Raw genomic sequence first — 53,716 nt, forward strand, 5'->3', positions numbered from 1 at the left:
CCCGCACCCACACCACAAGCGGCATGGCGGTAGCGCACCCCGTCCGCCGCCGCGTCGGGCGGCCGGCCGCCCGCGGCGTTGGTAGCGTCGGACGGCGTGACGACGCCCAGCGATGCCAGTTCCGAGGACGAGTTCTGGCGACGGCCGCCCGAGCACACCGAGCCGACGGGGCCCGGCACCGAGCCGACGGGGCCCGGCGCCGAGCCGACGGGGCCCGGCACCGACCCGACGACCCCCGACTCCGACAGTGCGATGGTCGGCGAGCCAGCGCCCGGCGCCGGGCCGGCAGCCGGGCCACACCCGGGCGGGCAAGCGGCTGCCGGCACCACGGCGACGACCGGCATGGTCCCGGGCGGGGTGGCGGGTGCCGCCGCGCCGATCTCCCTGTCACCGTGGGCCGCCCCGACGGACGGACCGGCGGCACCGGTCCCGGGGCAGGCGGCCACGCGGCCCGGCGGTGGCTACGCCGGGCCGCCGCCGACCACCCCGCCGCCGCCCGGCTGGCGACCGCCGGCGCACCTCCAGGCCACCCCGCCCCGGGCGCTGCCGCCGCAGGACATGGAGGCCATCGACGCGGCGGAGCAGCGCGCGCAGCGGGTCACCTACGCGGTCGGCGCGGTGGCCGGTGCCGTGTTGCTGATCCTGCTCTGCCTGCTCTGCTCCCGGGCGATCTTCTGAGTCGGGTGACCGGTCAGAGAGTGTTGCCCCAGACGGACTCGGCACCCGATTCGCCGGTCAGATAGACGTAGACCAGCGCGAACACCGCCAGCACCACGATGATGGCCGTGAGCAGCCAGTTGACCCAGGACGGCAGGTGCGGGGTACGCACCCGGCCGCTGGTCAGCACCAGCAGCGCCAGGGCCGCCACGGCGAGCCCCACGGTGAGCCAGAGCGTCACGTCGCCGTACTCGGAATGTTCGTTGATCTTGGCGAGCAGCTCAGGCGGGTAGTTCTTGCCCCTCAGGAACTCCTCGAACGCCTCGCCGGACTCGGTTGCCACCCAGGCGATCACCGGCGTCACCACGGCAAGGATCGCCATCGCCCAGCCGAGCCGGGGGCGCCACCGGGGCACCAGCCCGTACGCGGCGGCCGCCAGCGCCAGCAGCGGGACGAACACCACCGCGGCGTGGACCACCAGAATGTGGCCCGGAAGGCCGTTGATTTCCTTGAACACCGACACCTCCGACAATGGATGCGGTTCGCCGCAGAAGCGTACGACGACCCATACGTCGCGGCATGTCCCTCGATCGGACACACGCGGTGTCGACCGCTACGGTTCACCCGCTCGTCAACCGTCCTGAGCTGTGGTCGGGAACACGTGCCGCCGGGTTCGCTTGTCGGTCCGGTGACCCCGTGCTGTCATTGCCTCATGTCCAGTGGCGAGGAACTGCTCCGGTCGAGGGGCCTGCGGGTCACCCGGCCGCGGCTCGCCGTCCTGGACGTGCTGGCCGCCGGCGGCCACCTGGAGGTCGACGAGATCACCCGCCGGGTACGCGAACGCCTCGACTCGGTCTCCACCCAGGCGGTGTACGACGTCCTCGGCGCGCTCTCCCGCGCCGGCCTGTCCCGCCGGATCGAGCCGGCTGGCAGCGCCGCCCGGTACGAGGCCCGGGCCGGCGACAACCACCACCACGTAGTGTGCCGGGGCTGCGGCGAGATCGCCGACGTCGACTGCGCCGTCGGTGGTGCCCCCTGCCTCGACCCGAACACCGCTCACGGCTTCGAGGTCGACGAGGCGGAAGTGACCTTCTGGGGGCTCTGCCCCACCTGCCAGGCCCGCCGCTCCGCCGACGACTGACGGGTGACCCGGCGAGCGGGTCGAGCCGGAGCGTCCCATGGCACTCTTGGGCGGTGGACTCCGACGACATCGGCCTCTTCGGTCCGGGATCGGTCACCTGGAAGGTGCACGCCGAGCCGGTCCTGATCGTCGCCGGCCTGCGCTCCCTCTACCTTCAGGCGCTGCATCCCCGGGCGATGGCCGGGGTGGCGCAGAACAGCAACTACCGCACCGATGCCTGGGGCCGGCTGGTCCGGACGGCCACGTACGTCGGCACCGTCGTCTACGGCACCACGGCCGAGGCGAAAGCGGCGGGTCGGCGGCTGCGCCGCCTGCACGCCCGGATGCGTGCCACCGACCCGTCCACCGGCGAGGAGTTCCGGATCGACGAACCGGAGCTGCTGCGCTGGGTGCACGTCACCGAGGTCGAGTCGTTCGTCAGCACCGCCCGCCGGGCCGGGCTGTCGCTGACCGACGCCGAGGTGGACGGCTACTACGCCGAGCAGCGGGGCGCCGCCGCGCTGGTCGGGCTCGACCCGGCCGAGGTGCCGGGCAGCGCCGCCGAGGTGGCCGACTACTTCCGGGTGGTCCGGCCCGAGCTGCGGATGACGAAGGAGGCGGCCGAGACCGCCCTGTTCCTGACCGCGCCGCCGATCCCGTGGAAGCTGAGCCTGCCGGCCCGGCTGGGGCTGAGCCTCGGGCCGCCCCGCTGGGCGTACCTGGGGATCGCCGGCACCGCGCTCGGGCTGCTACCGCCCTGGGCGCTGCGGTTGTACGGCGGCCTGGGGCTGCCCACCACCGCGCTCTCGGCCGACCTGAGCGTCCGCGCGCTGCGCCTCGGCCTGGCCGCGCTGCCCCGCAACTGGCGGGAGGGGCCGCTGCAGCAGGCGGCCAAGGAACGGGCCGCTCGGCTCACCGCGACCGCAGCCTGAACCGCGACGGACGTCACGCTGGGTCAACAGGCTCTAGAAAGGAAAGCAACCACTAGTCGCTGCTCCCGCCACCAGCGACGGCGGAGGAATCGGCGCCGGGTACGGCGGGACGGTCCATCGCCGCCCACGGGTCGCGACCGGGGGTCTGCGCGCCGACCGGGCAGGTGCGGCGGTAGTCGCACCAGCCGCAGCGGGGGCCGGCCACCGGCGGGAACGCCTCGTCGGGGTCGGTCCCGTCGGCGACGGCCCGCTCGGCGGCCATGATGTCGCGCGCGGTGTCCTCGGCGCGGGACAGCTGCCGGGCCAGCGACTCGGTGGTGTGGTCGTGCGCGGCGACCGTCCCGGTGGGCAGGTGGTGCAGCTCCACCCGGCGGCACGGCCGGCGGAACGTCCGCTCGGCGGCGTACGCGTACAGCGCCAGCGCCTGCGAGCCCCGGGCGTCGTCGCCGTCCAGACCGGTGCGGCCGGTCTTGTAGTCGACGATGACCAGCTCGGGCCCGTCCGGGCCGGGTCGGGAGTCGATCCGGTCGGCGCGGCCGTTGAAGGCCAGCACCGCCGTCCGGACCGCGACCACCCGCTCCACGCCGAGCGGGTCGACGCCCGGCTCCAGCGTCTCGACGTACGCCTCCAGCCAGCCGAGCGCCCGCCGGTAGGCCTGCCGTTCCTGCTCGTCGTCGCGGTAGCCCTCGCGCACCCAGGTGCCCTTGAGCAGCCCGGCGAGCGCCTCCGGCCGGCGGCGCTCCGGGGCGAGCGCATACCAGTTTTTTAGGGCGGTGTGCACGCTGGCGCCGAGCGAGTTGTGCGCCCACGGCGGCCCCTTCGGCGGGGCGGGCCGGTCGACGTAGGAGTAGCGGTAGCGGCGGGGGCAGTCCTCGTACGCGCCGAGCTTGCTGGGGGTGCAGACGAAGAGCCGCTCCGGCATGCCCTCGAAGCCCAACTGCTCGGCCTGCTCGGCACGGGGTCGGGGCGAGCCCGCGGATCGTCCAGCGGAGGAGGCTCGTCGCACGGGCCCGATCCTGCCATCCGGGTACGACAGCGTCGCGCCGGCACCGGCGGCGGGGTCAGGCCATGTTCACGTACTGGGTGACGAACGCGGCCACCGCGTCGGCGATGAGCTGCACGGCGATGGCGGCCAGCAGCAGCCCGGCGATCCGGGTCAGCACCTCGATGCCACCGGGTCGCAGGATCTTGACGATGCCGCCCGAGAATCGCAGCACGATCCAGACCGTGATCATCACCGCGACGATCGCGACGGCGATCGCCGCCTGGTCACCGAGTCCCTCGGCCCTCTGCACGAAGAGCATGGTCGCCACGATGGCGCCCGGACCGGCCAGCAGCGGGGTGCCCAGCGGCACCAGCGCGATGTTGGAGGTGGCCTGCTGGCTGGGGTCGTCGGCCTTGCCGGTCAGCAGCTCCAGCGCGACCAGCACCAGCAGCAGGCCGCCGGCGGCCTGCAACGCCGGCAGGTCCACGTGCAGGTAGGCGAGGAGCGTCTGACCGGCCACCGCGAAGACCACGATCACGCCGAGCGCCAACGCGACCGCCTGCCAGGCGGCCCGGTTGCGGTCGCGGGCGGCCAGCGGCCCGGTCAGGGCGAGGAAGATGGGCATCATGCCCGGCGGGTCGACGATCACCAGCAGGGTCACGAAGACCTCACCGAAGAGCTTGAGATCCACCGGCTAACGGTAGCCGCGCCCCTGGGAACCGAGAAGCGGATCAGCCGGAAGCGACCGGGGTCACCCCACGGGCCTGCCCGACGATCCGCTCGTACGCCTCGCCGGCGGTGGTGTGCGCGCCCAGCCGGACGGTCTTGTGCGTGCCGTGGAAGTCCGACGAGCCGGTCACCAGCAGGCCCAGCTCGGCGGCGAGCGCGCGCACGTGCGCGGCCTCGGCCGGCGAGTGGTCCTCGTGGTCGGCCTCCAGGCCGGCCAGCCCGGCGGCGGCCAGTTCGACGATCAGCTCGTCCGGCACGATCCGGCCCCGCCGGGTCGCCCGGGGGTGGGCGAAGACCGGTACGCCCCCGGCGGCCCGGACCAGCTCGACCGCCCGGAACACCTCGATGTCCTCCTTCGGCAGCCGGTAGCGTTCGCCCAGCCAGTCCACCCCGAACGCCTCGGTGGTGGTGGCGACCAGGCCGGCCCGGATGAGTGCCGCCGCGATGTGCGGCCGGCCGACGGTCCCGCCGCCGGCCGCGGCCATGATCTCCGGCCAGCTGACCTCGATGCCGTCGGCGCGCAGCAGCTCGACGATCCGTTCGCCGCGCACCTCCCGGGCGAGCCGCACCCGGGCCAGTTCGGCGACGAGCTCCGGATGGTCGGGGTCGAAGAGGTACGCGAGCAGGTGCAGCGGGACCGCCGGCTCGACCCCGTGCCACCGGCAGGAGATCTCCGCGCCCCGGACCAGGGTCAGGCCGGGCGGCAGGGCCCGTACCGCGGCGTCCCAGCCAGCGGTGGTGTCGTGGTCGGTGATCGCGACGACGTCCAGCCCGGCGTCGGCGGCGGCCCGGACCAGCTCGGCCGGGCTCAGCGTGCCGTCGCTGGCGGTGGAGTGGGTGTGCAGGTCGATCGCCGGGCGTGGGATCACGCTTCGACGCTACCGCTCCGGCGGGTCGGGCCGGCGGTCAGGAGGCGTCGGCGACCACCACCGGGGGCTCGTCGGAGGTGACCCCGCCCAGCGTCATCATGGAGGCTCGTTCCCCGATCGACGCCCGGTCGGGGCGTACCCGGGCCAGGGCGCCGCTCCGGTCGACGTAGGCGGCGACGGCCGCGCCGCTCCACGCCACCGCGCCGCTGATCGTCGGGCCGGCGGAGCGGACGACACCGCCCAGCCCGGGGGCGGCGAGGCCGACCAGGAGCGCCCCGTCCGTCCCGTCCGCACGGCCGTTGACCAGCAGCCAGCGGCCGTCGGCGGAGACGGCGCCCCGGCCGTCGTCGGCCAGGGTCGCGCCGCAGTCGGTGCTGGTCGGGGTGAAATCCACCGGGTCGAGCACGGCCAGACAGGAGCGGTGCGGATCGCCGGCGGCGGGCACCCGCCCGACGGGCCGCCCGTCGGGCAGCACGCCGTAGACGTCGAGGACTGTCGGGTTGCCGTCGGGGAGCGTGCCTGCCGCCGGCCGCCACAGCAGGTGACCCCCGCCGTGGGTGCGCACCACGAGGCGGTCGCCGACGAAGCGGACCGGGGTGGCGCCGTGCGCGGCGGTCGTACCGATGGTGGCGAGGAGCCGGTTGGCGATGAGGCCGGCCGCGAAGAGCCCGTCGCCGTCACTCCAGGCGACCTGACGGCCGTCCGGGCTCAGGGCGACCTCCTCGGCGCCGGCCAGCAGCACCTGCGGGGCCTGGCCGGACGGCACGACCCAGAGGGTGCGACCGGCCGGGGTCGGCGCCCCCACCACCAGCCAGCCACCGTGGTCGGGCAGCCGCTGGGCCCGTTCGACCGGGCCGATGCCCAGGTCGTACCGGTCGCCGTCCGGGGTGACCAGGGTGCCGCCGACGATCAGTTCGACCTGCCCCTCGGCGGGCGGGGCCTCCGGGGCGGGGGCGACCGGCCAGGCGGCCGCGGTGGCCGCGCCGCGCGGGTCGCCGAGCACCACGGTCGGGGTGGTGGGGCGGCCGGGATGGCCGTTGAGCTGCGCCATTCCGGCGGTGACCGCCGCCGTGACGACCACGGCCAGCGAGAGCCCGGTCAGCGCCCGCCGGTGACGGACCCGCCGGGCCCGGCCGATGGCCAGCCCCGCCGGGTCGGCGGCCAACGGCGGGGGTACGGCGACCCGGCGGGAGAAGGTCTCCCGCAGCGCCCGCTCCAGGTCGTCGTGCGTCACAGTCATTGGACGCTCCGGGCCGCCGGTCTGGTTGTCCGGTGCGACGTGGGTCGGCTTCATCGGGTCTCCGCCGGGACGGCCGCCCGGGGGCGGACGGGACCGGTCACCGGCAGCTCAGGCCGCCGGCCCGCTCCGGCGACCGCGTCCCGACCGGGCCCGTGGCCGCCGGCCTGGGCCGGGCGCGGCGACGGCGTGGTCCCGCCGCTGCCGGCCGGCCGGTGCGGCCGGCCGGGTGCCGGAGGTACGACCGCAGCCGCCCCGGACGACCCAGCCGCCCCGGACGACGCGGGCCGCCCCCCGGCCGCGGTCGCCGCCTCCGGCAGGTCCCGGGCCGCCTCCTCGCCGAGCCGACGGCGCAGCGTGGACAGGGCGCGGGAGGTCTGGCTCTTCACCGTGCCCGGCGAGATCTCCAGCAGGGCGGCGGTCTGCGCCTCCGACATGTCCTCGTAGAAGCGGAGCACCAGCACGGCCCGCTGCCGGGCGGGCAGCGCGGTCAGGTGGCGCCAGAGCACGTCCCGGTCGAGCTGCTGCTCGATCTCGTCGACCCCGGCCCGCTCGGGCAGCACCTCGGTGGGGCGTTCACCGTGCCAGCGCCGGCGCCACCAACTGGTCGAGGTGTTGACCATGACCCGCCGGGCGTACGGTTCGATCGCCTCGATCCCGCCGAGCCGCTTGCAGGCCAGGTACGTCTTGGTCAGCGCGGTCTGGAGCAGGTCTTCCGCGGTGGCCCAGTCCCCGGCCAGCAGGTACGCGGTGCGCAGCAGGGCACTGGAGCGGGCCGCGACGAACTCGCGGAACTCCTCGTCCAGCGGATCCCGCTCGACCACCCGTCACCTCCGCACCCCGTCCCTGCTGGCAGGTTGCCATGACCGGGGCGGTCGGGTCCACGGCGAAAGGTTCGCAGTTCCTCCGATGAACGGACGAATAGCTTCAGGCGCCGTCGTCGGCCTTGGCCTCGTCGGCCTGCTTGCCCAGCCGCGCCTCGACCGCCTGCGGCTCGTACATCTCCTCGACCACCCGCAGGTAGAGCTCGTTCGGGTTGGGCAGGTTCTTGATCTCGCGCAGCGCCTGCTCCTGGCCCGCCGACTCCAGCACGAAGGTGCCGTAGTTGAGCGCCCGGCCGGTGGGGCTCTGCTCGTACTTCATGTCGGTGACCCGGACCAGCGGCATCATGGCCACCCGGCGGGTGATGATGCCGTTGACCACCATGACCCGCTTGTTGGTGAGGATGAAGCGGTCGTACCACCAGTCGGCGACCCGCCAGGCGACCCAGCCCATCACCGCGAACCAGAGCAGCACGGCGATGGTGGTGAGGGCGCCGACGTCCTGCCCGGCGAGGAAGCCGGAGAGGTAGCCGAGGACGAAGGTCGCGGCGATGCCGATGACGATCGGGGTGGCGAGGTGGATCCAGTGCCGTTTCCACTCGCCCCGGTAGCGCTCGGTGGGGAAGAGGTAGCGGGCGACCAGCGAGCTGGGCTCGTCCTCCAGGGGCAGCACCCGCCGGGGGCCCATCGGCATGCCGGAGGCGTCCACCCGCAGCCCGGCCAGCTCGTCCTCGGAGATGGTGGTCGGCTGGTGCCCGGCCTCCGGGTCGTGCACCCAGGACCGCCCGGAGCGACCCTCACCGGCGTACCCCGGCCCGTCGCCGTAGCCAATGTCGTCCGAAAGGGACGGCCCGTCGGAGAGGCCGGCGCCGGAACCGTAGCCCGGCCCGTCGTCGGGACGGAACCTGGGGATCGGCTCGGTGTCCCGCTCCCGGCGCTCCCGGTCGGGGTCGTCGGGATCGAAGGGGGGTCCGGAGGGGCTGCCCATGAGCGGTCAGGCGACGAGGCTGGTGAAGAAGTCGCCGAAGCCCTGGGCGATGTCCATGATGCCGCCGCCGAGCGACTTGAAGACGTCCGCAGCGGAGTTCGGCCGGTAGGCGACGAAGAAGATCAGGAATGCGATGCCGGCCCAGGTGAGGACCTTCTTGACCATAGCGGGCCATCCCTCTCGCGCGGGGCCGGGTCCGTTTACCGCAGCGGCACCCAGAGTATCAGTATGGTGTCGTACAGTGAATATCCACGTCCGTTCCCTGACGAGTCCGTCAGGGCGGTCAGGCCCTGCCGTGCAGGTGAGGAGACGGCGCGCCGTACACGAGCTCGGGCGGTGTCCACTCGGAGAGGTCGTGCAGGACGACGTCTTCCGCGAGGAGGTGACCCGCGCTCGCCGGCCAGGCTATCGCATGGAGCCACATTCCCCGAGCCTCGCCGGCGTACGCGCTTCGATCCGTCGCGGAATGCACCAGCCACAGTGGAGTGGGGTGGCCACCGACCCTGATCCGGGCCGGCTCGACGTGCTCGGGGTGACCGGGCCCGGGGCCGGGGCCGGTGAGCGCCGCTGCGAGTTCCGGCCCTGGGTCCGGCCCGGACACCCCGGCGAAGCGGGCCCCCAGCCCGACGCCCGGCTCCTCGGCCACCAGCAGGAGTTCGGCCGGCCCCCCGCCCAGCGGCGCGGGCCCGGCGCAGGCCACCGCCGTGGCCCGTACGCCGGAGGCGTCGTCCCCGGCCCAGCCGACCCCGGTAACCGTCCAACCCGACGGCAGCGGCCACGGGCACCACAGCGGCACGACGGGCCGCTCCGCCTTCTCGTCGGCGACGACGCGGTCGACCACGCTCGCCAGGATCTCGACTCCGATGTGCTCCGGAACGTGCAGTGGCGCGACCGGCCCGCACCGCACGCACCGCGACTCGGGGTGCATCAGGTCGGGGGGCCTGACCTGACCGGCGCACCTCGGACAACTCACCACGACACTCACATCCCCACCGTGACCCCCCGCCACCGGCCCGTCAAGTGGAGCGGCCGATTCCCCGGCCAACCGCCGAAGGACCTCAGGCGGGCGGCGGGCCGGCGTGGGCCCGGATCCAGGCGTGCATAGCGATGCCGCTGGCCACGCCGGCGTTGATCGACCGGGTCGAGCCGTACTGGGCGATCGAGAAGAGCTGGTCGCAGGCCACGCGGGCCGGGTCGGACAGGCCCGGCCCCTCCTGGCCGAAGAGGAGCACGCAGCGGCGGGGCAGCGTGGTGGTCTCCAGCGGCCGGGAGCCGGGCAGGTTGTCGATGCCCACCACCGGCAGGTCCCGTCCGGCCGCCCAGGCGACGAACTCCTCGATCGTCGGGTGGTGCCGGACATGCTGGTAACGGTCGGTCACCATGGCGCCGCGCCGGTTCCACCGGCGCAGCCCGACGATGTGCACCTCGGCGGCGAGGAAGGCGTTGGCGTTGCGGACCACCGTGCCGATGTTGAAGTCGTGCTGCCAGTTCTCGATCGCCACGTGGAAGTCGTGCCGGCGCTCGTCCAGGTCGGCGACGACGGCCTCCCGCCGCCAGTACCGGTAGCGGTCGACGACGTTGCGCCGGTCGCCTGCGGCGAGCAGCTCCGGGTCGTACCGCGAGTCGTCCGGCGGGTCGCCGGGCCACGGTCCGACACCCACGTCGAGCTGGTCCTCGGTCACGGTCACAAGAGGGTACGGCCAGCCGCGCGGCCGATGGCGGCCACCCCGGTCACCGCAGCCCCAGGGCACCGCCGAGCCGGTCCAGCAACCGCCGGTCGGCGGGGCCGGGCGGGTCGCCGGCCCGGCAGACGCGGGCGGCCACCGACTCCACCCACTGCCGGTACGCGGCCGAGTCGGCCGGGTCGGCCCGCCGGTGCAGCACGCGTACCGCGGCCCGGCAGGCGGCCAGCAGGTCCACCAGGTCGGTGAGCCGGTCGGCCGGGTTCGGCGCGCCGTCATGCCGGGCGTAGATCGCCGCGACGACGGCGCGTACCAGGTCGCTGTCGGAGGCCCGGCCGGCGGCCACGGCGTCGAGCCCGGCGAGCCCGGCGGCGACGCCGCGGGGCGGACGGCCGGGGGTGGGCGAGGCGGCGACCACGAGCACCCGGCCGGGCAGGGTGGTGAGCAGGTCCCACTCAGCGGCGGAGTAGACGGCGGTGGTCAGCGGTGCGGCACGACGTCCGGCAGAGGGCGGCTCTCCGGCGAGGGAGTGGCTCATCAGGACCTCCGGCGCCAGCATATGCCCCGAATCGCAAAATGGGCCCCTTCCCGACCAGACGCGGTGGAAAGGGGCCCGTCCGGGGCCGCGCTCAGCGGGGCTCGGGGAAGCTCGGACGCTCCGGGTCGACGCCGTCGGGCACCGCCGCGGCGGCGTACTCCTTCTTGGGGACCATGACCTTGCGCCGGAAGACGCAGACCAGGGTGCCGTCCTGGTTGTAGCCGCGGGTCTCCACCGACACGACGCCCCGGTCCGGCTTCGACCCGGACTCGCGCTTGTCCAGCACGGTCGTCTCGCCGTAGATGGTGTCGCCGTGGAAGGTCGGCGCGACGTGCCGCAGCGACTCGACCTCCAGGTTGGCGATCGCCTTGCCGCTGACGTCCGGCACGGACATGCCGAGCAGCAACGAGTAGATGTAGTTGCCGACGACGACGTTGCGCTTGAACTGGCTCGCCGACTCGGCGTAGTGCGCGTCCATGTGCAGCGGATGGTGGTTCATGGTGAGCAGGCAGAAGAGGTGGTCGTCGTACTCGGTCACGGTCTTTCCCGGCCAGTGCCGGTAGACCGCGCCCACCTCGAACTCCTCGAAGTAGCGGCCGAACTGCATCCTTGTCCCCTTCGACGGGTGGCGATGGAGTTCGGCACAGCATGCCTTACTGGTGGTTAAGGCGATGTCGGGGACGGAGGCGGAGTGGAAATGTCACACCGGCCGCTTCCGGGGGAGACGCAATGAGCGGCGGGGCCCTCCCCGGCACCCGCCGCCCACGCTCTGATGCAAGAGATTCTGCCGCAGCCGGGGACACATCGACAGAGACGGACGTCACATTTACCCTTTTGTTACTTCACCCTGCGTGATTGACCGCGTGGTGCAGCGCGATCTCTACCGGCGGGATCGCACCTTGTCAAGACCCAAGTTACCGATTCGTAGTGTCAAATCGTGCCGATCTCCTTGGAAGCGCTCCCATCACGACCGGTGACGCAGGTGCGCGTTGCATCTGCGTTCCGCCGCACGGGATCGGCACCATGCGCTCCGGTGGCGCACGCACCCGCCCCGCCCCGCGCCGGTTTCGGCCCGTCCGGGCGGGGAATTCCATCAGGGCTGCCCTGGTTCTACCGGACGAATAGCAATCCGCTGATCGGAGAGTGCAATGGCAACGGTTGAGCTGACCACGGCCAACTTCGACGAGGTGACCGAGAGCGACGGCATCGTCCTGGTCGACTTCTGGGCCGAGTGGTGCGGGCCGTGCAAGCGGTTCGCCCCGGTCTACGAGCGCTCCTCTGAGAAGCACCCGGACATCGTCTTCGGCAAGGTCGACACCGAGGCGCAGCAGGAACTCGGCGCCAAGTTCGACATCCGCTCCATCCCGACGATCATGGCGATCCGGGACGGCGTGATCGTCTTCGCCCAGCCGGGCGCCCTGCCCGAGTCGGCTCTGGAGAACCTGATCGAGCAGGTCCAGGCCCTCGACATGGACGACGTACGCAAGCAGTTGGCCGAACACAAGCACTGAGCACCACCCGACGACGGCCGGGCTCCCCCAGGGGCCCGGCCGTCGTCGGCGTACCCGCCGCTGCGCCGCCGACCCGCAGCGGCAGAAACGCGCCGCCCGGAGACACCGTGGCGACATCCCGATCCCGTATCGTCACGATCCGATGGAAACGTTGACCACCCTCGGCCGCGCGGTCCGGCTGGGCGCCACCGCGCTCGGCCTGGCCCTGCTGCTCGTCGGCACCATCTGGGGGGTCGACGACGACTTCCCGTTCGGGCCGTTCCGGATGTACTCCACGTCGGAGCCGCCGAACGCGCCCGCCCCCGACACCCGCGTCGAGGGCCTCGACCGCACCGGCGCGGTGGTCGCGCTGGGTCAGGAGGCCACCGGCATCCGCCGCGCCGAGATCGAGGGCCGGCAGAGCCGCTACGCCGCCGACCCGGCGCTGCTCCGGCAGGTCGCCGACGCGTACGCCGAGCGCCACCCCGGCGCGCCGGGGCTGGTCGAGGTCCGCATCGTGATCCGCTGGTACGGCATCCACCAGGGCCGGCCCACCGGACGGTGGATCGACGAGACCACGGTGCGCTGGCAGGCGTCCCGGTGACCCGCTGGCTGACCGAGGCGGTCCCCCGTGGCCGGGTGGCCGCCTTCCGCACCCTGGTCTACCTCTTCGTCGCCGCCGACCTGGTGGTCTTCACCCCCTGGATACGCACCCGGGCCGACGTCCCGGGCGAGCTCTACCAGCCGCTGCTGATCGGCCGGCTGCTCCCGCTGCCCACTCCGACCCCCACCGTCGTCGCGGCGATCTTCTGGACGTTGCTGCCGCTGGCCCTGCTCGCCGCGACCGGCCGCGCGCCACGGCTGCTCGGCTGGTCGGTCTTCGCGCTCTACTTCGAGTGGATGATCATCGCGATGAGCTACGGCAAGGTCGACCACGACCGGATCGGGCTCCTCGTCGCGCTGGCCGCCCTGCCCACCGCCGGCCGCGCCCGGCACGGTGACCCGACCCGCACCGAGGCCGGCGGCTGGGCACTGCGGGTCACCCAGATCGCCGTGATCTGCACGTACTTCCTGGCCGCCTGGGCCAAGCTGCGCTTCGGCGGGCTCGACTGGGCGACCGGCTCGGTGCTCGCCCGGGCCATCATCCGGCGCGGCACCGAATTCGCCGACCTGATCGCCCAGGTGCCGTACCTGCTGATCGTCGCCCAGTTCGGCATCCTCGCCTTCGAACTCCTCAGCCCCGTGGTGTTCCTGCTGCCCGAGCGGTGGCGGCTGGCCATGGTCGGCTTCTTCTACTCGTTCCACCTGGCGACCATCGCGACGATCACCATCTCGTTCGCCCCGCACCTGGTGGCGATGGCGAGCTTCCTGCCGCTGGAGCGGATCCGGCCGCTGGTGTGGGCCCGCAGCCTGATCACCCGTCGCCGCGACGGTGCCGCGCCGACCGGCCCGGCACCGGACGGCGACGTGCCGGCATCGGCACCGCATGACGACGTGCCGGCTCCGGCACCGCATGACGACATACCCACTGCGGCACCGCCACTGACCGGCCCGGCGCCGGCGGTCGGGCCCGCGACGCCGTAGGTCGGCACGGCGGGAAGGCCGGGCCGGCGAGTCCCGGCGTAGGTCAGGCCCTGGTGGAGGTCAGGCCCCGGTGGTGGGACGACTGCTCGGGCCGTAGAGGCGCTCCCGGGCCTCCTGGGGCAGGGAGCAGGCGGCGGTGCCGCCGGGGAGCCGGTGCCGGTTGCGGGCCACCCAGCGGTACGCGGGCCAGGCGACGAGACGGACCAACGGGACGCGCAGCACCGCGCCGGCCACCCGCCAGAGCGGACCGCTGTCGCCGAGCAGCCGCGCGATGGCGTCGGGCCCGGCGGCGCGGGAGCCGTCGGCGCCGACCCACTGCACCGCCTCCTCGCACTCGGCCTCCGTCAGCCCCAGGGCGTCGAGGTCGGCGAACTGCCACGGCACCACGCGCGCGCCGGTCGGGATCCGCCGCTCGATGAACTCGGCGCACCGGGTGCAGAACGCGCAGTCCCCGTCGTAGACGAAGGTCGACCTCTCCATGCCCCCATCCTCCACCGCCGAGGCGTCCGGCGGGAGCCGGTGTCCGGCGGGTCACTTGCACTCTTCTCGTACGCATGTTCGAATGAGGTCATGCGCTGGGAGAACCTCTCCGCTCCCCCGGACGAGGGGCATCCCGACAGGGCAGCGCCAGCGACTCCACCCCTGCCGCTGGCGCTGCCCGGCGCGATCGCCCGCACCTTCGACACCCCCGGCTTCGCCGGGATGACCTTCTACGAGGTGCAGGCCAAGTCGATCATCAACAAGGTGCCGGGGTCGTCCCGCGTCCCGTTCGAGTGGACGATCAACCCGTACCGAGGCTGCTCCCATGCTTGTGTTTACTGTTTCGCGAGAAATACTCACATTTATCTGGACCTCGACGCCGGGGCGGACTTCGACCGGAAGGTGATCGTCAAGGTCAACGCGGGTGAGCTGGTCCGACGGGAGCTGGCCGCCCCGCGCTGGCGGGGCGCGCACATCGCGATGGGCACCAACGTGGACTGCTACCAGCGGGCCGAGGGGCGTTACCGCTTGATGCCGCCGATCATCGAGGCGCTGCGCGACTTCGCCAACCCGTTCTCGATCCTCACCAAGGGCACGCTGATCCTGCGGGACCTGCCGCTGCTGCGCCAGGCCGCCGAGGTGACCCAGGTCAGCGTGTCGTACTCGGTGGGGTTCGTCGACGAGGCGCTGTGGCGGACGGTCGAGCCGGGCACGCCGAGCCCGCGCCGGCGGCTCGACGCGGTGCGCGCGCTCACCGACGCCGGCTTCGAGGTGGGGGTGCTGATGGCGCCGATCCTGCCCGGGCTCAGCGACACCGACGAGTCGATCGAGGCGACCGTGTCGGCGGTCGCCGCGGCCGGGGCGGCCAGCGTGACGCCGATGGCGCTGCACCTGCGGCCCGGTGCCCGGGAGTGGTACGCGCACTGGCTGGCCCGGGAGTTCCCGCACCTGGTGCCCCGCTACCGCGAGCTCTACCAGGCGGGCGCGTACGCGCCGCAGGCGTACCAGCGGGAGTTGACCGCACGGGTGCGGATCGCGGCCCGCCGGCACGGGCTGCACCGGGGCGAGCGGGGCGACAACCGGCGGCTGCCGACCTCCGAGGCGCCGCCCGCCGCCGAGCAGCTGTCGCTGCTGTGACCGGCTCAGGCAGCCGGCGGTGGCGTTAGAGTCGGCGGGTGCGTACCGCTCAGCAGATCCTCACCGACTCGGCCGTGATCGCCGTCGTGGGCGCGTCCCGCGACCCGCGCAAGGCCGCGCACAGCGTGCCGTTGCAGATGCAGCGGTACGGCTGGCGGATCATCCCGGTCAACCCGACGGTGGACGAGCTCTTCGGCGAGCAGGCGTACCCGTCGCTGGCCGACATCCCGCACCCGGTCGACCTGGTGGACGTGTTCCGGCCGGCGGAGGACGCCGTGCAGGTGGTCCGGGATGCGGCGGCGATCGGCGCGTCGGCGGTCTGGCTGCAACTGGGCATCGTCTCGGCGCAGGCGCGGCGGATCGCCGAGGAGGCCGGCATGGACTACGTCGAGGACCGCTGCCTGATCGTGGAGCGGGCCGCGGCCGGCCTGACCCGGCTGGGCTGAGCGGCCGGTTCAGCCCACCGGCCCGTCGGGTCCGAAGATCAGGTCGAGCTGGGCGTCGAGCGCGGCGAGCGCGGTCTCCGGCGGGAAGTGCCCGCCGAGCAGGTATACGCCGAGCCCTTCCATGAGCGCCAGCAGGCCCACCGCCGCGCGGTCCGGGTCGACGTCGTGGCGGGCCGCGCCCGCCGCCTGCGCGGCCCGGACCTGGCCGGCGATGAAGGCCAGCAGCCCGGCGGTGTCCTGGTGCAGGGCGGCGGCGACGGCGGGGCGTACGGCGGTGTAGGCCAGGAACGCCAAGCCGACCCGGCCGTCCGCCCGCCGGGGGGCGTCAAGGGGCAGCAGCTCGCCGAGCATGGTCCGCAGGAGAGCACGCGGGGCGGGGGTCACGCCGAGCGCGGTGACGGCCGCGGTCACCCGAGCCTCGTTGTGCTCGCGGACGACCGACAGCGCGAAGGCCATCATCTCGTCCTTGGTCCGGAAGTAGTGCTGCACCATCCCGGCGGAGACCCCGGCCTCGGCCGCCACGTGTCGGAGGCTGACGGCTTCCAGCCCGTGCTCCCCGGCCACCCGCATCAGGGCGTCGGCGATGAGGGTGCGGCGCTCCCGGTGGTCCACCCGCTTCGGCATGGGCTCCATGCTTTCACAATGCGACTGCATTGACACGTCACGGAGTCGCCGCTTACAGTGCAACTGCATTGCTAAAACGGTGGAGGGCGGGCGATCATGCGGAAGCACAACCGGCCGGCCGTACTCGTGCTGCTGCGCCGCGCGGTCGCGTACGAGATCGGCATGTGGCGCAGCCTCCACCGCTGGCTGCTGCGCCGGCCTCTCATGCTGTCCCCGGGAGCGGAGGCGTTCAGCTACGTGGGGGTGGTGAAGCCGATCCTGGGCGTCTTCATCGGCCTCTCCGCGATCGAGGTCCCCATCTTCGACCTGATCCTCAGCCGCACCGTGCCGTGGCAGTGGGTACGGCAGGTCGTGCTCGGGCTCGGGATCTGGGGCCTGCTCTGGATGATCGGCCTCTTCGCCAGCCTGCGGGTCCACCCACACGTCCTCGACGCCGACGGGCTGCGCGTCCGCAACGGCGCCTCGGTCGACATCGCGCTGCCCTGGACGGCCGTCGCCGCCGTCGCGGCCCGCTACCGCTCGCTGCCGTCCAGCCGAACCGTCCAGGTCGAGCAGGGCGACGCCGGGCCGATCCTGCATGTCGCCACCGGCGGCCAGACCAGCGTCGACGTCGTGCTCCGCGAGCCGCTCACCGTTGCACTGCCGAAGGGCCCGAGCGCACCGGTCAGCGAGATCCGCCTCTACGCCGACGACCCGGACGCGCTGGTCGCCCTGGCCCGCCGACACCTCGGGGTCGGCATCTCCGGCTAGGAGCAGGCCAAACGACCCGCCATCCCGTGGGGCGCCCCGCGGACGCCCGGCGGCCACGGGCCTGGCCGGCGGGGCGGTGGGGCGGTGGGGCGGTGGGGCGGTGGGGCGGTGGGGCGGTGGGGCGGTGGGGCGGTGGGGCGGTGGGGCGGTGGGGCGGTGGGGCTCAGCCCTCGTCGTCGCCGCCTTCCTCGTCGTCGCCGAAGGAGTCGAAGACCTCATCGACGATCATGCCGCCGGCGAAGCCGAGCGCCGCGCCGCCGACCACGCCCGCGGCCACGGCACCCATGCTGGGGCCGCGTCGCTCGTGGTGCTCCTCGTAGTGGCCGCCGTGGTGGCCGTAGGTGGCGTGGCCGTATCCGGACTGAGGTGGGGGCGGCGGATATCCGCCGGGCGTACCGTAGCCGTGCACGGGCTGGCCGTAGGTGGGCTGGCCGTAGCCGTGGCCGGCGCGCAGGCTCTGGTGCTGGTCGAGGGCCTGGCGGACCCAGGTGTCGACCCCGGCGGCCCAGTCGACGCGGTCGGCGTCGGCGTGGGCGGCGTGGTACCGGCCGATGGAGTCGTGGCCGCCGGTGGACATGCCGCGCTTGTCGAACTCCAGGACGATGTCCACGCCGTGCTCGTTCGCGACGAAGGTCAGCTCGACCTCGTTGACGCCGTGGGCGTACTGCGGCGCCGCGAAGTATTCGATCTCCTGGTAGAACGGCAGGCGTTGGTGCAGGCCGGAGATGTGCCCGCGCTCGAGGTCGGCGCCCTTGAAGTGAAAGCCGAGCCGGCCGAACGCCTCCAGGATGCGCTCCTGCACCGGCAGGGGGTGCACGTACACGGGGTCGAGGTCGCCCTTGTCGACCGCGCCGCGGACGGCCACCTCGGTGCGCAGGCCCATGGTCATGCCGTGCAGGTGCTGCCCGTACACGCTGGTCACCGGGGTCTCCCACGGGACCGGGATCTGGAACGGCAGCGACAGGTGCTGCCCCTCGCGCAGGTGCAGGCCACCGGCGACCTGGACGCGGTGGAACTCGACGAAGGCGTCGTACTCCTCCGCCGCACCCTCCATCTCCACCCGGGTGACGAGGCTGACGATGATGTCGTCGATCGCCACATCGTGGCTGCCGCCGGTCAGGTTCACCTGCCCGCCCAGCGTCAACCCTGGGCGGGTGTTCGGATTGGACAGGACCGCGTCGACGCCGGGACCGCCCACCCCGAACGCGCCCAGCATCTTCTTGAACACCACGAACGTCTCCCTCGACAGCCATCGGACGCACGACACCAGGCTGGGCGTGGGACTTCCACCCCGAACCCCTTGCGTCGCAACGAAATTAACGGCGTCCATAATGGATGCCGTCGGTCGAAAACCTAGCGACGCAACCTGAAAAGTAGCTGAGTGCGTTCACTCAGTCACCGCGAGGCATTGTTGTGTTCGCGTTGGCGCGGCGGTCGGCCCCGTCAGCGGTGCGGCCGGAATCGACGAGCAGCATCCACCAGGGCGGCAGCACCACATCATCGCCGGCAGGCCAGCGGTGGCGGGCGTCGCTCATGCTGGACGAGTGATTCGCTTCGTGCTGAACGCGCTCTGGCTCATCTTCGGCGGCGGCCTCGTCCTCGCAATCGGCTACGGCGCCGCCGCGCTCATCTGCTTCATCCTGATCGTCACGATCCCGTTCGGGGTCGCGTCCCTTCGCCTCGCCGTCTACTCGCTGTGGCCCTTCGGCCGCACCCTCGTGCCCAAGCCAGGCGCGGGACTCGCCTCCGGGCTGGCCAACGTGCTGTGGGTGGTGCTGGCAGGCTGGTGGCTGGCTCTGTCCCACATCATCGCCGGCGTCGCGCTCTGCCTCACGATCATCGGGATCCCGTTCGGCATCGCGAACTTCAAACTCGTACCGGCCGCGTTCTGGCCCCTCGGACGCGAGGTCATTGATGCACCGTGAGGTGTCGGAGCAGCACCGACGATGTGGCTGCAACTGGGCATCGCCTCAGCGCAGGCGCGGCGGATCGCCGAGGAGGCCGGCATGGACTACGTCGAGGACCAGTGTCTGATCGTGGAACGTGCCGCAGGCGGCCTCACCCGGCTCGGCTGAGCGCGGCGGCCGATCGGCGCAGTCGCCGATGCCCGAGCGGCCTCGTTGCGACGATCTCGGGGGCAAGACCGCCGACCTCGTCCGAAGGACACGGTGAGTCGTTCACGACGTCAGCTCCACAGCGACGCCCCTACCGGCAGCCAGGCACGGCGCACGTCGAAACCGAGGCGGTCGTGCTGGCCCGGCGGGCCCTACCCTGTGGCCATGCCTCTGCTGCGGGCGGTCCGCGTGCCGTTGATCGGTGACGGACTCTGGGCGCGCCGGCTGCTCGCCCTGGCGGTCGCTGCGGCGGTGGCGGCGCCGGTGGCCGCCGGCCTGCTCCGGCTACCGATCGACGGCTCCCTGGACGCCAGCTGCCTCCTCTGGGTGGTCACCGGCGCGCGCATCTGCTGGCGAGGCGGTGGTGGCCACGGCGCGACGGCCGCCTGGTGTGGCGGATGCGGGTGGCGGGCCGGGACGGGGTGGAGCCCGGTCTGGTGGCACGACGTTCTCTCGCGGGCTGGGTCGACCTGGTGACGGACATGCTGGTGGCGACCGCGAGCGGGGCGGGGCTGATCCTCATGCTCCCCGACGACCAGCTGTGGGCCGACGTCGCGCGGCCGGTGCTGCTGGTCGGCGTCGCGGCGATCGTCGGGTGTTTCGCGTACGGCGCAGCGCGGTTCACCGGCCGGCTTGCGCTCACCGCGAGTGGCATCCGGCACGGCCGCCGGGTGTACGACTGGACGAACATCGACCTGGTCGGTCCGCACAAGCGGGACGGGCGGGTCGACGGGGTGCGACTGCGGCCGGCGAAGTGGCTCTCGCTTCAGCCGGCGCCGGTGGTCGGCGGCCGGGACACGGCGGTGCCCGAGGAGCGGCTGATCACCGCGATCGAGCACTACCGGTCCCGGCCGGAGGTGCTGGCGGTCGGGTTGCCGGTCACCGCGCCGGAGCCCGCGGTCGAGCCGGCCGGCGGGTGACCGGCACCCGCCTCAGCTCAGAGCTTGTACTCCTTGAGCAGGCCCCGGGAGATGATGGTCTTCTGGATCTCCGAGGTGCCCTCGCCGATGAGCAGGAACGGGGCCTCCCGCATCAGCCGCTCGATCTCGTACTCCTTGGAGTAGCCGTAGCCGCCGTGGATGCGGAACGCCTCCTGGACGACCTCGGCGCAGTACTCCGAGGCGAGCAGCTTGGCCATGCCGGCCTCGACGTCGTTGCGCTGGCCGGCGTCCTTGAGCCGGGCCGCGTTGACCATCAGCGAGTGGGCCGCCTCGATCTTGGTGCCCATCTCGGCGAGCTTGAAGGCGATGGCCTGGTGCTTGGCGAGCGGCTGGCCGAAGGTGTGGCGCTGCTGGGCGTACGCGACGGCCAGCTCGAAGGCCCGGATGGAGATGCCGCAGGCGCGGGCGGCGACGTTGACCCGGCCCACCTCGATGCCGTCCATCATCTGGTAGAAGCCGCGGCCGAGCTTGTCGGCGCCGCCGAGGATGGCGGAATCGGGAACGGTGACGCCGTCGAGCACCATCTCGGTGGTCTCGACGCCCTTGTAGCCCATCTTGTCGATCTTGCCGGGGATGGTGAGGCCGGGGGCGGTCTCGCCGAAGCCGGGCTCCTTCTCCAGCAGGAAGGTGCTCATGTTGGCGTAGACGGAGTCGGCGCCGGTGTCGGTCCTGACCAGGGTGGCCACCACCGAGGAGTACGCCCCGTTGGTCAGCCACATCTTCTGGCCGTTGAGGACGTAGTTGTCGCCGTCGCGGACCGCCTTCGACTTGATCGCCGAGACGTCGGAGCCGGTCTCCGGTTCTGACATCGAGAACGCGCCGCGCACCTCGCCGGTGGCCATCTTCGGCAGCAGTCGGGCCTTCTGCTCGGCCGAGCCGTGCTGGGAGATCAGGTACGCCACGATGAAGTGGGTGTTGACGATGCCGGAGATCGACATCCAGCCGCGCGACAGCTGCTCGACCACCAGGGCGTAGGTCAGCAGGGACTCGCCCAGGCCGCCGTACTCCTCGTCGATGGTGAGCCCGAAGAGACCCATCTCGCGCATCCCGTCGAGGATGTCGGTCGGGTACTCGTCGGCGTGCTCCAGCCGCTGCGCGTGCGGGATGATCTCCTTGTCGGCGAACTCCCGGACGGTTTCCAGGATCGACCGCTGCACGTCGGTCAGGCCGGGCGTCTGGGCGAGTCTGGCCATCTCAGCCTCCGGGGGATCGGCGCATTACTCATGGGTAACTGAACGCTCGGTCAGTATCGGCCCCGATACGGGTCGAGGCCAAGGTGACCAGTCCACACAACCGCTGTGAAAAGGTTCACCGCTGCGGGTAACGTCCGCAAGAGACGGGTGTCACCTGCGGGGAGGGGGCGAACGGGCGTGAGTCATCCACCACCCGGCGAGCCGGAGCAACCGCCGTCGCCGTACGAGCAGCCGGGCCAGCCCACCGGGCAACCGCCGGGGGGCCAGCAGCCCGAGCAGCAGCAGTGGGGGCAGCAACCGCACCAGCAGTGGGGGCAGCAGCCGCCGTACCCGCCACAGGGCCCGTACGGCCAGTACGGCCCGCCGCGGGGCGGCGGCGGACCGAACACCATGGCGATCCTGTCGCTGGTCTTCGCCTTCCTCTTCGCCCCGGCCGGCATCGTCCTGGGACACCTGGCGAAGCGGCAGATCCGGCGCACCGGCGAGGAGGGCGACCAGCTCGCCACCTGGGGGCTGATCCTCAGCTACGTCTTCACCGCGATCGGCCTGCTCGCCTGCTGCGGCTGGATCGCCCTCGTCACCTGGGCCAACTCCAACGGCGGCGGCTCCTACCGGTGACCCGGTCCCGGCGGCATCAGCGGAACTGCGCCTCGCGGACGCTGTTGCCGCCGTCCACCACCAGCATCTGGCCGGTGATGTACGAGGCGGCCGGCGAGCAGAGGAACGTGATGGCAGCGGCCACCTCGTCGGGGGTGCCGGGGCGGCCGACTGGCGTGCCCATCCCCTGCTTGATCTCGGCCACCGTCGAGGCCGCCGTGTAGATGGTGCCCGGGGCCACCGCGTTCACGGTCACCCCGTCGGCGATCATCTCCATCGCCAGGGCCCGGGTCAGCCCGACCACCCCGGCCTTGGCCGCCGCGTACGCCGCCTCGGTGGGCAGCGCGTTCACCGGCCCGGCGGTCGCCGCCAGGTTGACGATCCGCCCCCAGCCCCGCTCCGCCATGCCGCCGATGAAGGCGCGACTGCACAGGAACGCGGTGGTCAGGTTCCGATCGATCTCGCCGCGCCACTCGTCGTAGCTGAGCTGGGCCACCGGGCGCAGCACCTCGGGGCTGGCCCGGCTGGCCAGGCCCGCGTTGTTGACCAGCACCTCGACGTCGCCGAGCTGCTCGGCCACCGCGTCGGCGAGCGCGCCGACCTCCGACTCGTCGGTGAGGTCGGCGACGAACCCGGTCACGCCCAGCTCGCCGGCCCGTTCGTGGATCCGTCGGGTGGTGGAGACGATCGCCACCCGGGCGCCCAGGTCGGCCAGGCGGCGGGCGGTCGCGTACCCGATGCCGTCGGGGCTGCCCGCCCCGGTGACCAGGGCGACCCGGCCGTCCAACCGCATGGTGACCGGCTCAGCCACCGGGGCCGGCTCGTCCTGGTCGTCCGGCCCGGTGGTGGCGACGGCGCGGGTGCGCCGGGCCAGCCCGGGACGGCTCACGTCCCGCCTCGGTCGGGTGCCGGAACGGTCGGCGCCACGCGCGTCGATAGCCATGCCGAGATCCTGCCCGCTCGGGACGTCCCGGGCAACGCGGCACCACGGGGACCTCGGTTTTGTCCGGCCATGACTACCCTGACGGCGCACCCACACGTGACGGAGAGACCTGATGACCTATCCCCCACCGTCCGGCGGCTGGAACGACCCGTCGGCCGACCCGACCCTGCCCGTCAGTAGCCAGCCGATTCCCGGCCAGCCGACCGGCACGGACCCGTACGCCCCGGCCGACCCGTACGCCGGCGCGGTTCCGGCCCAGGCCGGGCCGGTCGACCCGTACGCGGCCCCCGCCTACCCGGCATACGGCTACCCGGCGGCCGGGTACCCGGCGGCCGGCTACCCGGCGGCGAAGACCAACGGCATGGCGATCGCCGCGCTGGTGCTCTCGCTGGTCGGCTTCGCGTCCTGCATCACCGCGCCGGTCGGCGCGATCCTCGGCCACGTCGCCATGAAGCAGATCCGCGAGACCGGTGAGGGCGGCGAGGGCATGGCCAAGGCGGCCATCATCATCGGCTGGATCCTGACCGGCCTGCTGCTGCTCCTCATCGCGTTCTACGTCGTGATCATCGTGCTCGCGGTCGCCGACGCCAGCAACTCCTGACCGTCGTGCCGCCCCGGGCGACCGGGGCGGCACGGCCGGTTCACTCCGCAGGCGGGGTGAAGCTGGAGGTGCGGGTCATACCGGCCGCGCGGCCCTTGGCGGCGATCACCAGGGCCATCTTGCGGGACGCCTCGTCGATCATCTCGTCGCCGAGCATCACCGCGCCGAGCCTGCCGCCGACCTCCGAGGTGTAGTGCTCGTACGCGTCGAGGATCAGCTCGGCGTGGTCGTAGTCGGACTGGGCCGGCGAGTAGACCTCGTTGGCGGCGTCGACCTGGCCCGGGTGCAGCACCCATTTGCCGTCGAAGCCGAGCGCCGCGGAACGCTTGGCCACCTCGCGGAACGCATCGACGTCGCGGATCTGCAGGAACGGGCCGTCGATGGCCTGCTTGTCGTGCATCCGGGCGGCCATCAGGATCCGCATCAGGATGTAGTGGTAGGGGTCGCCGGGGTAGTCGGGGATGAGCGCGCCGACCACCAGCGACTTCATGTTGATCGAGGCCATGAAGTCGGCCGGGCCGAAGATGATGGTCTCCACCCGGGGTGACGCGGCCGCGATGGCGTCGACGTTGACCAGGCCGGCGGCGTTCTCGATCTGCGCCTCGATGCCGATCCGGCCGACCTCCAGGCCCAGGGTCTTCTCGATCTGGGTCAGCGTCAGGTCCAGCCACTGCACCTGGGCGGCGTTCTGCACCTTCGGCAACATGATGCAGTCGAGGTTCGCGCCGGCGCCCTCGACCACCTCGATGACGTCCCGGTAGGTCCACGGCGTGGTCAGGTCGTTGACCCGGACCACCCGGGTCTTGCCGGCCCAGTCGCCCTCGTTGAGCGCGGCGACGATGTTCTTGCGGGCATCCGGCTTGGCCAGTGGGGCGACTGCGTCCTCCAGGTCGAGGAAGACCTGGTCGGCGGGGAGGCCCTGGGCCTTGCCGAGCATCTTGACGCTGGATCCCGGCACGGCGAGGCAGGACCGGCGGGGACGACCGACTGCGGCCATGGGATGCGCTCCTTCCAGCGTCCGGCGGGCAGGCCGACGCCACCTGGATGACGAGAACGAGAACTTAACGATCCCAAAGGGCGTTGTGACGCCACGGTAACCTCGTGCCGTGACCGGGGTGAATGGACCTGTGGAAGATCTCACTGGGCGTCGGACCGTGGTGGTGACCGGGGCCAGCTCCGGCATCGGTCTGGCCGCCGCGACGGCCCTGGCCCGCCGGGGCGACCGGGTCGTGCTGGTCGGGCGCGACCCGGCCCGCCTACAGGCCGCCGGCAACCAGGTACGCGAAGCCTGCGGCGAGCGTCCCGAACTGTTCCGCGCCGATTTCGCGGTGCTCGACGACGTACGCGGGCTCGCCGAGCGGCTGCGGGCGGCGTACGACCGGATCGACGTGCTGGCCAACAACGCCGGGGCGATCGTGCTGGAGCCGCTCGCCACCGTGGACGGCTTCGAGCTCTCCATGCAGGCCAACCACCTGGCCCCGTTCCTGCTGAGCAACCTGCTGGCCGACCGGATCGGCCGGATGGTGGTGACCGCCTCCGGCGCGCACCGCAGCGGGGTGCTCGACCCCGACGACCTGAACGCCACGCTGCGTCCATACCGGCCGATCCGCGCGTACGGCACCAGCAAGCAGGCGAACATCCTGTTCACCGCCGAGGCGGCCCGGCGCTGGCCGGACGTCCGGTCGTACTGCTTCCACCCGGGCGTGGTGCGGACCCGGTTCGGCGCGGACAGTCGGCTGGTCGCCCTCGGCATGCGGATCATGCCGTTCCGCAGCCCCGAGAAGGGCGCGGAGACGCTGGTCTGGCTGGCCAACCAGGACCCGTCCCGGCTGGTCGACGGCGCCTACTACGCCGATCGTCGGCTGCGCCGGCCGCTGCGCAAGGCGGCCGACCCGCAGCTCGCCGCGCGGCTCTGGACGGCCAGCGCCAAGGCCGTCGGCATCGACGGGTGAGCGACCGCGACGCCGGCCTGCGCCTGGTGGCGCTGGTCGAGCTGGCCGCCGACGAGGTCGAGGCCGGGCCACGACGACCGGCGGGTCGCCGAACGGGTCCGGCGCGGCGAGCCGCCGGCCGGTCCCGACCCCGACGCGACCTGGATACGCCCCACCGCCGAGGAACTGGCCGCCGAGACCCTCGCGGGGTTCCCTCGCCGGTTCGGGTGGGTGCTCGACGACCTGAGCGCGCTGGTGAGCGGCCGGCGGGCGGTGGCCGAGGGCTGGGGGCTGCGCCCCGAGCTGGTCGCCCCGCTGGTGGAGTCCACCGGGCAGATGGCGGTGCTGGTGCCGACGGCGGAGTTCCTCTGACGGTCACTCCGCCACGTGCACCGGGACGCTGGTGACCACCACCCCCGGCAGCGCCCGCAACGCCCGGCGCAGCCGCTGTTCAGTACGGCTGTGCAGCAGGCGGTGCCAGCGCCGGCGCAGTACCACCTCCGGCACGATGACGGTGAGCACCAGCTCCGGCGCGGTGTCGTGCAGCGCCTCCAGGTAGTGCGCCAGCGGCCCGATCACCGCCCGGTACGGCGACACGATGGCCTCCAGCCGCACGTGGTCTCCCCAGGCCCGCCACTGCTCCCGGAACCGGTCCGACTCCGCCTCCTCCGGCGCGATGTGCACCGCCAGCGTCGGCTGGCCCAGCGACACCGCGTACGCCAGGGCGCGCAGCGAGGCCCGGTTGAGCCGGGCCACCGGGACCACCACCAGGTGGCGTACCTGCTGGGGCAGTTCCTCGCCCTCGGTGGGCCCGGCGGCGGCCGGCGGGGCGCGCGGTGGCGCGGCCGGCGGCGGGCGCAGGGTCAGCGCGGCGTCCAGGCTCCGGTAGTGCCGGTGCACCCAATGGAAGAGCAACACCAGCAGCGGCACGGCGACCACCACCACCCAGGCGCCCTCGGTGAACTTCGCGACCGCCGCGGTGACCAGCACCACGCCGGAGAGCGTGGCGCCGAGCGCGTTGATCGCCAGCCGCCGTCGCCACCCGGCCCCCCGATGGCGGCGCCAGTGCTCCACCATGCCGGCCTGGGAGAGGGTGAAGGCGAGGAACACCCCGACCGCGTAGAGCGGAATCAGCTGCGCGGTGTGACCGCCGAACACGACGAAGACCAGCGCGGCGGTCCCGGCGAGCGCGACCAGGCCGTTGCTGAACGCCAGCCGGTCCCCCATGTGCAGGAAGCGGCGGGGCGCGTGGCCGACCCGGGCCATGAAGAAGAGCAGCCGGGGGAAGTCGTTGAAGGCGGTGTTCGCCGCCAGCAGGAGGATCAGCGCGGTGGCTGCCTGGATGACGCCGTACCAGGGGCCGGTGGGGAAGGTGAGCCGGGCCAGCTGGGAGAGCAGGGTCTGCTGGGACGTCGGCGCCAGGCCGTCCAGGTAGATCAGCAGGGTGAGCGCGGCGAAGAGCAGCACCAGCATCCCCACCATCCAGGCCAACGTGGTGCGGGCGTTGCGCCACTCCCGCGGGCGGAACGCGGGGATCGCGTTCGACACCGCCTCGATGCCGGTCATCGACACCGCGCCCGAGGCGAAGGCCCGTAGCACCAGCAGCAGGCCGAGTCCCTCGGCCGCCGGCACCGCCGGCGGCGGCACCGGCGCGAACCCCCGCCCGGCCGCGCGCAGGTAGCCGACCACGAGCAGCGCGAGCAGCGCAACCACGAAGGCGTAGGTGGGGAGGGCGAAGATGTTGCCGGCGGTACGGATACCACGCAGGTTGCCGGCGAGCAGCACGGCGATCACCAGCACCCCGAGCGGCACGGTGAACGGTGTCAGCCCGGGCAGCGCCGAAGTGACCGCGTGCACCCCCGCGGCCACCGACACCGCCACGGTGAGCACGTAGTCGAGCATCAGCCCGGCCGCGGCGGTCAGCCCCGCCGTGGCGCCCAGGTTGTCCCCGGCGACGATGTACGACCCGGCGCCGTGCGGGTAGGCGGGGATGGTCTGCCGGTAGGAGATGCCGACGGCGATCATGAGTACGACCAGCCCGGCGGCCAGCGGCAGGGAGAGCCCCAACGCCCCGCCGCCGGCCAGCACCAGCACGCCCAGCATCGCCTCCGGCCCGTACGCCACCGAACTGAGCAGGTCGGAGGAGAGCACCGGCAGCGCCACCAGCTTGCGCATCCGCTCGTAGAGCACCGCCGTGCTGGTCAGCGGCGGGCCGAGGACGGCCCGGCGCAGCCGGGTCAGCGCCCGGCCGAGGCGGGAGCCGGGCAGGTTGGCCGGTTGGGCGGCAACCAGCTCGTCCGGCTCGTCCCGGCGGAACATGGCGATCGGGGCCAGCCGGCCGAAGCGGGTCGGGGCGGGACGTACCGCGTGCCGGCCGAGGGCCGGGTCGACCGGCAGCTCGCCGGGATGGTCGGCGCGCCAACGGTCACCGATCCGGCGCAGGGTGCCCAGCTCCTCCGGAGCGAGCGGCGGGAACTCGGCCAACGGGGTGACGAGGGTGCCGCTGTCGGGCCCGTCGTCGTCGCCCTGCCGCCGCGCCATCGTCACCACCTCCCCCCGCACTCTCACGTGCCGGCGGCGGTCGTGGCGGCGGAATCGGCGTACTCGCGCGAAGAGCCGACCGGGTCAGCCAACGGGTGGGGCTGCCTCGGCGGGACGCAGCCGGCCCGGAGTCAGCCGGCGGGCGGCGCGGCGTCGGCGGGGACCGGGGCCGGTTCGGGGCGGCGGCCGGTGCGGGCGCCGCCGAGCACCACCACGGCCACCCCGGCCAGCAACAGGGCCAGCCCGGGCAGGGCGAGCGGGCGGGGCAGCTGGCCGAGCCAGACCCAGCCGATCAGGGCGGCGCCGGGCGCCTCCAGCAGGATCAGCACGCTGACCGTGGTGGCCGAGACGCGGCGCAGGGCGTAGTTGAACATCGAGTGCCCGAGCAGCTGGGCGCCGGCGACCAGGCCGAGGATCGCCAGCCAGGTGGCGGAGTCGTACCCGCGCAGTGGCACCCCGCCGACCAGGCAGACCACCAGCAGGATCAGCGCACAGACGCCATAGCAGATGGTGGTGTAGGTGGTGGTGCTGATGGTGGCCCGGGCGCGCTCCCCGAACGCGGTGTAGACCGCGGCGAACAGGCCGCCGGTGATCGCCAGCAGGTCCCCGGCGAAGGCCCGCCCGGAGACGGCGACGTCCGCGCCGGTGGCGAGCACCGCGCCCGCGACGGCCACCGCGATGCCGGCCCAGACCGCGTACGGCAGGTGCCGGCCCTGCCAGCGGGCGATCAGCCCCTGCCAGACCGGCTGGGTGGCGCCCAGCGCGGTGGCGGCGGCGACCGAGGTGAGCTGCGCGCTCGGCATCCAGGTGGCGAAGTGGGCGGCCAGCGCCACTCCGGAGAACACGCAGTACCAGCCCTCCCGCCGGCCGGCCCCCACGGTCAGCGCCCGGAACTCGGCGCGGCGGCGGGCCAGCGAGAACGGGCCGAGTACGGCAACCGAGAGCAGGTTGCGCCAGAACGCGATGGCCAGCGCCGGAGCCGCAGCGAAGGCGACCAGCGGGGCGGAGGAGGAGACGGCGGCGACGGCGAGCGCGAGGACGCCGACAGTCAGCGGGTCGACCGCCGGGCGGTGCGGGGTGGGGGACACGAACGGCAATACTCACACAGCACCCGACACCACGGAACGTCAGCATTCCGCTACGATCGGGCGCGTCCGCGCCGGCGACCCCTCGACGTCCGGAGGCGCTCCCCCATGCCCAGGTATCCCGCGGTGCTGTTCGACTTCTTCGGCACGCTGACCCGCTGCGTCCAGCGCGGCTCGGCCCACCAGACGACCGCAGAGCTGCTCGGCTGCCCCGTCGACACGCTCGCCGCGGTGCTCGACCGCACCTTCTACCAGCGGGCCAGCGGCCGGCACGGCAACGCCGAGGCGACCCTGCGGTGGGTCTGCGCGCAGGCCGGCGTACACCCCTCCGACGCCGCCGTCCGGGCGGCGGTGGCCTCCCGGCACCGGGCGGTACGCGCCGACACCCGGCTGCGCGACGACGCGGTGCCGGCCCTCGCCGCGCTGCGCCTGCGGGGCTTCCGCACCGGCGTGGTCAGCGACTGCACCCACGAGCTGCCGGCGTTCCTGCCGCAGCTGGCGGTCGCCCCACTGCTCGACGTGGGGGTGTTCTCCATCCACGTCGGCCGGTGCAAGCCGGACCCGACGCTCTACCTGGCCGCCTGTCGGCGGCTCGGCGTACGGCCGGAGGACTGCCTCTACGTCGGCGATGGCGGCAGCCGGGAGCTGACCGGCGCGCAGCGGGCCGGGCTGACCGCGGTGCGGCTGGCCGCCCCCGACCTGGCCGGGCACCTGGTCTTCGACGCCGAGCAGGACTGGCACGGCCCGGTCGTCGGCTCGCTCAGCGAGGTGGTCAAGCTGGTCGACGCGGTGCCGGTGGGCTGCTGAGCCGGGCTGAGATCCGTTCCCGGCCCCGGCCCCGGCTCAGCGGCGGCGGACCTTGTGCAGGCGGAACGGCCTGCGGGTGACCCGCACGACGGGGGCCTCGCGCGGCACCTCGGCCAGCGACCCGGCCGGCAGGTCCGCGCCGGCGTCCGGGGCGCCCGCCGGGGCGAGCCGGGTCAGCGCACAGCCGTCGGCCGCCCAGCGGGCCACCAGGTCCGCAGTGGGGCCGGAGGCGTTCAGCCGCTTCGCCGCCACCAGCGGGGCGGAGGTCTCCCACGCCTCGGTGCCCGGCGTCAGCCGGGTCACCCGGGCCGGCCAGGTCACGATCCGCCCGCCGTGGTCGCCGCGCAGGGTCACCCGCGCCTCGGCCGCCTCGGCCAGCCCGGGCGCGGACTGCTCGCCCGGCCCGCTGACCACGAAGAGCGACCCCTCCAGCGGTACGCACCACAACGCCAGCGCCGGGCCGTCACCGACGCGAACCCAGGCCACGGCCGCCTTCTTCATCGCCTCGTCGACCAGCGGCGTCGACCGCGGGGCGTCCACCTCGTCCGTCACACCGGCATCCTCTCGTACGTCGGGCGTCCGGTCACCGGCTCCCGCTCAGCCGACGAACGGTGGGACCAGGATCTCGCCCCGGGCCACCGCCATCACCTGACCGGAGACGGTGGCGCCGACCGCCGCCCCGTCGGCCGCGGTGACCGTGCAGGCCAGGGCCGACGGGCGGTGCATCTCGATGCCCTGGCGGACCGCGTACTCGGAGCGCCCCTCGCCGGGGAGCAGCCCGCTGGCGACCAGCCAGACGCCGAGGCCGAGGGCGGCTGAGCCGGTGGCCGGGTCCTCCGGCACGCCGAGCCCGGGCACGAAGACACGGGCGTGCGCGGTTTGCGTGTCGGCGTCCCAGGAGAAGACGCTGACATGCTCCACCCCGTACCGCTGCGCCGCCGCCGCGTTGACCGTGGCGCGCGCCACCGCGTCCGGACGGACCGGAAGATAGGGGAACTCCAGCCCGCAGCCGGCCACCCGGGGCGGCGGGCCGGCGTGGTCGTCGGCGGTGAGACCGGCCATCTCCAGCAGCGGTTCGGGGTCGAGCTCCGGCCCGAGAGTCGGTGTGCCGCCGGTCAGGGTGGCCCCGGTCGCGCTGACCTCGATCGGCAGCACCCCGGCGCCACATTCCTGGGTGATACTGCCCACACCGAACATTCCGCGCCGGCTGGCGGTCACCGCCGCGCCGACGCTGGGATGCCCGGCGAACGGCAGCTCCTCGGCCGGGGTGAAGATCCGGGCCCGGTAGGTGGCGCCGACCTGGGTCGGCGGCAGCACGAACACCGTCTCGGAGAGGTTGAACTCCAGCGCGAGTGCCTGCATCTGTTCGGCGGCCAGCCCTTCGGCGCCGAACACCACGGCCAGCGGGTTGCCGGCGAACGGGCGGTCGGTGAAGACGTCCACGATCTCGTAGGCCAAGGTCGACATGTTGATAAACACTAGGCGCTTAGGCTGTTGCCCGTGAGCACGCCGAACCGGGTCTACCTCGCTCGGCTCGCCGGAGTCGCCGTCTTCGACCCGAACGGTGACCAGGTGGGTCGGGTGCGTGACGCGGTGGGCCGGATCCGGCCGGCCCAGCGTCCGCCCGAGGTGGTGGGCCTGGTCGCCGAGATGCCGATGCACCGGCGGATCTTCCTCTCCATCAACCGGATCACCACCATCGAAGCGGACGCTGTCGTCCTCGGCAGCGGCACCCTCAACCTGCGCCGCTTCGAGAAGCGCCCCAACGAGCTGCTGGTGCTCCAGGAGCTGCTGGACCGGCGGGTCCAGCTCGAACCGGGCGGCCAGCCGGGCACGGTGGTCGACGTGGCGATGGAGTGCAGCCGGAATGGCGAGTGGTCGTTGTCCCGGGTCGCCGTCCGCGAGCAGACCGGCCGACTCAGCCGCCGCGGCCACCTGCACCAGGTCGAGTGGGACCGGGTCCGCGGGCTGAGCGGGATCGCCGACAACCGGGGTACGGCGAACCTGCTCGCGGTGCTGGAGGACATGCGCCCGGCCGACCTGGCCAACGCCCTGCAGGACCTGCCCGACGCGCGGCGCAACGAGGTCGCGGCGGGGCTGGACGACGAACGCCTCGCCGACGTGCTCAGCGAACTGCCCGAGCACGACCAGGTGGAGATCCTCGCCGCGCTGGACCGGAGGCGGGCCGCCGACGTGCTGGAGGAGATGGACCCGGACGACGCCGCCGACCTGCTCAACGAGCTGCCCCCGCCGGAGCAGGACATGCTGCTGGACCTGATGGAGCCGGACGAGGCCAACCCGGTACGCCAGCTGCTGCGCTACGCCTCCGGCACGGCCGGCAGCGTGATGACCTCCGAGCCGGTGATCCTGCCGCCGGACGCCACCGTCGCGGAGGCGCTCGCCCGGATCCGGGAGGAGCAGCTCTCCCCGGCCATCGCGGCCCAGGTGTTCGTGACCCGCGCCCCGATGACCACGCCGACCGGCCGGTACCTCGGCATGGTGCACTTCCAGCGGCTGCTCCGGGAGCCGCCGGCCGACCTGCTCGGCGGGGTGGTGGTCAACGACATCGACCCGCTGCGGCCGACCACCCCGCTGCCGGAGATCACCCGCCGGATGGCCACCTACGACCTGGTGGCGATGCCGGTGGTGGACCGCAGCAACCGGCTGGTCGGCGCGGTCACCGTCGACGACGTGCTCGACCACTCGCTGCCGCGCGACTGGCGGGACCGGAACCCCCTGGTGGCCCCGGCCGCCGCCGACGAGAAGCCGGACCGCACCGATGACTGAGCAGCGGCGGGCCGAGCGGCTGGACCAGCCGCGCGAACCCCGGGGCGTCCGGCTGCCCCGGATCGACCAGGAAACCTTCGGCCGGTGGTCCGAGGGCATCGCCCGGGGCATGGGCACCGCGAACTTCATCGTCTACATGACGCTGGTGATCGCGGCCTGGTTCGCCTGGAACACCATCGCCCCGGCGAGCCTGCGCTTCGACCCGTACACCTTCACCTTCCTCACCCTGGTGCTCTCCATCCAGGCCTCCTACGCGGCGCCGCTGATCCTGCTCGCGCAGAACCGGCAGTCGGACCGGGACCGGGTGGCGCTGGAGGAGGACCGACGGCGGGCGACCATGCAGAAGGCCGAGACGGAATACCTGGCCCGGGAGATCGCCGCGCTGCGGATCGCGATGGGCGAGGTGGCCACGCGGGACTTCCTCCGCTCCGAGCTGGCCCGGCTCGCCGAGGAGCTGGACGAGGCGGCGCACCGCCGGCAGCGGCTGGAACGTCGGCAGCAGGAGAAGGCCGTCCGGCGGGACGGGGACGGGCTCGACGAGCCCCGCGACGAGCTGGACGGCGACCACGCCCGGGACGGCCGGCCGGAGGGCTGACGCACGGTTGATCCGGGGCGGCTCGGGCTGGGGCCGCGCACGGCGGCGGCCCGCCGGGCGTCCCATCGATTCGCTCACACCGGCCCCGCTGGCGGCGGCGACGGATCACCGCCGACGTAGCATTGCGGGCATGTCAGCTCCCGTCAGCACCATCTCCGACGCGATCCAGGCAGCCCTGGCCACCGTCAACGACCCGGAGATCCGCCGGCCGATCACGGACCTGGGCATGGTCCGCTCCGCCGTGGCCGGCGACGACGGCGTCGTACGCGTCGAGCTGCTGCTCACCGTCGCCGGCTGCCCGCTGAAAGACAAGCTGCGCAGCGACATCACCGCCGCCGTGGGGGCGGTCCCCGGCGTGACGGGTGTCGAGATCGAGTTCGGCGTGATGAGCCCCGAGCAGCGCCAGGCACTCCAGTCGAAGCTGCGCGGCGGCACCGCCACCGAGGAGCCGATGATCCCGTTCGCCCAGCCCGGCTCCCGGACCCGGGTGTACGCGGTGGCCAGCGGCAAGGGCGGCGTCGGCAAGTCCAGCGTCACGGTCAACCTGGCCGCCGCGCTGGCCGCCCGGGGCCTCTCGGTCGGCGTGGTCGACGCGGACATCTACGGCCACTCGGTGCCCCGGATGCTCGGCGCGGACGGCCGCCCGACCCGGGTCGAGGACATGATCATGCCGCCGCAGGCGCACGGCGTGAAGGTGATCTCGATCGGCATGTTCACCCCGGGCAACGCCGCCGTGGTGTGGCGCGGCCCGATGCTGCACCGGGCGCTGCAGCAGTTCCTCGGCGACGTCTACTGGGGTGACCTGGACGTCCTCCTGCTCGACCTGCCCCCGGGCACCGGTGACATCGCCATCTCGGTGGCCCAACTGCTGCCGAACGCCGAGATCCTGGTGGTGACCACCCCGCAGGCCGCAGCCGCAGAGGTGGCCGAGCGGGCCGGCGCGATCGCGCTGCAGACCCACCAGCGGGTGGTCGGCGTCATCGAGAACATGGCCTGGTTGGAGCTGCCGGACGGCTCGCGGATGGAGGTCTTCGGCGCCGGTGGCGGCCAGGCCGTGGCCGAGTCGCTGAGCCGGACGATCGGCGCGCAGGTGCCGCTGCTGGGTCAGATCCCGCTCGACACCCGGGTCCGCGAGGGCGGCGACGCCGGTAACCCGATCGTGCTGGCCGAGCCGGACGCCCCGGCCTCGAAGGCCCTCGCTCAGGTCGCCGACCGCCTCGCCGTACGCCGGGAGTCCCTGCTCGGTAAGCCGCTGGGCCTCAAGCCCGCCGGCCGCTGACCCCCGCCCCACCCACCGCGCCCCGCGCCGCAAGATCCGCACGCTTTCAGAGAAAGAGTGGCCTCCCGAACGCGGAAGGCCACTCTTTCTCTGAGAGTGCGCCCATCTTTCTCTGAACGTGCGCCCATCGCCCCCGGGGTTCGGAGGCGGTGGGCGATGGGGGGTGCGGGGGGCGGGAGGAGAGCGTCAGGTGGCGTCGTCGTAGCTGGGGCGGGGGGCCGGGGCGGGGGCGCCGCCGGTGGCGGTGGCGGGGCGGCCGCCCTTGCGCGGGTCGGCGGCGTCGGCGACGTCCTTGAGCTCGTTGTGCACGCCGGTCACGTCCGCCCGCAGGTTGTCGTAGACGCCCTGCAACGGCTTCCGGATCGCCTGCTCGTCCTCCTCGCTGAGCAGGTGCTTGCGGATGAACGCCTTCGGGTGCAGGTCCTCCAGCTGGATGTCGGTGCCCAGCTCGCGGCTCAGGTCGCCGGTCGCGTTGCGGGCCATGCCGCGCAGGTTGCGGACCATCCGCAGGCCGTCGTTGATGACATTGGGCAGCCGGTCACCGAAGATCAGCAGCGCCAGGAGCAGCAGCGCACCGATCTCCCACCAGTTCAGGTTGTCGAGCAATGCTGGGCCTCCTCGTCGGCGTCAAGGCAAGACTACGCACGTCAGGCGCCCGGCCGGGAGGGGGTGACCGGTCCTCACTTGGCGTCTGCGGCGAGCGTCACGGAGGTGTTCTGCCGGGACGACCCGCGCCGGTACTCCACCGTCACCACCGAGCCCGGGGCGAACTTGCGGACCAGCGCGATCAGGTCGGTCGGTTCGGTCATCGGGCGGCCGTTCAGCTTGAGGATCACGTCCCCGGCCTTCAGTCCCGCGTCGGCCGCCGGCCCGGACGGCTGCACGGCCGCCAGCCGTACGCCGGCGCCGCTGGCCGTGCCAGCGCCGCCCACCTGCGCGCCGATCACCGTACGGCGGGCCTTGCCGGTGCCGATGATGTCCTGGGTGATCCGCTTGGCCTGGTTGATCGGGATGGCGAAGGCGAGCCCGATGTTGCCCGCCTCCTGGCCCTCGGCGACCAGCGACTTGATCGTGGAGTTGACCCCGATCACCCGGCCGGCCGAATCCACCAGCGGGCCGCCGGAGTTGCCGTGGTTGACCGCCGCGTCGGTCTGGATCGCCGCGTAGTAGCGCACCGGGCCGCCGGGCTCCCCGGCCTGCATGGTCCGGTCCAGGGCGCTGACGATGCCCGCGGTGACCGTGTTGGCCAGCGAGAGCGGCGAGCCGATGGCGAGCACCGGGTCGCCCACCGCCAGCGCCTCGGAGTCGCCGAACTCCACCGGGCGCAGCCCGGTGCGGCTCACCTTGATCACCGCGATGTCCGACTCCGGGTCCTGGCCGACCACGGTGGCCGGCGCGGTGCTGCCGTCGTTGAAGATCACCGAGGCGCGGCCGGTGGCGCCGGCGACCACATGGTCGTTGGTGATCACGTGCCCGTCGGCGCTGACGATGAAGCCCGAACCCTCGCTCACCCCGCCCAGACTGGCCACCCGTACGGTCACCACGCTGGGCAGGACCTTCTCGGCGACCCTGGCCAGCGACTCGGGGCGACGCTGGGCCAGCGCCGGCGCCTCGGCCGGTCGGGCGCCGAGGGTCACCCCGCCACCGGCGCCGCCGCGGACCGCGAAGGCGTATCCCAGGGCCCCGCCGAGGGATCCGGCGAGCAGGGCGGTGATCAGCGGGACGAGCAGCAGCTGGCGCAGCTTCGGCCGACCCGGGGCGTCCGGGTCGCTCACCGGTTCCGGCGCGGGCCCGGCGGCGGGCGCGCCCGGGATCACCACGGCGGCCGGCGCGTACGGGTCGCGCCACGGGTCGGCGAGCGCGTCGGACCACCAGGGCGATGTCGTGCCGCCCGTGGCGCCGGGCGGCGCCGTCGGGGGCCCCACCGGCGTCGCCCCGGCCGGCGGTCCCGCCGGTGCCGGAGTCCCACGGGGCTGGCGCCAGTCCCAGCCGTCGGTCACGTCGGTGCCTCCCAGTCCGTCCCCGCGTCCCCCGTGCCGCGTGCCGCAGCCGTCGCGAAACGAGGGATACCGGTTCCAGGATTGCACGGATGGGCCGAATGGCATCAGCTTCTGCCGGGCGTGATCGTCATCGGCGGACGGCGCGGCTGCGCGGCTAGAAACCTCGCCTCTAGGTTATCCGATTTGATTAAGGATCCGTAGTGATCCTATGGTGGCCGAGTGGAGCTTCTTCGACTCTCAAAGGCTGCGAAGCGTCTCGGTGTTCATCCCGTGACGCTTCGTCTTTGGGCTGATTCGGGGAAGATTCCGGTGACGTGGGTTGGCCGTGAACGCCGTTTCTCCTCGGTCGATGTGGAGGCTGTGAAGGTGTCCACGGGCGGTGAGCGTGTGCGGCTGGAGGGTCTGTACGTGCGCGTTTCCGGCTCCGGTGGGCAGGAGTCCTCTTTGGATGCGCAGGAGGAGGAGTTACGGGCCACCTCCACCGGTGAGGTCGTCAAGGTTTTCCGTGACCGGGCCTCGGGCTTGCGGGAGGATCGGCCTGGTCTCGACCGGCTGCTGCAAGCCGTTGCTGATGGCAGTATCACCGTGGTCCGGGTGACGCATGAGGACCGACTCGCGCGGTTCGGTGTCGGCTGGCTCAAGCGTCTGCTGGGCGTGCACGGCGCTGCCCTGGAGGTGCTGCATCCGAAAAAGCTCGGCGGACGCGAGGAGTTGCTGGAGGACTTCGTTTTGTTGGTCACGATCTTCGCTGGGCGCATGTACGGGATGCGGTCGGCGGAGAATCGGCGCCGCCTGCTTGCCGAGTCCGGGCAGTGCGTGGACGGTGGTGGCCGGTGAGCCGGAGGCTGCCGCTGGCCGAGGGCGAGACCTCCCGTACCGCGTGTGCCCGCGCCCTGCTGCGAACAGGGGTGGACGGGAAGTCCGGTGAGATCCTGTCCCCGGCCGTGCTCGCAGAGCGTGTGGGCTGGTGCGCCGACCTGGTGGCGGGGATGGTCTCCGCGCTGCTGGCTGAGCGCTGGAACGCAGGCGACGTTGATGTGCTCGCCTGCGGCGAGGACGCCGGTGGCCGGAAGCTGCCGTCGAACGCGTGGATGGCGCTGCGGCGCCTGGGCTGGACCGCCACCGCCCCGGAGGGCGTGAAGGTCAACGACCGGATCGTGCGTATGGCCCAGGAACAGGCCGGGCGTGCTCTGCGCTCGGTGAAGTGGCGTGCTGACCTGACCGCCGGGGTCCTGTCGACCTGGCCAGCCGATCCGCGTAAGCGCACCACGCAGGAGTGGGAGCAGGTGCGCCAGGCGGTCCCGGGCGGGGAGTATCTGCCGTCTGGCGTCATCACCTCCCGCACCCGGCAGGCCGCCACCTTCCTTGCCGCGCATGGTCGTCTGCCGGTGGACGTGTGCGAGCTGGAAGACGTCCCCCGAGTCGCCAGGATGCTGCTGCTCGCCGCGTGTGACGGGCAGCAGGCCACCATCGAACGCAGCGAGACCGACCCCACGAGGGCGATGCTGAGGTTGCAGCTTCCCTCACGACCGGATCCGCGAGCGTACCGGGACTGGACGTGGGTGGCCTGTCCGATCACCCTGCCCCCCACGGTTTCCGCCTCGGCGGTGCTGCACCTGCCCACCCTCCGAGTCACGGGCGGCAAGGTGCGCGCCGATATGGCGTACACCCACGCCGTGCCGAAGGCCCGGCGTACCGGTCACACGGTCGCGCTCGGCGTGGACTGGGGCCTGAACACCCTGTTGTCCGCCGGAGCCCTACGACTGGAAACCGACGGCCGGATCACCGCTTTGGGGGCTGGTGCTCAATTCCGGGCCGCCGGAGTCCTCGCCAAGCAGCACCGCCTGCGCCGCCACAGTGAGCGGCTGCACGCCAAGGCCGACCACTACCAGCGGCTCATCGGCGTTGACGAGCAGCACGAACTCGTCGGCAAGCATGCGGTACTGCGGGACGAGTTCCGCCACGTGTCCGAGCGCCGCTCGAAGCTGAACGACGCGATCGCCTGGGCCGCCGCCAGATGGGCCATGGACCAGGCGATCGCCGCCGGGGCGACCGTGATCTATCTGGAAGACCTGCGGTCGATGGAAGCACGGGGCATGGGCGCCACCATGAACACGCGCCTGTCCCAGCAGGTACGCGGGCAGATCGCCGACCGCATGCGTCACCTCGCCGCCGAGCAAGGTATCGCCGTCGTCACCGCGCCCGCGCGCAACACCTCCAAACACTGCCCCCACTGCCTGACCCCGGTGCGGCACCGCAAAGCCCCCGACAAGCCGACCGTGGCGGGATGGAAATGGGCCATCTGCCCCAACCAGTCCTGCCGCTGGCAAGGCGACCGCGACAACGGAGCATGGCGCCGGATCGCCGCCCGCGGCCTCACCCACCAGACCAAGACCGTCACCGATAAGAACAGCGAGCAGATGGTGATCCGCACCGTGGTCGACAAGCTCGAAGCGTCGGCGGTCATCACGAGGACCAGCCGGAAGGACCGGTCGAAATCCGGCCCCACCCGGCACAAGCCAACACGCCCCGCGCCCAGGCGACGCAGGGCACCCTCCCCACCCGGCCCCACGGCCAGGCGGGCAAGCGTCCGGAGGGACACACACCAACGGACCGGATGCGGCTGCCCCGCGCAGCCCACCGGCACCAGGGCGTGACGACGATCAGCACACCCACCACCGGCCACCAGCCACGAGGAGCAGCACTGGGCGCAGGATTCCACCTCCACGCCCACGCATCCCCACCCAGATGGGAAACGATCCCGGAAACTCAATCCGGCCCACGATCACTAAGCTGATCAGAGACGCTCATACCCGCCAACCCGCCCCTCGCACCACTCCCGCCGCCCGGAGGTGTCCCATCGTCACGGTCGCCAGTTCCGGCACTCCGACGGCGCAGGCGCTGCAGTTCGCCGAGTCGTACGTCGGCGAGGACCTCGTCCTGCGGACCGCCCGCAGCCTCGCCCGGGAGGTGGGCCTCGACGCGGTCACGCCCGGGGCCGGGGCGGCGCTGCGCCTGCTCGCCGCGGCCGGCAACGCCCGGGCGGTGGTGGAGATCGGCACCGGCACCGGGGTCAGCGGTGTCTGGCTGCTGCGCGGGATGCGGGCCGACGGGGTGCTCACCACCATCGACCTGGAGATCGAGCACCAGCGGATCGCCCGGCGCATCTTCGTCGAGGCCGGCTTTCCGTCGGGGCGTACCCGGATCATCACCGGGCGGGCGCTGGACGTGCTGCCCCGGCTCGCCGACGGCGCGTACGACCTGGTGTTCGTCGACGCCGAGGCGACCGGATTCGCCGCGTACGTGGACGCCGCGCTGCGGCTGCTGCGGCCCGGCGGGGTGCTGGCCCTCAACGGCACCCTGGCCGGCGGGCGGATCGGCGACCCGGCCGCGCGGGACGCCGAGACGGTGACCATCCGCGAGACGATCAAGTCGCTGCGGGAGTCCGAGCACTGGATCCCGGCGCTGCTGCCGGTGGGGCACGGCCTGCTCGCCGCCGTGAAGTGCTGACCCGCCCCTGACCCCGCCCGGCCCGGCGTCCGCCGCGCGCCGGGCGGGACCGCCGGCTCAGTCGAGCGTCGCCAGCCAGCGCAGCAGCCCGCGTACGCCCCAGCCGGTCGCGCCCCGGGTCAGCTCGGCGTCGTCGCCCTCGGCCCAGGAGGGCGCGGACATGTCGATGTGCAGCCAGTGGTCGCGCAGGTCGCCGGTGAACTCGCGCAGGTAGAGCGCGGCGGTCACCGAGCCGGCGCCCACGGCGGGCGAGCTGTGCAGGTCCGCCAGGTCGCTGCCGAGGTGCTCGACGTAGTCGGCGGGCAGCGGCATCCGCCAGGCGGCCTCGCCGGCGGCGTCGACGGCGGCCAGCAGATCGGCGGCGAGCTGATCGTTCTCGCTGTAGAGGGCGCCGGTGCGTTTGCCGAGCGCGACCGCGTTGGCGCCGGTGAGGGTGGCCAGGTCGATCAGGAGGTCCGGCTTGAGCTCCCGCGCGGCGTACGCCAGCGCGTCGGCGAGGACCAGCCGGCCCTCGGCGTCGGAGTTGGTGGTCTCGCTGGTCAGGCCGCCGTGGTGGCGGACGATGTCGCCGGGGCGGAACGCCGACCCGCTGACCATGTTCTCCGCCAGCGGGGCGAGCGTGGTGACCCGGACCGGCAGCCGCAGCGCCGCCGCGCCCAGGGTCGCCGCGACCACAGCGGCGGCGCCGGCCATGTCCTTGCGCATCAGCTTCATCGCCGGCACCGGCTTGATCGAGATACCACCGGTGTCGAAGGTGATCCCCTTGCCGACCAGCACCACGTGGGTGCGGGCGTCGGCGGGCCGCCAGTCCAGCTCGACCAGGCGGGGCGCGCTGGCCGAGCCGCCGCCGACGGCGAGGATGCCGCCGAAGCCCTCGGCCGCCAACTCCTCGGGGCCGCGTACCCGCAGGTGCAGGTCGGGCTGGTCGGCCGCGGCGGCCTCGACCTGCGCGACGAACCACTGCGGGTTCTTCACCGAGGACGGGGTGTTGGTGAGGTCCCGGGCGAGCCGGGTCATCCGGGCGGTGGTCAGGGCCACCTCGACCGCGTCGCGGTACGCGTCGGGGTCGTCGACCAGCAGGTCCACCCCGGTCAGCGCGGGTGACTCGCCGGTCTCGGTCATCCGGAACCGGTACGAGGCGAGCAGCATCCCCTCCACGAGGGCGCGGACCGCTGTCGCCCCGGCGCCGGTCGGCACCGCGAACGTGATGTGTGTCTCATCCTTGCCGGCCCGGGTCAGGGCCGCTCCGGCGGCCCGCCAGGCCCGGTCGGCCCCGTCGCCGACGCCGAGCAGCAGCAGCCGGCCGGGGGTGCGGGACGGGCGCAGGTGCGTGTACGTCTCACCGGCCCGGCCGGTCAGCCGGGTGGCCGGCAGCAGGGCGGTCGCCTCCGCCAGCACCTCGTCGGGCAGGGCCGGCCCGGTCGGGGCCAGCGTCGCCGGGGTGTCGCCCCCGTCGGTCGCAGCCGCGGCGCGGACGGGCAGGACGAGGGTGTCGAGCCGGTCCGGACCGACTGACAGGCGGATGGCGAGCACGCTGGACCGTACCTCCGGGAAGGATCGTGGTGCGGGGCCTGGACGCCCCGCGTACGACAGGTGAAGACCCTGAGCCACCGGTGTGACCGGTGGCTCAGGGATACGACGAACCACCCGCGCGTCGCCGCGCGGCTTGTCGGTCGATCAGCCGGCGGCCGCCTTCAGCGCGTCACCGAGCGCGTTGGCCTCGTCGGGGGTCATCTCGACGACGAGCCGGCCACCGCCCTCCAGCGGGACCCGCATGACGATGCCCCGGCCCTCCTTGGTGACTTCCAGCGGACCGTCGCCCGTCCGCGGCTTCATCGCCGCCATGTTGTCTCCCCTCAGACCTGTATCAGGGTCGGTGGGTTGCCCCACAGCCACTTCGTCACGACCACCCGCAAGGTACGCGGGGGTGTCGACAACGATTTTCCCTGATGAACACCGCCGGACCCAAACCGAGGCAGCATTGATGTAACAGCATCTAGCTTATCTTGAGAAGGCCTGTCACAATGTGCGGTCATGCAGGCACGGTCGGCACTCTTCGACCTGTACGGCGACTACCTCCGGCCGAGGGGTGGCCGCGCACCGGTCGCCGCCCTGGTCAAGCTGCTGGCGCCGCTCGGGATCGCACCCCCGGCCGTGCGCACCGCGGTCTCCCGGATGGTCCGCCAGGGCTGGCTCGACCCACTGCGGATGGCGACCGGGCCGGGATATTCGATCACGCCGAAGGCCGCCCGACGACTCGACGAGGCGGCCGTCCGGATCTACCGCACCGGCCGGGTCACCTGGGACGGCCGGTTCGACCTGCTGGTGCTCCAGACCCCGACGGCCCGCCGGGACCGGCAGCGCCTCGCCGTCAACCTGAGCTTCCGGGGCTACGGCACGCTCGACGAGCACACCTGGGTGGCGACCCGGGCGAGCGAGGACGTGGACATGCTCCTGGCGGAGGCGGGGGTGCGTTACGAGCGGTTCACCGCCGCGCACGCCGCCGGCACGCCGGGCGCGATGGGGGTGGTCCGCCGGGCCTGGGACCTCACCGAGGTCGGGCGCGCGTACGAGCAGTTCGTCGCCAAGCAGCGGCCGCTGCTGGCCGGGGTGACCGTGCGCAGCGGCGACGAGGAGGCGTACGCGGCCCGGTTCCGGCTGGTGCACGCGTGGCGTACCTTCCTCTTCCGGGACCCGCAGCTGCCCCCGGCGCTGCTCCCGGAGCGCTGGCCGGGCACCGCCGCAGCCAGCTTCTTCGACCGGCACGCGGCCCGGCTGCGGCCGGCCGCCGACCGGTACGTCGAGCAGTGCCTCGACGCCAGCAACCGCACCGCCCGACAGAAGGGTCGTTAGAAACGTGACCGAGCCGCTGCTCGTCGACCGCACCGACGCCGTGGTCACCCTGACGCTGAACCGCCCCACGGCGATGAACTCGCTCGACGTGGCGCTCAAGGAGGCGCTCCGGGACACCCTGACCGAGCTGGAAGCCGACCGCTCCTGCCGGGCCGTGGTGCTGGCCGGTGCGGGCGGACAGTTCAGCGCCGGCCAGGACCTCCGCGAGCACGTGCAGACCCTCCAGTCGACCACCACGAACCCGCTGGACACCGTGCGGGCGCACTACAACCCGATCGCCGCCCGGCTGGCCAGCCTGCCCAAGCCGGTGGTGGCCGCGGTGCGCGGGATGGCCGCCGGGGCGGGTGCCTCGCTGGCGTTCCTCGCCGACTTCCGGGTCGGCGGCCCGAAGACGAAGTTCCTGATGGCCTTCGCCGGGGTGGGGCTGGCCGCCGACACCGGCGCCTCCTGGACGCTGCCCCGGCTGGTCGGCCACGCCAAGGCCGTCGAGCTGCTGATGCTCGCCGAGCCGGTCGGCGCCGAGGAGGCCTGCCGGCTGGGCCTGCTCACCACGTTGGTCGACGACGACGAGCAGGTGCTGCCGACCGCGCAGGAGCTGGCCGCCCGGCTCGCCGCCGGCCCGACCGTCGCGTACGGGGCGATCAAGCGCCAGCTCTCCATCGCCGACGCCGGCACCCTCGCCGACGCTCTCGCCGCCGAGGCACAGGCCCAGGCGATCTGCGGCGCCACCGCCGACCACAAGGCCGCCACGATGGCCTTCGTCGAGAAGCGCAGGCCCACCTTCGAGGGCCACTGACCCCTGCCGATCATGAGGTTGGCGGTGGTCGAGGAGATCCACACCGCCGTCCACCGCCTGATCGACGAGGAGTGGCTCCCCTTGGGGGGTCAGCGGGCGGTGTAGCCGCCGTCGATCGGGATGGTGTGGCCGGTGATCCAGGCCGCGTCGTCGGAGCAGAGAAAGACCACCACCCCGGCGACGTCGTCCGGGGTGGGGATGCCGGGCTTCGGGTTGAACGACTCCATCCGGGCCCGCATCTCGCCCGGATCGGGCGCGCTGTCGATGAAGTGCGCCACCAACGGGGTCATCACCACCGTGGGGGCGATGGCGTTGACCCGGATGCCGCGGGCCGCGTACTCCACCGCCGCCGACCGGGTCAGGCCGACGATGCCGGCCTTGGTGAACGTGTACGGGGAGATGTTCTCCTGGGCGGCCAGCCCGGTCGTGGACGAGGTGTTGACGATCGCGCCCCCGCCGCCGCGCAGCATCGCCTCGATGCCGTACCGGAGCACGTGGAAGACGCCGTCGCCGTTGACCCGGCGGACCTGCTGCCAGTTCGCCACGTCCATCTCGTGCAGCGGCTGCTGCCGGCCGTCGATGCCGGCGTTGTTGAAGATGACGTCGATCCGGCCGTAGCGCCCCATCGCCTCCGCGACGCCCCGCTCGACGGCGGCGGCGTCGCCGGTGTCGACGGTGACCGCCACCGCATCGGGGAGGCTGCCGGCGACCCGCTGGGCGCCCTCGGCGTCGATGTCGGCGATCACCAGCCGGGCGCCTTCCGCCGCGAAGCGTCGGGCGGCGGCCTCGCCCAGCCCGGAGGCGCCGCCGGTGACGAACGCGACCCTGTCCTGGAACCGCATCGACCCTCCCCCACCCGGGCCGGCCGGCCGCCGGCGCTCGCCGGGCTGCCCTTACCCGGCGGGGTGCGGGCTAGTCGTCCTCCTCCGGGTCCTGGTTGGCCTCGACGCCCAGCACGAACGCCTGCATGGCCAGCTCGTCGCCGGAGGGGGAGACGAACGCGGGCAGCTCGGCCGGGCCCAGCTCCTGCACGTACGACCAGAAGAGCCGGACCGCCTCGGCCCGGGAGTCCGCCTCGATCGGGAGGTCCAGGCTGACCAGCCAGGTGCGGCGCAGCGGCGGCGGGCCGAGCCGATCGGCCAGCTCGCGGTAGACCCCGGCGTCCAGCGGGCTGACCGGCCCGGCGATCCGCACCTGGTCGGCCGGCGCCGGCTCGTCGAAGGCCCGCCGGGTGTACGTCACCACCAGCGTGCCCTCGCCCACGCGGGCGACCCGGCCCAGGGCCACCAGCCGGGGCGGCTCGTCCACCAGCACCGCCACCGGGTCACCGGTGCGCGGCCGGGGCTGCCCGGCCGGGGCGGGCAGCTCCAGGGTGTCGTGGTGGACGAGGCGCTCGGCGTTGAGGCGGCCGGCCGGCAGGAGCACCGCCCAGGCGCTCTCCGCCCGCCCGCCGACGTCGGTCGTCCCGCCGGTGCGGTGGTCGGTTGCGGTCATGCCCCAATCGAATCACGGGCCGCCCCGGCGGCGACCACGTGGCAGCCGGCGAGGTGGTCGTCGACCATGCCGGTGGCCTGCATCAGCGCGTACGCCGTGGTGGGGCCGACGAAGCGGAAGCCGCGCTTCTTGAGCGCCTTGGCCAGCGCGGTGGACTCCCGCGTCAGGGCGGGTACCTGGGCGAACGACTCCGGCCGTGCCGCCCGGGGCGGCGGGGCGTACGACCAGAGCAGCGCGGAGAGCCCGTCGGGCAGCTCCAGCGCGGCCCGCGCGTTGGCCACCGCCGCCTCGATCTTGGCGCGGTTGCGGACGATCCCCGCGTCGGCGAGCAGCCGGGTCACGTCGGCCTCGCCGTAGCCGGCGACCCGCTCGATGCGGAACTCGTCGAAGGCCAGCCGGAACGCGGGCCGCTTGCGCAGGATGGTCAGCCAGGACAGGCCGGACTGGAACGCCTCCAGCGTCAGCCGTTCGTAGAGCGCGTCGTCGCCGCGCAGCGGCCGACCCCACTCCGCGTCGTGGTAGGCGGCGTAGTCCGGGGTGCTCGTCCCCCAGGCGCAGCGGGTCAGCCCGTCGGGGCCGGTCACCAGGTCAGTCACGGCGTACACGCTATGGCAGGGCCCCGACAGCGCGGCGGGGTCAGGGCAACCGGCCCTGCTCGACCAGCCGGGCGAACCTCTTCAACGCCAGGGTCAGGCCCGCCTTGGAACCCGGCCAGAGCAGCGGCCACGCCATCCGGCCGGCCGCCCCGCCGGGCAGGTGGAACCACTCGTGCCAGACCACCTGGGTGCGGTCCCGGGCCAGCGGGGTGCAGCGCAGCACCCCGGGGCCGCGCAGCAGCCTGCCGCAGTGCACGACGCCGACCTCGTACGGCGCGTCGACCCGCACCACCCGCATCTCGTCGCGCAGCACCGCCGGCCCGAGCGCGGTGACCGCCTCGACCAGGGTGCCCTCCCCGCCGTCGCCCTCGACGACGCGGACGGTGGTGAACGGGATCCAGTCGGACTGCCGCTCCCAGTCGGTGAGCGCGGTGAAGACCCGGTCGGCGGGGGCGTCCACGATCACCGTGGCGGTGAACTCGCCGGCGCCGGGCTGCGCCGCCTCACGCAGGTCGTCCGCGCGCTCCGGGCCGGTCACAACGGCTCCGAGCGGACCCTGTCGCCGGGCCGCCCGCCGGCCGGGCCGGCGTCCGGGTCGCCGCCGTCGGCGACGTCGGATCGGGCGTCGGTGTGCACGGCGGTGCCGCGCAGGGCCGGCGCGGCGTCGGCGTCGCGCGGGTCCGGCCGGTGGGCGGCGTCGGCCGGCGGCAGGTCGGCGTCGGACGGCCGGATCTCGTCCTGCGTGGTCGACGGGCCGTCGGCATCCGCCGCGGCCACCTGCACGTCGCGCGGCGCGTCGGCCGTCCCGTCCGCCGGGGTCGCGGCGGGGCCGGCGTACCCGGGGGTGGTGTGGGCGGCCGGGGGGCTGCCCGCCGCCGCCTCGCGGGCCCCGCGCAGCGCGTCCGCGTCGGCCACCCGGCCCTCGCGCAGCGCCGCGACCTCGGCCTCCAGCACCCCGATCAGCTCGGCCTTGTAGCCGATGTCGTAGGCGGCCCGGCGCATCGCCTGGTCGACCTGGGCCATCCGGTAGCCCCGCAGCGCGGTGTCGAAGCGGACCTCGCCGACGTCCGCCTCGCGCAGCGGGCGGGTGCCGGGCAGCGGTACGGCCTGGCCGTCCGGCTCGGCCGGCGCCAGGCCGGCATCCCGCCCGGAGACCAGCACGGTCACCCCGAACACCACCGCCGCCACGGTCAATGCGATGACCAGTACGAGCAAGACCTGAGCCATGGACAGATCGTGGCACGGCGACCGCCCCCCGAGCGACCCCAACCACCGCAAGCGCGTGGATCCTCTGGTGACGTCCCCGCCCGGCGGCGTGCCGGCCGACCGGATAGCGTCGTCAGCGGCCGGCTGACCCGGCCGGCGACGGGCGGGAGGCGGGATGGCCGGGGCGCTGCGGCTCGGTGGGCGGACGTTCGCACCGGGCGATCTGGTGGTGATGGCGATCGTGAACCGCACACCGGACTCGTTCTTCGACCGGGGCGCGACCTTCGCCGAGGACAGCGCGTTGCGCGCGGTGGAGCGCGCGGTGACCGAGGGCGCGGAGATCATCGACATCGGCGGGGTCAAGGCCGGCCCCGGCGACGAGGTCGACGTCGCCGAGGAGATCCGGCGGACGGTGGACACCATCGCCGCCGTCCGGGCCGCCTTCCCCGACGTGGTGATCTCGATCGACACCTGGCGGGCCGAGGTGGCGGTGGAGGCGGTGGCGGCGGGCGCGGACCTGCTCAACGACACCTGGTCCGGCGCCGACCCGGCGCTCGCCCGGGTGGCGGCGCGGACCGGGGCCGGGTTGGTCTGCTCGCACGCCGGCGGGCTGGCCCCGCGTACCCGGCCGCACCGGGCCGCCTTCGACGACGTGGTCGCCGACGTGGTCACGACGGTGACCGGGCTCGCCGAGCGTGCGGTGGCCCTGGGGGTACGCCCCGACGGCATCCTGATCGACCCGGCGCACGACTTCGGCAAGAACACCCGGCACTCGCTGGAGATCACCCGACGGCTCGACGAGTTGACCGACACGGGCTGGCCGCTGCTGGTGGCGCTGTCGAACAAGGACTTCATCGGCGAGACGCTGGACCTGCCGGTGCCGGAGCGCCTGGAGGGCACCCTCGCCGCGACCGCTGTCTCGGCGTGGCTCGGCGCCCGGGTCTTCCGCGCCCATCAGGTCCGTCCCACCCGCCGGGTGCTGGACATGGTCGCCTCGATCCGCGGCGACCGCCCCCCGACCCGCACTCGCCGCGGCCTCGCCTGACCCGTTCCCTCGCACGGGGAGGGGTGTCAGGTCCAGCGGAGGATGTTCTTGCGCCAGGCGTAGAGGATGCCGAGCGCCACCACGGCCACGAAGATGCCCATCTCGGCGACCGTGAGCAGGCCGAAGCCGGGGCGGTCGAAGACCAGCGCCCAGGGGAAGAGGAAGACCGCCTCGACCGCGAAGAGCACGTAGAGGTACGCGTAGACGTAGTAGCGGATCTGCATCTGCGCCCAGTCCCCGCCGACCGGGTCGAGGCCGCACTCATAGCTGGTCCGCTTACCCCAAGGATCAGCCGGACGGCTAGGACGTAACACCCGGTTGGCCGAGAACGCCGCAACGAAGAAGAGAGCACTGGCGAGCAGCAGGAGCCCGAGCGTCGCGTAGGAGCCCAGGTAACCGGTCACGGTGGGTCAGCCTACCGGGCGCGGACCCCGGCCGACCGGATCGGGAGCCGCACCGCACACGTTACGGATTTGCTTCCCGGTGGGACTAGTGCCGTCCGGCAACTGTTGCCGGCCACCACCTCTGCACGGCGCCGGCTGGGCGGACCGGTGGCGGATCGGTCCGCCCTCCGGGTGTACCGCGGCCAGCCCGCCGGCGAACCCGGCATCCGACTGAGCGGACGGGCCCCGGTAAGGGCCGTCGGCAGTGATCTCGATTACGGCAGTCATCCCGAAACGGCTCATAGCCGGATGAACGGCCTTCGGATTTGGTCCCACTCGTCGGACCTCCACCAAGGATGCCCTAACGGCTCGACGTAGGCTCTGGGTGAGAAACGACAGCGGGCCGGACCAGCCACGGGTGGATCGGCGCAGCGGCGCGTCAAGGAGGTCACGTGGCGGGGCAAGGCGGGGTCACCATCAGGTTCAGCCGCCCGTGCGACGGGGCTGAGCGAAGCGAGGTGCAGGCGTGACCAAGCAGATCCGTCAACTGGACCGGGTGGTCATCCGGTTCGCCGGCGACTCCGGCGACGGCATGCAGTTGACCGGCGACCGGTTCACCTCGGAGACGGCGCAGCTGGGCAACGACATCTCCACGTTGCCCAACTTCCCGGCCGAGATCCGGGCACCCGCAGGCACGCTGCCCGGAGTGTCGAGCTTCCAGGTGCACTTTGCCGACTACGACATCCTCACCCCCGGCGACGCGCCGAACGTGCTGGTGGCGATGAACCCGGCGGCACTCAAGGCCAACCTGGCCGACCTGCCCCGCGGCGCGGACATCATCGTCAACACCGACGAGTTCACCAAGCGCAACCTGGCCAAGGTGGGCTACCAGGCCAGCCCGCTGGACGACGACTCGCTCGCCGGCTACGTGGTGCACCCGGTGGCGCTGACGTCGATGACGGTCGGCGCGCTCGCCGAGCAGGCGGTGTCCAAGAAGGACGCCGAGCGGGCGAAGAACATGTTCGCCCTGGGCCTGCTCTCCTGGATGTACTCCCGGCCGTACTCCTCGACGCTGCGCTTTTTGGAGCGCAAGTTCGCCGCCCGCCCGGAGCTGGTCGCCGCGAACGTGGCCGCCTTCCGGGCCGGCTGGAACTTCGGTGAGACGACCGACTCCTTCTCCGTCCGGTACGAGGTGAAGCCGGCGAAGATGCTGCCGGGCACCTACCGGAACATCACCGGCAACGCGGCGCTCTCCCTCGGCCTGGTGGCCGCCGGCGTCCGCTCCGGGCTGCCGGTGTTCCTCGGGGCGTACCCGATCACCCCGGCCTCGGACATCCTGCACGAGCTGAGCAAGCACAAGCGGTTCGGCGTGGTCACCATGCAGGCCGAGGACGAGATCGCCGCGGTCGGCGCCGCGCTGGGCGCCTCGTACGGCGGCTCGCTCGGCGTCACCACCACCAGCGGCCCGGGCGTGGCGCTCAAGAGCGAGACGATCTCCCTCGCGGTGGCGCTGGAGCTGCCGCTGGTCATCGTCGACGTGCAGCGAGCCGGGCCGTCCACCGGCATGCCCACCAAGACCGAGCAGGCCGACCTGAACATGGCGCTGCACGGCCGACACGGTGAGGCCCCGGTCGCGGTGATCGCGCCGAAGTCGCCGGCCGACTGCTTCCACGCGGCGCTGGAGGCGGCCCGGATCGCGCTGACCTACCGCACCCCGGTGATCCTGCTGTCGGACAACTACGTCGCCAACGGCTCCGAGCCGTGGCTGCTGCCCGACGTGGAGTCGCTGCCCGACCTGCGGGTCGAGTTCGCCACCACGCCCAACGGCGAGGACGGCACCACCTTCCTGCCCTACCTGCGCGACCCGGAGACCCTGGCCAGGCCGTGGGCCATCCCGGGCACGCCGGGGCTGGAGCACCGCATCGGCGGCCTGGAGAAGGCCGACAAGACCGGCGACATCTCGTACGACCCGGCGAACCACGACTTCATGGTGCGGACCCGGGCGGCCCGGATCGAGACGATCCCGGTGCCGGACGTAGAGGTGGAGGACCCGGACGGCGACGCCCGGGTGCTGGTGCTCGGCTGGGGCTCGACGTACGGGCCGATCGGCGCGGCCTGCCGGGGCCTGCGCCAGCGCGGCCTGTCGATCGCGCAGGCGCACCTGCGCCACCTGGCGCCGATGCCGGCCAACCTCGGCGAGGTGCTGCGCTCCTACGACCGGGTGGTCATCCCCGAGATGAACCTCGGCCAGCTCGCCCACGTGATCCGGGCCAAGTACCTGGTCGACGCGATCGGCTACAACCAGGTCCGCGGCCTGCCGTTCACCGCCGCCGAGCTGGAGACGACGCTGGAAGAGGTCCTGAAGAATGTCTGAGCCCGTCGCCCTGAAGCTCACCGCCAAGGACTTCAAGTCCGACCAGGAGGTGCGCTGGTGCCCCGGCTGCGGTGACTACGCGATCCTGGCGGCCATCCAGCAGTTCATGCCGGAGCTGAACATCCCGCGGGAGAACACCGTCTTCGTCTCCGGGATCGGCTGCTCGTCGCGCTTCCCGTACTACCTGAACACCTACGGGATGCACTCGATCCACGGCCGTGCCCCGGCGATCGCCACCGGTCTGTCGGTCACCCGGCCGGACCTGTCGGTCTGGGTGGTCACCGGCGACGGCGACGCTCTGTCGATCGGCGGCAACCACCTGATCCACGCGCTGCGCCGCAACGTCAACCTCAAGATCCTGCTGTTCAACAACCGGATCTACGGCCTGACCAAGGGGCAGTACTCGCCGACCTCCGAGGTCGGCAAGATCACCAAGTCGACCCCGGTCGGCTCGGCGGACGCCCCGTTCAACCCGCTGTCGCTGGCGCTGGGCGCGGAGGCCACCTTCGTCGGCCGGACCATCGACTCCGACCGCAAGCACCTCCAGTCGGTGCTGCGGGCCGCCGCCGAACACCAGGGCTCTGCTTTCGTGGAGATCTACCAGAACTGCAACATCTTCAACGACGGCGCGTTCGACCAGCTCAAGGAGCCGGCCACCCGGGACGACTACCTGATCCGGCTGGAGCACGGGCAGCCGATCACGTTCGGCAGGGACGGGCAGTTCTGCGTCGTCCACCCGCCGGGCGGCTTCGGGCTGGAGGTCCGGGAGACCGGGGCCACCCCGGCCGAGGACATCGTGGTGCACGACGCAGGCGTCACCGACCCGGCGTACGCTTTCGCGCTGTCCCGGCTGCCCGGGCTCGACCTGCGCAACACCCCGATCGGCGTGTTCCGCTCGGTCGACCGCCCGTCGTACGACAGCGTGGTGCAGGAGCAGGTGGCGACGGCGAAGGCGAAGGTCACCGAGACCCCGGAGCAGCAGCTCGCCGGCCTCCTGGCCAGCGGCGACACCTGGACGATCCGCTAGGTAGCTGTCTCCTGGACCTTCGACCCGGGAGACAGACCCTGGTGGTCCAGGCTCGCCGGAAGGCCGAACGCGGCGAACAGGCCGGGCGCCTCGAACACGTCCATCGCGGCGAGAAGGCCCACCTCCGGGCGCAATTGTTGAGGTGGACATCTCGATGTCGGTGGACGGGTTCGTCACCGGGCCCGACCTGGACACATGGCCCGGGCTGGGCAAGGGCGGGTCAGAGAGCGGGGGTGCCGGCGGTCGGGCGGTCGTCGCGGACGTGGACGAGCATGTCGCCGGTCTCGATCACCGCGGCGGCCTTGTCCGCGAGGGTGACCACCTTGCCGCGGCGGACCAGCGCGATGACCAGGGACTCCAGCTCGCGCGGCGACTTGCCGACCTCGTGCCGGTCGGCCGAGCGCATCGCCAGCGCCATGCCCTGGCCGGGGGTGAGCAGGTCCTCCACCACGTCGATCAGCGGCGGCGCCGAGGTGGAGAGCCCCAGCAGCCGGCCGGCGGTGGCCGAGGAGACGATCACGTGGTGGGCGCCGCTCTGCCGCAGCAGCGGGGCGTTCTCCGCCTCCCGGACCGCCGCGATGATCCGGACCTGACCGGCGGTGAGCTGCCGCGCGGTGAGCGCCACCAGCACCGACGCGTCGTCGCTGTCGGTCGCGATGATCACCGCCTTGGCGTTGCGGACGTGCGCCTCCTCCAGCACCGACGAGCGGGTGGCGGAGCCCTCAATGGCGACCAGCCCGGCGGAGGTGGCCTGCCGCAGCGCGGTGCCGCTGCGCTCCACCACCACGATCCGGGACTTGTCCAGGCCGTTTTCCAGCAGGGCGGAGACCGCGCTGCGGCCCTTGGTGCCGTAGCCGCAGATGATGACGTGGTCCTTCACGGTTCTCCTCCACCGCACCAGACGACGGCCGGTCCGGTACTGGTCGGTCAGGACTTCCAGGGTGGTGCCGACCAGGATGATCAGGAAGACCACCCGGGCGGGGGTGATGAACAGGACGTTGACCAGCCGGGCCGACGGCGAGAACGGGGTGATGTCGCCGTACCCGGTCGTTGAGAGGGTGACCACCGTGTAGTAGGCACAGTCGAGCAGGGTCAACCCGTCCTCGTTGACGTCGCGGTAGCCGTTCCGGTCGAGGTAGACCACCGCGATGGTGATGACCACCAGAGCCACGGCGGCGGCCAGGCGGAGGCTCAACGTGCTCAGCGGGCCGCGCCGCTGCGCCGGGAAATGGATCACCGTTGGTCCTGCTCCCCCTGGGTCGCCTGCACGCCCACAACATAGCGGTTGGGCGGTGACCCGCACGCCGGGGTGGCGAACCGGGCGGGTGCGCGGGGACGGCGCCGGGCATGATGGGGGGAAGTTCCACAGACGCCGACCGCGAGGAGGCCCGGATGTCGTTGCTGCGACGGGTGATCGGCGGAGTGCTGCGCCGGGTACGGCTGGGGCAGGGCCGCACCCTGCGCGAGGTCGCCGAGGCGGCCGGGGTGTCGCTGCCCTACCTCTCCGAGGTGGAGCGCGGGCGCAAGGAGGCCTCCTCGGAGGTGCTCGCCGCGATCTGCCGTGCCCTCGGCATCCGCCTGTCCGACCTGCTCGAAGAGGCGCGCGACGACCTGCGCCGGGTCGAGCGGCGTATTCCCGCCGCGCCTCGGGCGGCCCTGGCCCGGCTGGAGCGGGTGCCGTCCGCGCGTGACGACACCGGCCCGACGGTCCGCATCGGCTTCCACCCGGCCGGGGCGACGCCGCCCGTGTCCGCCGCCCCGACCCCATTCCGGCACGCGGCCGGGCCGGTGCTGCGGCTGGGCGGGCCGATCCTGCACGTCGGCGGTCCGGCGTCGCCCGTCGGGTCGACCGTCGGCGGGGTGGGCCTGCGGGTCCGGTTGATCACCTCCGCGCCGGCCGGGCACCCCGGCCCGCGTACCTCCCGACTGCTGGCCCGCCGACGGGCCCG

At 73.1% G+C, this 53,716-nt stretch carries 63 protein-coding genes and 1 pseudogene (1 of these 64 only partly in view); 30 read left to right on the forward strand and 34 right to left on the reverse strand.

Features of this window, described 5'->3' with window-relative positions; all coding sequences use genetic code 11:
- Nucleotides 1-252 precede the first annotated feature (252 nt).
- The gene (locus ABZ807_RS04735) at nucleotides 253-678 is read left to right on the forward strand and encodes a hypothetical protein (RefSeq protein ID WP_357153088.1); all 426 of its coding nucleotides are present in this window, start codon (nucleotides 253-255) and stop codon (nucleotides 676-678) included.
- Nucleotides 679-691: 13 nt separating this feature from the next.
- Here the strand turns inward: ABZ807_RS04735 and ABZ807_RS04740 are convergent, their stop codons facing one another.
- Nucleotides 692-1,174 (reverse strand): DUF2231 domain-containing protein, encoded by a 483-nt coding sequence (locus ABZ807_RS04740; protein WP_357152862.1) that lies wholly within the window; start codon nucleotides 1,172-1,174, stop codon nucleotides 692-694.
- 195 nt (nucleotides 1,175-1,369) lie between these two features.
- Here ABZ807_RS04740 and ABZ807_RS04745 point away from each other — a divergent pair, with 195 nt between their 5' ends.
- Together ABZ807_RS04745 and ABZ807_RS04750 are read left to right on the forward strand one after the other, a co-directional pair.
- Nucleotides 1,370-1,798, forward strand: coding sequence for a Fur family transcriptional regulator (locus ABZ807_RS04745; RefSeq protein ID WP_357152864.1), 429 nt, complete (start codon nucleotides 1,370-1,372; stop codon nucleotides 1,796-1,798).
- 53 nt (nucleotides 1,799-1,851) lie between these two features.
- A complete protein-coding gene (locus tag ABZ807_RS04750; RefSeq protein ID WP_357152867.1) occupies nucleotides 1,852-2,709 on the forward strand; it encodes an oxygenase MpaB family protein in 858 nt (285 codons plus the stop codon).
- A 52-nt stretch (nucleotides 2,710-2,761) separates the two neighbouring features.
- On the opposite strand, the gene ABZ807_RS04755 is transcribed toward ABZ807_RS04750, so the two are convergent.
- From ABZ807_RS04755 to ABZ807_RS04805, 11 genes are all read right to left on the reverse strand, one after another.
- On the reverse strand, nucleotides 2,762-3,715 hold the full coding sequence (locus ABZ807_RS04755; RefSeq protein WP_357152869.1) for a PD-(D/E)XK nuclease family protein: 954 nt from the start codon (nucleotides 3,713-3,715) through the stop codon (nucleotides 2,762-2,764).
- Nucleotides 3,716-3,770: 55 nt separating this feature from the next.
- Complete coding sequence (locus tag ABZ807_RS04760; RefSeq protein WP_357152872.1) at nucleotides 3,771-4,385, reverse strand: MarC family protein; 615 nt, start codon at nucleotides 4,383-4,385, stop codon at nucleotides 3,771-3,773.
- Between the two features lie 40 nt (nucleotides 4,386-4,425).
- Nucleotides 4,426-5,289 carry a PHP domain-containing protein gene (locus tag ABZ807_RS04765; protein WP_357153090.1) on the reverse strand — a complete coding sequence of 288 codons (864 nt, stop codon included), beginning with the start codon at nucleotides 5,287-5,289 and terminating at the stop codon, nucleotides 4,426-4,428.
- A gap of 40 nt (nucleotides 5,290-5,329) precedes the next feature.
- Nucleotides 5,330-6,532 (reverse strand): hypothetical protein, encoded by a 1,203-nt coding sequence (locus ABZ807_RS04770; protein ID WP_357152875.1) that lies wholly within the window; start codon nucleotides 6,530-6,532, stop codon nucleotides 5,330-5,332.
- Nucleotides 6,533-6,582: 50 nt separating this feature from the next.
- Entirely contained in the window at nucleotides 6,583-7,353 is a 771-nt protein-coding gene (locus ABZ807_RS04775; RefSeq protein WP_357152877.1) for a SigE family RNA polymerase sigma factor, read from the reverse strand.
- A 103-nt stretch (nucleotides 7,354-7,456) separates the two neighbouring features.
- A complete protein-coding gene (locus ABZ807_RS04780) occupies nucleotides 7,457-8,338 on the reverse strand; it encodes a PH domain-containing protein (RefSeq protein WP_357152879.1) in 882 nt (293 codons plus the stop codon).
- 6 nt (nucleotides 8,339-8,344) lie between these two features.
- On the reverse strand, nucleotides 8,345-8,503 hold the full coding sequence (locus ABZ807_RS04785; protein ID WP_007455302.1) for a hypothetical protein: 159 nt from the start codon (nucleotides 8,501-8,503) through the stop codon (nucleotides 8,345-8,347).
- Between the two features lie 118 nt (nucleotides 8,504-8,621).
- A complete protein-coding gene (locus tag ABZ807_RS04790) occupies nucleotides 8,622-9,347 on the reverse strand; it encodes a DUF6758 family protein (protein WP_357152882.1) in 726 nt (241 codons plus the stop codon).
- Between the two features lie 49 nt (nucleotides 9,348-9,396).
- Nucleotides 9,397-10,020, reverse strand: a complete 624-nt coding sequence (locus tag ABZ807_RS04795; protein WP_357152885.1) for an RNA methyltransferase — start codon at nucleotides 10,018-10,020, stop codon at nucleotides 9,397-9,399.
- Nucleotides 10,021-10,069: 49 nt separating this feature from the next.
- A complete protein-coding gene (locus tag ABZ807_RS04800) occupies nucleotides 10,070-10,579 on the reverse strand; it encodes a hypothetical protein (protein ID WP_357152888.1) in 510 nt (169 codons plus the stop codon).
- 70 nt (nucleotides 10,580-10,649) lie between these two features.
- On the reverse strand, nucleotides 10,650-11,165 hold the full coding sequence (locus ABZ807_RS04805) for a MaoC family dehydratase (protein WP_357152890.1): 516 nt from the start codon (nucleotides 11,163-11,165) through the stop codon (nucleotides 10,650-10,652).
- Between the two features lie 541 nt (nucleotides 11,166-11,706).
- On the opposite strand from ABZ807_RS04805, the gene trxA reads away from it, so the two are divergent.
- The 3 genes from trxA (at nucleotide 11,707) to ABZ807_RS04820 (ending at nucleotide 13,632) form a co-directional block, all read left to right on the forward strand.
- Nucleotides 11,707-12,069 (forward strand): thioredoxin, encoded by a 363-nt coding sequence (gene trxA, locus ABZ807_RS04810; RefSeq protein WP_357152892.1) that lies wholly within the window; start codon nucleotides 11,707-11,709, stop codon nucleotides 12,067-12,069.
- Nucleotides 12,070-12,211: 142 nt separating this feature from the next.
- Nucleotides 12,212-12,652: a hypothetical protein gene (locus ABZ807_RS04815; protein WP_357152895.1), complete on the forward strand. Its 441-nt coding sequence runs from the start codon at nucleotides 12,212-12,214 to the stop codon at nucleotides 12,650-12,652.
- On the forward strand, nucleotides 12,649-13,632 hold the full coding sequence (locus tag ABZ807_RS04820; RefSeq protein WP_357152897.1) for an MFS transporter permease: 984 nt from the start codon (nucleotides 12,649-12,651) through the stop codon (nucleotides 13,630-13,632). Before ABZ807_RS04815 ends, ABZ807_RS04820 begins: the two co-directional genes overlap by 4 nt.
- A 60-nt stretch (nucleotides 13,633-13,692) precedes the next feature.
- On the opposite strand, the gene ABZ807_RS04825 is transcribed toward ABZ807_RS04820, so the two are convergent.
- Complete coding sequence (locus tag ABZ807_RS04825) at nucleotides 13,693-14,112, reverse strand: DUF393 domain-containing protein (RefSeq protein ID WP_357152900.1); 420 nt, start codon at nucleotides 14,110-14,112, stop codon at nucleotides 13,693-13,695.
- Between the two features lie 90 nt (nucleotides 14,113-14,202).
- Here ABZ807_RS04825 and ABZ807_RS04830 point away from each other — a divergent pair, with 90 nt between their 5' ends.
- The gene (locus ABZ807_RS04830) at nucleotides 14,203-15,249 is read left to right on the forward strand and encodes an Rv2578c family radical SAM protein (protein ID WP_357152902.1); all 1,047 of its coding nucleotides are present in this window, start codon (nucleotides 14,203-14,205) and stop codon (nucleotides 15,247-15,249) included.
- Nucleotides 15,250-15,287: 38 nt separating this feature from the next.
- Nucleotides 15,288-15,695, forward strand: a complete 408-nt coding sequence (locus ABZ807_RS04835; protein WP_357152905.1) for a CoA-binding protein — start codon at nucleotides 15,288-15,290, stop codon at nucleotides 15,693-15,695.
- 9 nt (nucleotides 15,696-15,704) lie between these two features.
- Here the strand turns inward: ABZ807_RS04835 and ABZ807_RS04840 are convergent, their stop codons facing one another.
- A complete protein-coding gene (locus ABZ807_RS04840) occupies nucleotides 15,705-16,328 on the reverse strand; it encodes a TetR family transcriptional regulator C-terminal domain-containing protein (protein WP_357152907.1) in 624 nt (207 codons plus the stop codon).
- 87 nt (nucleotides 16,329-16,415) lie between these two features.
- Here ABZ807_RS04840 and ABZ807_RS04845 point away from each other — a divergent pair, with 87 nt between their 5' ends.
- Complete coding sequence (locus ABZ807_RS04845) at nucleotides 16,416-17,069, forward strand: hypothetical protein (protein ID WP_357152910.1); 654 nt, start codon at nucleotides 16,416-16,418, stop codon at nucleotides 17,067-17,069.
- Between the two features lie 163 nt (nucleotides 17,070-17,232).
- On the opposite strand, the gene ABZ807_RS04850 is transcribed toward ABZ807_RS04845, so the two are convergent.
- Together ABZ807_RS04850 and ABZ807_RS04855 are read right to left on the reverse strand one after the other, a co-directional pair.
- Nucleotides 17,233-18,300: a sporulation protein gene (locus tag ABZ807_RS04850; protein WP_357152912.1), complete on the reverse strand. Its 1,068-nt coding sequence runs from the start codon at nucleotides 18,298-18,300 to the stop codon at nucleotides 17,233-17,235.
- Between the two features lie 160 nt (nucleotides 18,301-18,460).
- On the reverse strand, nucleotides 18,461-18,604 hold the full coding sequence (locus ABZ807_RS04855) for a hypothetical protein (RefSeq protein WP_357152915.1): 144 nt from the start codon (nucleotides 18,602-18,604) through the stop codon (nucleotides 18,461-18,463).
- Nucleotides 18,605-18,613: 9 nt separating this feature from the next.
- Between ABZ807_RS04855 and ABZ807_RS04860 the strand changes: the two genes are divergently transcribed.
- The 4 genes and pseudogenes from ABZ807_RS04860 to ABZ807_RS04875 all read left to right on the forward strand — a co-directional run bounded on the left by ABZ807_RS04860 (nucleotide 18,614) and on the right by ABZ807_RS04875 (nucleotide 20,103).
- Entirely contained in the window at nucleotides 18,614-18,994 is a 381-nt protein-coding gene (locus tag ABZ807_RS04860; RefSeq protein ID WP_357152918.1) for a YccF domain-containing protein, read from the forward strand.
- Between the two features lie 12 nt (nucleotides 18,995-19,006).
- Nucleotides 19,007-19,144 (forward strand): annotated as a pseudogene (locus ABZ807_RS04865) (CoA-binding protein); the annotation flags it as partial.
- 204 nt (nucleotides 19,145-19,348) lie between these two features.
- Nucleotides 19,349-19,660, forward strand: a complete 312-nt coding sequence (locus ABZ807_RS04870; protein ID WP_357152921.1) for a hypothetical protein — start codon at nucleotides 19,349-19,351, stop codon at nucleotides 19,658-19,660.
- Nucleotides 19,621-20,103 carry a hypothetical protein gene (locus tag ABZ807_RS04875; RefSeq protein WP_357152923.1) on the forward strand — a complete coding sequence of 161 codons (483 nt, stop codon included), beginning with the start codon at nucleotides 19,621-19,623 and terminating at the stop codon, nucleotides 20,101-20,103. The genes ABZ807_RS04870 and ABZ807_RS04875 overlap by 40 nt, the downstream gene beginning before the upstream one ends.
- Nucleotides 20,104-20,120: 17 nt before the next feature.
- On the opposite strand, the gene ABZ807_RS04880 is transcribed toward ABZ807_RS04875, so the two are convergent.
- Nucleotides 20,121-21,317, reverse strand: coding sequence for an acyl-CoA dehydrogenase family protein (locus ABZ807_RS04880; protein WP_357152926.1), 1,197 nt, complete (start codon nucleotides 21,315-21,317; stop codon nucleotides 20,121-20,123).
- 177 nt (nucleotides 21,318-21,494) lie between these two features.
- Between ABZ807_RS04880 and ABZ807_RS04885 the strand changes: the two genes are divergently transcribed.
- A complete protein-coding gene (locus tag ABZ807_RS04885) occupies nucleotides 21,495-21,935 on the forward strand; it encodes a DUF4190 domain-containing protein (protein ID WP_357152929.1) in 441 nt (146 codons plus the stop codon).
- Nucleotides 21,936-21,951: 16 nt separating this feature from the next.
- Here the strand turns inward: ABZ807_RS04885 and ABZ807_RS04890 are convergent, their stop codons facing one another.
- Nucleotides 21,952-22,857: an SDR family NAD(P)-dependent oxidoreductase gene (locus ABZ807_RS04890; protein WP_357152932.1), complete on the reverse strand. Its 906-nt coding sequence runs from the start codon at nucleotides 22,855-22,857 to the stop codon at nucleotides 21,952-21,954.
- Between the two features lie 112 nt (nucleotides 22,858-22,969).
- Here ABZ807_RS04890 and ABZ807_RS04895 point away from each other — a divergent pair, with 112 nt between their 5' ends.
- A complete protein-coding gene (locus ABZ807_RS04895; protein ID WP_357152935.1) occupies nucleotides 22,970-23,458 on the forward strand; it encodes a DUF4190 domain-containing protein in 489 nt (162 codons plus the stop codon).
- A 40-nt stretch (nucleotides 23,459-23,498) separates the two neighbouring features.
- Here the strand turns inward: ABZ807_RS04895 and ABZ807_RS04900 are convergent, their stop codons facing one another.
- Nucleotides 23,499-24,455 (reverse strand): CoA ester lyase, encoded by a 957-nt coding sequence (locus ABZ807_RS04900; RefSeq protein ID WP_357152938.1) that lies wholly within the window; start codon nucleotides 24,453-24,455, stop codon nucleotides 23,499-23,501.
- A gap of 130 nt (nucleotides 24,456-24,585) precedes the next feature.
- On the opposite strand from ABZ807_RS04900, the gene ABZ807_RS04905 reads away from it, so the two are divergent.
- Together ABZ807_RS04905 and ABZ807_RS04910 are read left to right on the forward strand one after the other, a co-directional pair.
- Nucleotides 24,586-25,410 carry an SDR family NAD(P)-dependent oxidoreductase gene (locus tag ABZ807_RS04905; RefSeq protein ID WP_357152940.1) on the forward strand — a complete coding sequence of 275 codons (825 nt, stop codon included), beginning with the start codon at nucleotides 24,586-24,588 and terminating at the stop codon, nucleotides 25,408-25,410.
- 210 nt (nucleotides 25,411-25,620) lie between these two features.
- Complete coding sequence (locus ABZ807_RS04910) at nucleotides 25,621-25,761, forward strand: hypothetical protein (protein WP_357152942.1); 141 nt, start codon at nucleotides 25,621-25,623, stop codon at nucleotides 25,759-25,761.
- A 3-nt stretch (nucleotides 25,762-25,764) separates the two neighbouring features.
- On the opposite strand, the gene ABZ807_RS04915 is transcribed toward ABZ807_RS04910, so the two are convergent.
- Both ABZ807_RS04915 and ABZ807_RS04920 read right to left on the reverse strand, forming a co-directional pair.
- Nucleotides 25,765-27,930 carry an APC family permease gene (locus ABZ807_RS04915; RefSeq protein WP_357152944.1) on the reverse strand — a complete coding sequence of 722 codons (2,166 nt, stop codon included), beginning with the start codon at nucleotides 27,928-27,930 and terminating at the stop codon, nucleotides 25,765-25,767.
- Between the two features lie 131 nt (nucleotides 27,931-28,061).
- Nucleotides 28,062-29,018 carry a DMT family transporter gene (locus tag ABZ807_RS04920; RefSeq protein WP_357152947.1) on the reverse strand — a complete coding sequence of 319 codons (957 nt, stop codon included), beginning with the start codon at nucleotides 29,016-29,018 and terminating at the stop codon, nucleotides 28,062-28,064.
- A 105-nt stretch (nucleotides 29,019-29,123) separates the two neighbouring features.
- On the opposite strand from ABZ807_RS04920, the gene ABZ807_RS04925 reads away from it, so the two are divergent.
- Complete coding sequence (locus ABZ807_RS04925) at nucleotides 29,124-29,822, forward strand: HAD family hydrolase (protein ID WP_357152949.1); 699 nt, start codon at nucleotides 29,124-29,126, stop codon at nucleotides 29,820-29,822.
- Nucleotides 29,823-29,858: 36 nt separating this feature from the next.
- On the opposite strand, the gene ABZ807_RS04930 is transcribed toward ABZ807_RS04925, so the two are convergent.
- Both ABZ807_RS04930 and ABZ807_RS04935 read right to left on the reverse strand, forming a co-directional pair.
- A complete protein-coding gene (locus ABZ807_RS04930) occupies nucleotides 29,859-30,374 on the reverse strand; it encodes a hypothetical protein (protein WP_357152952.1) in 516 nt (171 codons plus the stop codon).
- 45 nt (nucleotides 30,375-30,419) lie between these two features.
- Complete coding sequence (locus tag ABZ807_RS04935) at nucleotides 30,420-31,289, reverse strand: PhzF family phenazine biosynthesis protein (protein WP_357152954.1); 870 nt, start codon at nucleotides 31,287-31,289, stop codon at nucleotides 30,420-30,422.
- Nucleotides 31,290-31,322: 33 nt separating this feature from the next.
- Here ABZ807_RS04935 and ABZ807_RS04940 point away from each other — a divergent pair, with 33 nt between their 5' ends.
- From ABZ807_RS04940 to ABZ807_RS04950, 3 genes are all read left to right on the forward strand, one after another.
- Complete coding sequence (locus tag ABZ807_RS04940; protein ID WP_357152957.1) at nucleotides 31,323-32,609, forward strand: CBS domain-containing protein; 1,287 nt, start codon at nucleotides 31,323-31,325, stop codon at nucleotides 32,607-32,609.
- Nucleotides 32,602-33,204, forward strand: a complete 603-nt coding sequence (locus tag ABZ807_RS04945) for a DUF1003 domain-containing protein (RefSeq protein WP_357152960.1) — start codon at nucleotides 32,602-32,604, stop codon at nucleotides 33,202-33,204. The genes ABZ807_RS04940 and ABZ807_RS04945 overlap by 8 nt, the downstream gene beginning before the upstream one ends.
- 130 nt (nucleotides 33,205-33,334) lie before the next feature.
- A complete protein-coding gene (locus ABZ807_RS04950; RefSeq protein WP_357152963.1) occupies nucleotides 33,335-34,483 on the forward strand; it encodes an Mrp/NBP35 family ATP-binding protein in 1,149 nt (382 codons plus the stop codon).
- Between the two features lie 186 nt (nucleotides 34,484-34,669).
- Here the strand turns inward: ABZ807_RS04950 and ABZ807_RS04955 are convergent, their stop codons facing one another.
- Nucleotides 34,670-35,089: a preprotein translocase subunit TatB gene (locus tag ABZ807_RS04955; RefSeq protein ID WP_357152966.1), complete on the reverse strand. Its 420-nt coding sequence runs from the start codon at nucleotides 35,087-35,089 to the stop codon at nucleotides 34,670-34,672.
- 74 nt (nucleotides 35,090-35,163) lie between these two features.
- Complete coding sequence (locus tag ABZ807_RS04960; RefSeq protein WP_357153093.1) at nucleotides 35,164-36,498, reverse strand: trypsin-like peptidase domain-containing protein; 1,335 nt, start codon at nucleotides 36,496-36,498, stop codon at nucleotides 35,164-35,166.
- 204 nt (nucleotides 36,499-36,702) lie between these two features.
- Here ABZ807_RS04960 and ABZ807_RS04965 point away from each other — a divergent pair, with 204 nt between their 5' ends.
- The 3 genes from ABZ807_RS04965 to ABZ807_RS04975 all read left to right on the forward strand — a co-directional run bounded on the left by ABZ807_RS04965 (nucleotide 36,703) and on the right by ABZ807_RS04975 (nucleotide 39,993).
- Nucleotides 36,703-37,320 (forward strand): IS607 family transposase, encoded by a 618-nt coding sequence (locus tag ABZ807_RS04965; RefSeq protein WP_357152968.1) that lies wholly within the window; start codon nucleotides 36,703-36,705, stop codon nucleotides 37,318-37,320.
- Between the two features lie 71 nt (nucleotides 37,321-37,391).
- Nucleotides 37,392-39,140 carry a zinc ribbon domain-containing protein gene (locus ABZ807_RS04970; protein WP_357152971.1) on the forward strand — a complete coding sequence of 583 codons (1,749 nt, stop codon included), beginning with the start codon at nucleotides 37,392-37,394 and terminating at the stop codon, nucleotides 39,138-39,140.
- 244 nt (nucleotides 39,141-39,384) lie between these two features.
- Nucleotides 39,385-39,993 (forward strand): O-methyltransferase, encoded by a 609-nt coding sequence (locus ABZ807_RS04975; RefSeq protein WP_357153096.1) that lies wholly within the window; start codon nucleotides 39,385-39,387, stop codon nucleotides 39,991-39,993.
- Between the two features lie 57 nt (nucleotides 39,994-40,050).
- Here the strand turns inward: ABZ807_RS04975 and ABZ807_RS04980 are convergent, their stop codons facing one another.
- Together ABZ807_RS04980 and ABZ807_RS04985 are read right to left on the reverse strand one after the other, a co-directional pair.
- Entirely contained in the window at nucleotides 40,051-41,526 is a 1,476-nt protein-coding gene (locus tag ABZ807_RS04980; RefSeq protein ID WP_357152974.1) for a leucyl aminopeptidase family protein, read from the reverse strand.
- 144 nt (nucleotides 41,527-41,670) lie between these two features.
- Nucleotides 41,671-41,838 carry a DUF3117 domain-containing protein gene (locus ABZ807_RS04985; RefSeq protein WP_007455245.1) on the reverse strand — a complete coding sequence of 56 codons (168 nt, stop codon included), beginning with the start codon at nucleotides 41,836-41,838 and terminating at the stop codon, nucleotides 41,671-41,673.
- A gap of 189 nt (nucleotides 41,839-42,027) precedes the next feature.
- Here ABZ807_RS04985 and ABZ807_RS04990 point away from each other — a divergent pair, with 189 nt between their 5' ends.
- Complete coding sequence (locus ABZ807_RS04990) at nucleotides 42,028-42,846, forward strand: PaaX family transcriptional regulator C-terminal domain-containing protein (protein ID WP_357152977.1); 819 nt, start codon at nucleotides 42,028-42,030, stop codon at nucleotides 42,844-42,846.
- 4 nt (nucleotides 42,847-42,850) lie between these two features.
- Complete coding sequence (locus ABZ807_RS04995) at nucleotides 42,851-43,642, forward strand: enoyl-CoA hydratase-related protein (protein ID WP_357152980.1); 792 nt, start codon at nucleotides 42,851-42,853, stop codon at nucleotides 43,640-43,642.
- Nucleotides 43,643-43,731: 89 nt separating this feature from the next.
- Here the strand turns inward: ABZ807_RS04995 and ABZ807_RS05000 are convergent, their stop codons facing one another.
- The 5 genes from ABZ807_RS05000 to ABZ807_RS05020 all read right to left on the reverse strand — a co-directional run bounded on the left by ABZ807_RS05000 (nucleotide 43,732) and on the right by ABZ807_RS05020 (nucleotide 46,959).
- Nucleotides 43,732-44,484 (reverse strand): glucose 1-dehydrogenase, encoded by a 753-nt coding sequence (locus ABZ807_RS05000; protein WP_357152982.1) that lies wholly within the window; start codon nucleotides 44,482-44,484, stop codon nucleotides 43,732-43,734.
- 70 nt (nucleotides 44,485-44,554) lie between these two features.
- Nucleotides 44,555-45,136 (reverse strand): hypothetical protein, encoded by a 582-nt coding sequence (locus ABZ807_RS05005; protein ID WP_357152985.1) that lies wholly within the window; start codon nucleotides 45,134-45,136, stop codon nucleotides 44,555-44,557.
- Nucleotides 45,133-45,732, reverse strand: a complete 600-nt coding sequence (locus ABZ807_RS05010) for a DNA-3-methyladenine glycosylase I (protein WP_357152988.1) — start codon at nucleotides 45,730-45,732, stop codon at nucleotides 45,133-45,135. Before ABZ807_RS05010 ends, ABZ807_RS05005 begins: the two co-directional genes overlap by 4 nt.
- A 40-nt stretch (nucleotides 45,733-45,772) precedes the next feature.
- Entirely contained in the window at nucleotides 45,773-46,270 is a 498-nt protein-coding gene (locus ABZ807_RS05015; protein ID WP_357152990.1) for an SRPBCC family protein, read from the reverse strand.
- On the reverse strand, nucleotides 46,267-46,959 hold the full coding sequence (locus tag ABZ807_RS05020; RefSeq protein ID WP_357152992.1) for a DivIVA domain-containing protein: 693 nt from the start codon (nucleotides 46,957-46,959) through the stop codon (nucleotides 46,267-46,269). The genes ABZ807_RS05015 and ABZ807_RS05020 overlap by 4 nt, the downstream gene beginning before the upstream one ends.
- 154 nt (nucleotides 46,960-47,113) lie before the next feature.
- Here ABZ807_RS05020 and folP point away from each other — a divergent pair, with 154 nt between their 5' ends.
- The gene (folP, locus tag ABZ807_RS05025) at nucleotides 47,114-47,983 is read left to right on the forward strand and encodes a dihydropteroate synthase (RefSeq protein WP_357152995.1); all 870 of its coding nucleotides are present in this window, start codon (nucleotides 47,114-47,116) and stop codon (nucleotides 47,981-47,983) included.
- Between the two features lie 26 nt (nucleotides 47,984-48,009).
- Here the strand turns inward: folP and ndhC are convergent, their stop codons facing one another.
- Entirely contained in the window at nucleotides 48,010-48,387 is a 378-nt protein-coding gene (gene ndhC / locus ABZ807_RS05030; protein WP_357152998.1) for an NADH-quinone oxidoreductase subunit A, read from the reverse strand.
- 505 nt (nucleotides 48,388-48,892) lie between these two features.
- On the opposite strand from ndhC, the gene ABZ807_RS05035 reads away from it, so the two are divergent.
- Together ABZ807_RS05035 and ABZ807_RS05040 are read left to right on the forward strand one after the other, a co-directional pair.
- Nucleotides 48,893-50,740, forward strand: a complete 1,848-nt coding sequence (locus ABZ807_RS05035; RefSeq protein ID WP_357153000.1) for a 2-oxoacid:acceptor oxidoreductase subunit alpha — start codon at nucleotides 48,893-48,895, stop codon at nucleotides 50,738-50,740.
- The gene (locus ABZ807_RS05040; protein ID WP_357153003.1) at nucleotides 50,733-51,767 is read left to right on the forward strand and encodes a 2-oxoacid:ferredoxin oxidoreductase subunit beta; all 1,035 of its coding nucleotides are present in this window, start codon (nucleotides 50,733-50,735) and stop codon (nucleotides 51,765-51,767) included. The genes ABZ807_RS05035 and ABZ807_RS05040 overlap by 8 nt, the downstream gene beginning before the upstream one ends.
- 220 nt (nucleotides 51,768-51,987) lie before the next feature.
- Here the strand turns inward: ABZ807_RS05040 and ABZ807_RS05045 are convergent, their stop codons facing one another.
- Complete coding sequence (locus tag ABZ807_RS05045) at nucleotides 51,988-53,004, reverse strand: potassium channel family protein (RefSeq protein ID WP_357153006.1); 1,017 nt, start codon at nucleotides 53,002-53,004, stop codon at nucleotides 51,988-51,990.
- Between the two features lie 155 nt (nucleotides 53,005-53,159).
- Here ABZ807_RS05045 and ABZ807_RS05050 point away from each other — a divergent pair, with 155 nt between their 5' ends.
- Nucleotides 53,160-53,716: the 5' portion of a helix-turn-helix transcriptional regulator gene (locus ABZ807_RS05050; protein ID WP_357153009.1), read on the forward strand. 31 nt of this gene lie beyond the right edge of the window; 557 of the gene's 588 nt are visible here — the first part of the coding sequence; it begins with the start codon at nucleotides 53,160-53,162; its stop codon lies off the right edge, out of view.

It is taken from the genome of Micromonospora sp. NPDC047548 (genome assembly GCF_040642975.1).
GTDB lineage: Bacteria > Actinomycetota > Actinomycetes > Mycobacteriales > Micromonosporaceae > Micromonospora.

What these genes read in the sequence shown, in the direction of transcription:
- ABZ807_RS04735 (WP_357153088.1), top strand. Translation starts at nt 253, where the DNA reads ATGGTCGGCGAGCCAGCGCCCGGCGCCGGGCCGGCAGCCGGGCCACAC.
- ABZ807_RS04745 (WP_357152864.1), top strand. Translation starts at nt 1,370, where the DNA reads ATGTCCAGTGGCGAGGAACTGCTCCGGTCGAGGGGCCTGCGGGTCACC.
- ABZ807_RS04770 (WP_357152875.1), bottom strand. Translation starts at nt 6,532, where the DNA reads ATGACTGTGACGCACGACGACCTGGAGCGGGCGCTGCGGGAGACCTTC.
- ABZ807_RS04780 (WP_357152879.1), bottom strand. Translation starts at nt 8,338, where the DNA reads ATGGGCAGCCCCTCCGGACCCCCCTTCGATCCCGACGACCCCGACCGG.
- ABZ807_RS04785 (WP_007455302.1), bottom strand. Translation starts at nt 8,503, where the DNA reads ATGGTCAAGAAGGTCCTCACCTGGGCCGGCATCGCATTCCTGATCTTC.
- ABZ807_RS04800 (WP_357152888.1), bottom strand. Translation starts at nt 10,579, where the DNA reads ATGCTGGCGCCGGAGGTCCTGATGAGCCACTCCCTCGCCGGAGAGCCG.
- ABZ807_RS04805 (WP_357152890.1), bottom strand. Translation starts at nt 11,165, where the DNA reads ATGCAGTTCGGCCGCTACTTCGAGGAGTTCGAGGTGGGCGCGGTCTAC.
- trxA (WP_357152892.1), top strand. Translation starts at nt 11,707, where the DNA reads ATGGCAACGGTTGAGCTGACCACGGCCAACTTCGACGAGGTGACCGAG.
- ABZ807_RS04815 (WP_357152895.1), top strand. Translation starts at nt 12,212, where the DNA reads ATGGAAACGTTGACCACCCTCGGCCGCGCGGTCCGGCTGGGCGCCACC.
- ABZ807_RS04825 (WP_357152900.1), bottom strand. Translation starts at nt 14,112, where the DNA reads ATGGAGAGGTCGACCTTCGTCTACGACGGGGACTGCGCGTTCTGCACC.
- ABZ807_RS04830 (WP_357152902.1), top strand. Translation starts at nt 14,203, where the DNA reads ATGCGCTGGGAGAACCTCTCCGCTCCCCCGGACGAGGGGCATCCCGAC.
- ABZ807_RS04840 (WP_357152907.1), bottom strand. Translation starts at nt 16,328, where the DNA reads ATGGAGCCCATGCCGAAGCGGGTGGACCACCGGGAGCGCCGCACCCTC.
- ABZ807_RS04845 (WP_357152910.1), top strand. Translation starts at nt 16,416, where the DNA reads ATGCGGAAGCACAACCGGCCGGCCGTACTCGTGCTGCTGCGCCGCGCG.
- ABZ807_RS04855 (WP_357152915.1), bottom strand. Translation starts at nt 18,604, where the DNA reads ATGAGCGACGCCCGCCACCGCTGGCCTGCCGGCGATGATGTGGTGCTG.
- ABZ807_RS04870 (WP_357152921.1), top strand. Translation starts at nt 19,349, where the DNA reads ATGCCTCTGCTGCGGGCGGTCCGCGTGCCGTTGATCGGTGACGGACTC.
- ABZ807_RS04880 (WP_357152926.1), bottom strand. Translation starts at nt 21,317, where the DNA reads ATGGCCAGACTCGCCCAGACGCCCGGCCTGACCGACGTGCAGCGGTCG.
- ABZ807_RS04890 (WP_357152932.1), bottom strand. Translation starts at nt 22,857, where the DNA reads ATGGCTATCGACGCGCGTGGCGCCGACCGTTCCGGCACCCGACCGAGG.
- ABZ807_RS04895 (WP_357152935.1), top strand. Translation starts at nt 22,970, where the DNA reads ATGACCTATCCCCCACCGTCCGGCGGCTGGAACGACCCGTCGGCCGAC.
- ABZ807_RS04900 (WP_357152938.1), bottom strand. Translation starts at nt 24,455, where the DNA reads ATGGCCGCAGTCGGTCGTCCCCGCCGGTCCTGCCTCGCCGTGCCGGGA.
- ABZ807_RS04915 (WP_357152944.1), bottom strand. Translation starts at nt 27,930, where the DNA reads ATGGCGCGGCGGCAGGGCGACGACGACGGGCCCGACAGCGGCACCCTC.
- ABZ807_RS04925 (WP_357152949.1), top strand. Translation starts at nt 29,124, where the DNA reads ATGCCCAGGTATCCCGCGGTGCTGTTCGACTTCTTCGGCACGCTGACC.
- ABZ807_RS04935 (WP_357152954.1), bottom strand. Translation starts at nt 31,289, where the DNA reads ATGTCGACCTTGGCCTACGAGATCGTGGACGTCTTCACCGACCGCCCG.
- ABZ807_RS04945 (WP_357152960.1), top strand. Translation starts at nt 32,602, where the DNA reads ATGACTGAGCAGCGGCGGGCCGAGCGGCTGGACCAGCCGCGCGAACCC.
- ABZ807_RS04950 (WP_357152963.1), top strand. Translation starts at nt 33,335, where the DNA reads ATGTCAGCTCCCGTCAGCACCATCTCCGACGCGATCCAGGCAGCCCTG.
- ABZ807_RS04985 (WP_007455245.1), bottom strand. Translation starts at nt 41,838, where the DNA reads ATGGCGGCGATGAAGCCGCGGACGGGCGACGGTCCGCTGGAAGTCACC.
- ABZ807_RS04990 (WP_357152977.1), top strand. Translation starts at nt 42,028, where the DNA reads ATGCAGGCACGGTCGGCACTCTTCGACCTGTACGGCGACTACCTCCGG.
- ABZ807_RS05000 (WP_357152982.1), bottom strand. Translation starts at nt 44,484, where the DNA reads ATGCGGTTCCAGGACAGGGTCGCGTTCGTCACCGGCGGCGCCTCCGGG.
- ABZ807_RS05005 (WP_357152985.1), bottom strand. Translation starts at nt 45,136, where the DNA reads ATGACCGCAACCGACCACCGCACCGGCGGGACGACCGACGTCGGCGGG.
- ABZ807_RS05020 (WP_357152992.1), bottom strand. Translation starts at nt 46,959, where the DNA reads ATGGCTCAGGTCTTGCTCGTACTGGTCATCGCATTGACCGTGGCGGCG.
- folP (WP_357152995.1), top strand. Translation starts at nt 47,114, where the DNA reads ATGGCCGGGGCGCTGCGGCTCGGTGGGCGGACGTTCGCACCGGGCGAT.
- ABZ807_RS05040 (WP_357153003.1), top strand. Translation starts at nt 50,733, where the DNA reads ATGTCTGAGCCCGTCGCCCTGAAGCTCACCGCCAAGGACTTCAAGTCC.